56 protein-coding genes and 1 pseudogene (2 of these 57 running past the window's edge) are annotated in these 55,008 nt (G+C 71.6%); 30 read left to right on the top strand and 27 right to left on the bottom strand.

All coding sequences use genetic code 11. From position 1 onward, the window contains the following. The 3 genes from ACFYL4_RS09300 to ACFYL4_RS09290 form a co-directional block, all read right to left on the bottom strand. Nucleotides 1-452, bottom strand: partial view of a sugar O-acetyltransferase gene (locus tag ACFYL4_RS09300; protein ID WP_387517813.1) — the 5' portion only. Its footprint begins 82 nt before the window's first position; only the first 452 of its 534 coding nucleotides appear in the window; the start codon lies at nucleotides 450-452; the stop codon falls past the left edge of the window. A 101-nt stretch (nucleotides 453-553) separates the two neighbouring features. Then, nucleotides 554-1,735, bottom strand: coding sequence for an acyltransferase (locus ACFYL4_RS09295; protein ID WP_387517713.1), 1,182 nt, complete (start codon nucleotides 1,733-1,735; stop codon nucleotides 554-556). A 38-nt stretch (nucleotides 1,736-1,773) separates the two neighbouring features. Next, nucleotides 1,774-2,394, bottom strand: coding sequence for a TetR/AcrR family transcriptional regulator (locus ACFYL4_RS09290; RefSeq protein WP_387517711.1), 621 nt, complete (start codon nucleotides 2,392-2,394; stop codon nucleotides 1,774-1,776). Between the two features lie 157 nt (nucleotides 2,395-2,551). On the opposite strand from ACFYL4_RS09290, the gene ACFYL4_RS09285 reads away from it, so the two are divergent. From ACFYL4_RS09285 to ACFYL4_RS09265, 5 genes are all read left to right on the top strand, one after another. After that, entirely contained in the window at nucleotides 2,552-2,977 is a 426-nt protein-coding gene (locus tag ACFYL4_RS09285) for a CrcB family protein (protein WP_357762101.1), read from the top strand. Then, nucleotides 2,974-3,336 carry a fluoride efflux transporter CrcB gene (crcB, locus tag ACFYL4_RS09280; protein ID WP_357762104.1) on the top strand — a complete coding sequence of 121 codons (363 nt, stop codon included), beginning with the start codon at nucleotides 2,974-2,976 and terminating at the stop codon, nucleotides 3,334-3,336. The genes ACFYL4_RS09285 and crcB overlap by 4 nt, the downstream gene beginning before the upstream one ends. A gap of 29 nt (nucleotides 3,337-3,365) precedes the next feature. Further along, on the top strand, nucleotides 3,366-4,025 hold the full coding sequence (locus ACFYL4_RS09275; RefSeq protein ID WP_387517709.1) for a class I SAM-dependent methyltransferase: 660 nt from the start codon (nucleotides 3,366-3,368) through the stop codon (nucleotides 4,023-4,025). A 106-nt stretch (nucleotides 4,026-4,131) separates the two neighbouring features. Beyond that, a complete protein-coding gene (locus tag ACFYL4_RS09270; RefSeq protein ID WP_387517707.1) occupies nucleotides 4,132-4,737 on the top strand; it encodes a class I SAM-dependent methyltransferase in 606 nt (201 codons plus the stop codon). Between the two features lie 207 nt (nucleotides 4,738-4,944). Further along, on the top strand, nucleotides 4,945-5,634 hold the full coding sequence (locus tag ACFYL4_RS09265) for an SRPBCC domain-containing protein (protein ID WP_387517705.1): 690 nt from the start codon (nucleotides 4,945-4,947) through the stop codon (nucleotides 5,632-5,634). A 7-nt stretch (nucleotides 5,635-5,641) separates the two neighbouring features. Here the strand turns inward: ACFYL4_RS09265 and ACFYL4_RS09260 are convergent, their stop codons facing one another. Beyond that, nucleotides 5,642-6,184 carry an NUDIX hydrolase gene (locus ACFYL4_RS09260; RefSeq protein WP_387517703.1) on the bottom strand — a complete coding sequence of 181 codons (543 nt, stop codon included), beginning with the start codon at nucleotides 6,182-6,184 and terminating at the stop codon, nucleotides 5,642-5,644. 278 nt (nucleotides 6,185-6,462) lie between these two features. Here ACFYL4_RS09260 and ACFYL4_RS09255 point away from each other — a divergent pair, with 278 nt between their 5' ends. Further along, nucleotides 6,463-7,476: a hypothetical protein gene (locus ACFYL4_RS09255; protein WP_387517701.1), complete on the top strand. Its 1,014-nt coding sequence runs from the start codon at nucleotides 6,463-6,465 to the stop codon at nucleotides 7,474-7,476. Between the two features lie 16 nt (nucleotides 7,477-7,492). After that, complete coding sequence (locus tag ACFYL4_RS09250) at nucleotides 7,493-7,747, top strand: hypothetical protein (protein WP_387517699.1); 255 nt, start codon at nucleotides 7,493-7,495, stop codon at nucleotides 7,745-7,747. Nucleotides 7,748-7,810: 63 nt separating this feature from the next. Here ACFYL4_RS09250 and ACFYL4_RS09245 read toward each other — a convergent pair whose 3' ends face one another. Together ACFYL4_RS09245 and ACFYL4_RS09240 are read right to left on the bottom strand one after the other, a co-directional pair. Continuing rightward, a complete protein-coding gene (locus ACFYL4_RS09245; RefSeq protein WP_387517697.1) occupies nucleotides 7,811-8,956 on the bottom strand; it encodes an IS110 family transposase in 1,146 nt (381 codons plus the stop codon). 164 nt (nucleotides 8,957-9,120) lie between these two features. Beyond that, complete coding sequence (locus ACFYL4_RS09240; protein WP_387517695.1) at nucleotides 9,121-9,531, bottom strand: RidA family protein; 411 nt, start codon at nucleotides 9,529-9,531, stop codon at nucleotides 9,121-9,123. An 82-nt stretch (nucleotides 9,532-9,613) separates the two neighbouring features. On the opposite strand from ACFYL4_RS09240, the gene ACFYL4_RS09235 reads away from it, so the two are divergent. Then, nucleotides 9,614-9,985: a winged helix-turn-helix transcriptional regulator gene (locus ACFYL4_RS09235; RefSeq protein ID WP_387517693.1), complete on the top strand. Its 372-nt coding sequence runs from the start codon at nucleotides 9,614-9,616 to the stop codon at nucleotides 9,983-9,985. 144 nt (nucleotides 9,986-10,129) lie between these two features. Here the strand turns inward: ACFYL4_RS09235 and ACFYL4_RS09230 are convergent, their stop codons facing one another. After that, a complete protein-coding gene (locus ACFYL4_RS09230) occupies nucleotides 10,130-10,795 on the bottom strand; it encodes a helix-turn-helix domain-containing protein (RefSeq protein WP_387517691.1) in 666 nt (221 codons plus the stop codon). Between the two features lie 115 nt (nucleotides 10,796-10,910). Here ACFYL4_RS09230 and ACFYL4_RS09225 point away from each other — a divergent pair, with 115 nt between their 5' ends. From ACFYL4_RS09225 to ACFYL4_RS09210, 4 genes and pseudogenes are all read left to right on the top strand, one after another. Beyond that, nucleotides 10,911-11,657: an aspartate/glutamate racemase family protein gene (locus ACFYL4_RS09225; RefSeq protein ID WP_387517689.1), complete on the top strand. Its 747-nt coding sequence runs from the start codon at nucleotides 10,911-10,913 to the stop codon at nucleotides 11,655-11,657. Between the two features lie 26 nt (nucleotides 11,658-11,683). Further along, entirely contained in the window at nucleotides 11,684-13,186 is a 1,503-nt protein-coding gene (locus ACFYL4_RS09220) for an NCS1 family transporter (protein ID WP_387517687.1), read from the top strand. Nucleotides 13,187-13,212: 26 nt separating this feature from the next. Further along, nucleotides 13,213-13,347 carry a hypothetical protein gene (locus tag ACFYL4_RS09215; protein ID WP_387517685.1) on the top strand — a complete coding sequence of 45 codons (135 nt, stop codon included), beginning with the start codon at nucleotides 13,213-13,215 and terminating at the stop codon, nucleotides 13,345-13,347. A gap of 166 nt (nucleotides 13,348-13,513) precedes the next feature. After that, nucleotides 13,514-14,664: pseudogene (locus ACFYL4_RS09210) on the top strand (RNA-guided endonuclease InsQ/TnpB family protein). Nucleotides 14,665-15,018: 354 nt separating this feature from the next. Here the strand turns inward: ACFYL4_RS09210 and ACFYL4_RS09205 are convergent. Next, the gene (locus ACFYL4_RS09205; RefSeq protein ID WP_387517683.1) at nucleotides 15,019-17,292 is read right to left on the bottom strand and encodes an ATP-binding cassette domain-containing protein; all 2,274 of its coding nucleotides are present in this window, start codon (nucleotides 17,290-17,292) and stop codon (nucleotides 15,019-15,021) included. Nucleotides 17,293-17,374: 82 nt separating this feature from the next. On the opposite strand from ACFYL4_RS09205, the gene ACFYL4_RS09200 reads away from it, so the two are divergent. Then, nucleotides 17,375-18,220, top strand: coding sequence for a TetR/AcrR family transcriptional regulator (locus ACFYL4_RS09200; protein ID WP_387517681.1), 846 nt, complete (start codon nucleotides 17,375-17,377; stop codon nucleotides 18,218-18,220). Then, a complete protein-coding gene (locus ACFYL4_RS09195) occupies nucleotides 18,217-18,840 on the top strand; it encodes a nucleotidyltransferase domain-containing protein (protein WP_387517679.1) in 624 nt (207 codons plus the stop codon). Before ACFYL4_RS09200 ends, ACFYL4_RS09195 begins: the two co-directional genes overlap by 4 nt. 15 nt (nucleotides 18,841-18,855) lie before the next feature. Here ACFYL4_RS09195 and ACFYL4_RS09190 read toward each other — a convergent pair whose 3' ends face one another. Both ACFYL4_RS09190 and ACFYL4_RS09185 read right to left on the bottom strand, forming a co-directional pair. After that, nucleotides 18,856-18,984 (bottom strand): hypothetical protein, encoded by a 129-nt coding sequence (locus ACFYL4_RS09190; RefSeq protein ID WP_357762143.1) that lies wholly within the window; start codon nucleotides 18,982-18,984, stop codon nucleotides 18,856-18,858. 69 nt (nucleotides 18,985-19,053) lie between these two features. Next, on the bottom strand, nucleotides 19,054-19,818 hold the full coding sequence (locus ACFYL4_RS09185; protein ID WP_387517677.1) for a class I SAM-dependent methyltransferase: 765 nt from the start codon (nucleotides 19,816-19,818) through the stop codon (nucleotides 19,054-19,056). 532 nt (nucleotides 19,819-20,350) lie between these two features. On the opposite strand from ACFYL4_RS09185, the gene ACFYL4_RS09180 reads away from it, so the two are divergent. Next, nucleotides 20,351-21,169, top strand: a complete 819-nt coding sequence (locus ACFYL4_RS09180) for a phosphodiesterase (RefSeq protein WP_357762148.1) — start codon at nucleotides 20,351-20,353, stop codon at nucleotides 21,167-21,169. 133 nt (nucleotides 21,170-21,302) lie between these two features. Continuing rightward, the gene (locus ACFYL4_RS09175; RefSeq protein ID WP_357762150.1) at nucleotides 21,303-21,755 is read left to right on the top strand and encodes a pyridoxamine 5'-phosphate oxidase family protein; all 453 of its coding nucleotides are present in this window, start codon (nucleotides 21,303-21,305) and stop codon (nucleotides 21,753-21,755) included. 66 nt (nucleotides 21,756-21,821) lie between these two features. Here ACFYL4_RS09175 and ACFYL4_RS09170 read toward each other — a convergent pair whose 3' ends face one another. After that, nucleotides 21,822-22,328 (bottom strand): DinB family protein, encoded by a 507-nt coding sequence (locus ACFYL4_RS09170; RefSeq protein ID WP_387517674.1) that lies wholly within the window; start codon nucleotides 22,326-22,328, stop codon nucleotides 21,822-21,824. 208 nt (nucleotides 22,329-22,536) lie between these two features. Further along, the gene (locus tag ACFYL4_RS09165) at nucleotides 22,537-23,748 is read right to left on the bottom strand and encodes an FAD-dependent monooxygenase (RefSeq protein ID WP_387517672.1); all 1,212 of its coding nucleotides are present in this window, start codon (nucleotides 23,746-23,748) and stop codon (nucleotides 22,537-22,539) included. 91 nt (nucleotides 23,749-23,839) lie between these two features. Here ACFYL4_RS09165 and ACFYL4_RS09160 point away from each other — a divergent pair, with 91 nt between their 5' ends. Both ACFYL4_RS09160 and ACFYL4_RS09155 read left to right on the top strand, forming a co-directional pair. Next, entirely contained in the window at nucleotides 23,840-24,463 is a 624-nt protein-coding gene (locus tag ACFYL4_RS09160; RefSeq protein ID WP_387517670.1) for a TetR/AcrR family transcriptional regulator, read from the top strand. A gap of 100 nt (nucleotides 24,464-24,563) precedes the next feature. Further along, nucleotides 24,564-25,538: an aldo/keto reductase gene (locus ACFYL4_RS09155; protein ID WP_357762162.1), complete on the top strand. Its 975-nt coding sequence runs from the start codon at nucleotides 24,564-24,566 to the stop codon at nucleotides 25,536-25,538. A gap of 264 nt (nucleotides 25,539-25,802) precedes the next feature. Here ACFYL4_RS09155 and gdhA read toward each other — a convergent pair whose 3' ends face one another. Both gdhA and ACFYL4_RS09145 read right to left on the bottom strand, forming a co-directional pair. Beyond that, entirely contained in the window at nucleotides 25,803-27,173 is a 1,371-nt protein-coding gene (gene gdhA, locus ACFYL4_RS09150) for an NADP-specific glutamate dehydrogenase (protein ID WP_357762165.1), read from the bottom strand. 276 nt (nucleotides 27,174-27,449) lie between these two features. Next, nucleotides 27,450-27,860, bottom strand: coding sequence for a hypothetical protein (locus ACFYL4_RS09145; protein WP_357762168.1), 411 nt, complete (start codon nucleotides 27,858-27,860; stop codon nucleotides 27,450-27,452). Between the two features lie 156 nt (nucleotides 27,861-28,016). Between ACFYL4_RS09145 and ACFYL4_RS09140 the strand changes: the two genes are divergently transcribed. Next, nucleotides 28,017-28,814, top strand: coding sequence for a phosphotransferase (locus ACFYL4_RS09140; protein WP_387517811.1), 798 nt, complete (start codon nucleotides 28,017-28,019; stop codon nucleotides 28,812-28,814). Here ACFYL4_RS09140 and ACFYL4_RS09135 read toward each other — a convergent pair. Further along, nucleotides 28,798-29,358 (bottom strand): XRE family transcriptional regulator, encoded by a 561-nt coding sequence (locus ACFYL4_RS09135; RefSeq protein ID WP_357762174.1) that lies wholly within the window; start codon nucleotides 29,356-29,358, stop codon nucleotides 28,798-28,800. The genes ACFYL4_RS09140 and ACFYL4_RS09135 overlap by 17 nt on opposite strands. A 41-nt stretch (nucleotides 29,359-29,399) precedes the next feature. On the opposite strand from ACFYL4_RS09135, the gene ACFYL4_RS09130 reads away from it, so the two are divergent. Together ACFYL4_RS09130 and ACFYL4_RS09125 are read left to right on the top strand one after the other, a co-directional pair. Beyond that, on the top strand, nucleotides 29,400-29,918 hold the full coding sequence (locus tag ACFYL4_RS09130; RefSeq protein WP_387517666.1) for a GNAT family N-acetyltransferase: 519 nt from the start codon (nucleotides 29,400-29,402) through the stop codon (nucleotides 29,916-29,918). An 85-nt stretch (nucleotides 29,919-30,003) separates the two neighbouring features. Next, entirely contained in the window at nucleotides 30,004-30,975 is a 972-nt protein-coding gene (locus tag ACFYL4_RS09125) for a DMT family transporter (RefSeq protein ID WP_387517664.1), read from the top strand. Nucleotides 30,976-31,018: 43 nt separating this feature from the next. On the opposite strand, the gene ACFYL4_RS09120 is transcribed toward ACFYL4_RS09125, so the two are convergent. From ACFYL4_RS09120 to ACFYL4_RS09110, 3 genes are all read right to left on the bottom strand, one after another. Further along, on the bottom strand, nucleotides 31,019-32,668 hold the full coding sequence (locus ACFYL4_RS09120) for an OmpA family protein (protein ID WP_387517662.1): 1,650 nt from the start codon (nucleotides 32,666-32,668) through the stop codon (nucleotides 31,019-31,021). A gap of 142 nt (nucleotides 32,669-32,810) precedes the next feature. Next, nucleotides 32,811-33,740 carry a ribonuclease Z gene (locus ACFYL4_RS09115; protein WP_357762186.1) on the bottom strand — a complete coding sequence of 310 codons (930 nt, stop codon included), beginning with the start codon at nucleotides 33,738-33,740 and terminating at the stop codon, nucleotides 32,811-32,813. Nucleotides 33,741-33,811: 71 nt separating this feature from the next. Further along, a complete protein-coding gene (locus ACFYL4_RS09110; RefSeq protein ID WP_387517660.1) occupies nucleotides 33,812-34,573 on the bottom strand; it encodes an MBL fold metallo-hydrolase in 762 nt (253 codons plus the stop codon). A 155-nt stretch (nucleotides 34,574-34,728) separates the two neighbouring features. Here ACFYL4_RS09110 and ACFYL4_RS09105 point away from each other — a divergent pair, with 155 nt between their 5' ends. The 6 genes from ACFYL4_RS09105 (at nucleotide 34,729) to ACFYL4_RS09080 (ending at nucleotide 44,562) form a co-directional block, all read left to right on the top strand. Beyond that, complete coding sequence (locus tag ACFYL4_RS09105) at nucleotides 34,729-35,733, top strand: pirin family protein (protein WP_387517658.1); 1,005 nt, start codon at nucleotides 34,729-34,731, stop codon at nucleotides 35,731-35,733. A 215-nt stretch (nucleotides 35,734-35,948) separates the two neighbouring features. Beyond that, a complete protein-coding gene (locus ACFYL4_RS09100) occupies nucleotides 35,949-37,574 on the top strand; it encodes a sodium-dependent transporter (RefSeq protein ID WP_387517657.1) in 1,626 nt (541 codons plus the stop codon). Continuing rightward, on the top strand, nucleotides 37,574-37,687 hold the full coding sequence (locus ACFYL4_RS09095) for a methionine/alanine import family NSS transporter small subunit (RefSeq protein ID WP_357762199.1): 114 nt from the start codon (nucleotides 37,574-37,576) through the stop codon (nucleotides 37,685-37,687). The genes ACFYL4_RS09100 and ACFYL4_RS09095 overlap by 1 nt, the downstream gene beginning before the upstream one ends. Before the next feature lie 604 nt (nucleotides 37,688-38,291). Next, nucleotides 38,292-40,367 (top strand): protein kinase, encoded by a 2,076-nt coding sequence (locus ACFYL4_RS09090; protein ID WP_387517655.1) that lies wholly within the window; start codon nucleotides 38,292-38,294, stop codon nucleotides 40,365-40,367. Nucleotides 40,368-40,394: 27 nt separating this feature from the next. After that, nucleotides 40,395-42,428 carry an acyl-ACP thioesterase gene (locus ACFYL4_RS09085; protein ID WP_387517653.1) on the top strand — a complete coding sequence of 678 codons (2,034 nt, stop codon included), beginning with the start codon at nucleotides 40,395-40,397 and terminating at the stop codon, nucleotides 42,426-42,428. Nucleotides 42,429-42,474: 46 nt separating this feature from the next. Beyond that, nucleotides 42,475-44,562, top strand: coding sequence for a WD40 repeat domain-containing serine/threonine protein kinase (locus ACFYL4_RS09080; protein ID WP_357766863.1), 2,088 nt, complete (start codon nucleotides 42,475-42,477; stop codon nucleotides 44,560-44,562). Between the two features lie 220 nt (nucleotides 44,563-44,782). On the opposite strand, the gene ACFYL4_RS09075 is transcribed toward ACFYL4_RS09080, so the two are convergent. Beyond that, nucleotides 44,783-45,325, bottom strand: coding sequence for a type 1 glutamine amidotransferase domain-containing protein (locus ACFYL4_RS09075; RefSeq protein ID WP_357766866.1), 543 nt, complete (start codon nucleotides 45,323-45,325; stop codon nucleotides 44,783-44,785). Nucleotides 45,326-45,511: 186 nt separating this feature from the next. Here ACFYL4_RS09075 and ACFYL4_RS09070 point away from each other — a divergent pair, with 186 nt between their 5' ends. After that, a complete protein-coding gene (locus tag ACFYL4_RS09070) occupies nucleotides 45,512-46,123 on the top strand; it encodes a histidine phosphatase family protein (protein WP_357766869.1) in 612 nt (203 codons plus the stop codon). A 2-nt stretch (nucleotides 46,124-46,125) separates the two neighbouring features. Here ACFYL4_RS09070 and ACFYL4_RS09065 read toward each other — a convergent pair whose 3' ends face one another. The 3 genes from ACFYL4_RS09065 to ACFYL4_RS09055 form a co-directional block, all read right to left on the bottom strand. Then, nucleotides 46,126-46,809, bottom strand: a complete 684-nt coding sequence (locus ACFYL4_RS09065) for a hypothetical protein (RefSeq protein ID WP_387517650.1) — start codon at nucleotides 46,807-46,809, stop codon at nucleotides 46,126-46,128. Between the two features lie 45 nt (nucleotides 46,810-46,854). Then, nucleotides 46,855-47,484, bottom strand: a complete 630-nt coding sequence (locus ACFYL4_RS09060; RefSeq protein WP_357766873.1) for an XRE family transcriptional regulator — start codon at nucleotides 47,482-47,484, stop codon at nucleotides 46,855-46,857. A gap of 93 nt (nucleotides 47,485-47,577) precedes the next feature. Further along, nucleotides 47,578-48,321 carry an SDR family oxidoreductase gene (locus ACFYL4_RS09055; RefSeq protein ID WP_387517648.1) on the bottom strand — a complete coding sequence of 248 codons (744 nt, stop codon included), beginning with the start codon at nucleotides 48,319-48,321 and terminating at the stop codon, nucleotides 47,578-47,580. 237 nt (nucleotides 48,322-48,558) lie between these two features. Between ACFYL4_RS09055 and ACFYL4_RS09050 the strand changes: the two genes are divergently transcribed. Further along, entirely contained in the window at nucleotides 48,559-49,965 is a 1,407-nt protein-coding gene (locus tag ACFYL4_RS09050; RefSeq protein WP_357766878.1) for an FAD-linked oxidase C-terminal domain-containing protein, read from the top strand. A 25-nt stretch (nucleotides 49,966-49,990) separates the two neighbouring features. On the opposite strand, the gene ACFYL4_RS09045 is transcribed toward ACFYL4_RS09050, so the two are convergent. Together ACFYL4_RS09045 and ACFYL4_RS09040 are read right to left on the bottom strand one after the other, a co-directional pair. Then, entirely contained in the window at nucleotides 49,991-50,704 is a 714-nt protein-coding gene (locus tag ACFYL4_RS09045) for a MerR family transcriptional regulator (protein ID WP_357766881.1), read from the bottom strand. A 324-nt stretch (nucleotides 50,705-51,028) separates the two neighbouring features. After that, nucleotides 51,029-52,261 (bottom strand): erythromycin esterase family protein, encoded by a 1,233-nt coding sequence (locus tag ACFYL4_RS09040; RefSeq protein WP_387517645.1) that lies wholly within the window; start codon nucleotides 52,259-52,261, stop codon nucleotides 51,029-51,031. 58 nt (nucleotides 52,262-52,319) lie between these two features. Between ACFYL4_RS09040 and ACFYL4_RS09035 the strand changes: the two genes are divergently transcribed. Further along, nucleotides 52,320-53,102: a TioE family transcriptional regulator gene (locus ACFYL4_RS09035; RefSeq protein ID WP_357766887.1), complete on the top strand. Its 783-nt coding sequence runs from the start codon at nucleotides 52,320-52,322 to the stop codon at nucleotides 53,100-53,102. A gap of 40 nt (nucleotides 53,103-53,142) precedes the next feature. Here ACFYL4_RS09035 and ACFYL4_RS09030 read toward each other — a convergent pair whose 3' ends face one another. From ACFYL4_RS09030 to ACFYL4_RS09020, 3 genes are all read right to left on the bottom strand, one after another. Next, the gene (locus tag ACFYL4_RS09030) at nucleotides 53,143-53,505 is read right to left on the bottom strand and encodes an antibiotic biosynthesis monooxygenase family protein (protein ID WP_387517643.1); all 363 of its coding nucleotides are present in this window, start codon (nucleotides 53,503-53,505) and stop codon (nucleotides 53,143-53,145) included. A gap of 203 nt (nucleotides 53,506-53,708) precedes the next feature. Then, nucleotides 53,709-54,548: an ABC transporter permease gene (locus ACFYL4_RS09025; protein WP_357766991.1), complete on the bottom strand. Its 840-nt coding sequence runs from the start codon at nucleotides 54,546-54,548 to the stop codon at nucleotides 53,709-53,711. A gap of 53 nt (nucleotides 54,549-54,601) precedes the next feature. Then, a protein-coding gene (locus ACFYL4_RS09020) for an ATP-binding cassette domain-containing protein (RefSeq protein WP_387517641.1) crosses the window boundary here: on the bottom strand, nucleotides 54,602-55,008 show its 3' portion. It continues 583 nt past the right edge of the window; only the last 407 of its 990 coding nucleotides appear in the window; the start codon falls outside the window, past its right edge; it ends in the stop codon at nucleotides 54,602-54,604.

Here is a 55,008-nt window from a genome sequence, read left to right as displayed (position 1 = left end):
CCCACCACGGTGTTCTCACCGATGGTCACGCCCGGACAGACGATCACCCCGCCGCCCAGCCACACGTTGTCGCCGATGGTGATGGGTTCGGCCGCCTCCCACTTGGCCCGCCGCGGCTCCGGGGCGATCGGGTGCGTGGGGGTGAGCAGCTGGACGCGGGGGCCGATCAGGACGTCGGCGCCGATCGTGATGGGGGCGACGTCGAGCATGACGGCGTCGAAGTTCACGAACGAGCGCGGTCCGATGGTGATGCGGTAGCCCAGGTCCACGCGCAGCGGCGGACGCACCTCCGACCCCTCCCCCAGTTCACCCACCAGGTCGGTCAGGGCCTTGTGCCGCCCCTCGACGTCGTCGGCCGCGCAGGAGTTGAAGGCCTCGGAGCGCCGGCGCGCCCGGGCCACGTCCGCCTCGATCTCGGGGTCGTCGGCGAGGTAGGGCTCACCGGCCAGCATGCGTTCCTTCTGAGTGGCCACGGGGGTCGGGTCCTTCCCTTGGGAGTTCTGCTTCGACCCTAACCCCGCGGCCACGGCGGCGCCTCGCGGTTCCCCGAGGATCAGAGGACGCGCCTGGCTCCCGGCACCGCCCGCACGGCGGCGGCCACCACCCAGCACAGCGGCACGGCCAGCACGGCCATCCCCGCGAACTTGGTCAGCGCGGAGGCCTCCCAACCGCTCAGAGCCACCCCGAGCGCGACCAGCACCACGGCGTGGAGCACGTAGACGGCGAAGGCGTTGTCGGACAGGAACTCCAGGAAGCGGTTGCTTCGGTCGAACAGCCGACGGAAGGACACCAGGAGGGCGACGACCACGCCCATGGCGAAGAGGTTCTCGGTCAGGATCTGCGCCAGCGCCTGCCAGCTTCCGGGGGTCAGGGAGTCAGTGCCGACGATGACCAGGACCGCCGCCATGGCGACCAGTCCCGTGGCGGCCAGCCCCAGCCCGCCCCACCCGGCGCTGTTCGGCAGCCGCACGAGCCAGTTGTTGCGGTAGGCCAACACACTCACCGTGAACAGTGCGGCGTACTGCGGCAGGTACCCGGGGCTGGGCAGCCCCACGACCGGCCAGTACGGTGCGGGGAAGGCGAAACGCCACGCGAAGGTGAGCAGCGCCAGGCCCACGGCGAACAGCACGACCGGCCCCAACCAGCGCAGCGGCGCGGAGTCGGCGGGACGCGCGGCCGCTCGCTCCAGGGCGCTGGTTACGACGGCGGGGCGGCGTTCGCGCAGGCTGCGGAGGGCCACGTAGACCAGGCTCATGACCAGCAGGACCTCCACGAACCACAGGGGTCCCGGGTCGATCCCGAACACGTAGAGCATCCAGTACGACAGGCTCGGGTCGGCCGCGAGCAGCTGGGCGTGCGCGGGCGCCATCGCCAGCGGCCGCAGCAGGACCACGAAGAGCAGCAGCGGAACGCCCAGGCGGACCATGCGCTCGCGGAGGAACGGGCGACCGCCCCTGCGGTCCACGGCCCCGGGCACGAAGTACCCCGCCAGAAGGAAGAACAGCCCCATGAAGAACGTCTGGTTGAGGATCACGAAGACGTCCAGCAGGCCGCCGGTGGGGTCCTGGGCGGGCTCGGTGTAGAACCACAGCGGGATGTTGCCGTAGGTGACCGCGACGTGGTGCAGGATCACCAGCACGGTCAGGAAGACCCGCAGGTTGTCGACGAAGAACAGGCGCGCCCGTGTGGCCGGGGGCGTGGTCGCTGGGGTCACGGGCGGGTGGTGCTGTGTCATGGTGCCCTCGTGTTCGGGGGTGGTCGGGCTCGGTGCGGTCAGTCGGCCCGGGCGGCACGGACGAGGAGCTCGCCCAGTTCGTCGGCGTGGGCGAGCAGGTCGTGGTCGGGGTGGACCCGCCAGTACTCGAACATCGCGTCGATGGACGCCTGCTGGCTGACCGCCATCACCCGCACGTCGAAGTCGCGGAACTCGCCGCTCTCCTGGCCGTGCCGGTAGAAGCCCTCCAGGCCCTGGTAGAGCGGTTCGGCCTGGCGGCCGCCGTAGCGGGGTCCGCCGTCGGCGTCACGGGCGTGGATGAAGATCTGGGCCAGCGCGGCCATGCGGTCGCGGTGCTCCATCGCGTACTCGGCGACGCCGCGCACATGGGCGCGCAGCATCGTCTCGGCGTCGGGTTGGGCCGTGACGCGGGGGACGATCGACTCCGCGATCTCCGTGTAGACGCTCGTCACCACCTGGTCCACCAGTTCGTCCTTTCCGTCGAAGTGGTACGAGATCACGCCCTTGCTGATCCCCGCCGTTCGCGCGATCCGCGCCAGGGACGCGTTGGGGTAGCCCATCTCGGCGATGGTCTCCACCGCCGCCTCGATGATCTGCGCCCGTCGGGCCTCCTCGATGAAGGACCGCTTCTGACTGCCCGGCTTGTTTTCTGACTGCATGGCCAGAATTCTATACAGCCGGACAGGAATCCATGAGGGATCGCCCTGAAACACCCCCTGAACCGACCCTGACACTCCAGCGGTCACGCCCCTGACGCGAGGAGGCTCCCCCGGGGACGAGCGGGCAGGTCGGGCGCGGTGGGTGCACAATGACCCCATGTCCTCATCCGCACGGGGGTCCGTGGCGCCCCTGGTCGCCGCCGTGTCCGCCGGCGGTGCGCTGGGCGCGCTGACCCGCCACACCCTGGACGCGCTCTGGCCGCCCGCGAGCTCCGGGGTCTCCTGGACGATCCTTGCGGTCAACGTCACCGGCTGCCTGCTGATCGGCCTCCTCATGGAGCTGATCGTGCACCGCTGGCCCGGCAACCGCCTGGTCCGCCCCTTCTGGGGGGTGGGGTTCCTCGGCGGATACACCACCTTCTCCGCCTACGCCGCCGACGTGGTGACGGCCCTGGAGCGCGGGGAGCCGCGCGTGGCGCTGGCCTATCTCCTCCTCACCGTGGCGGGGGCGCTCACCGCGGCCTGGGCCGCCTCGGCGTTGGCCCACCGCTTCCTGACCCACGGCGGGGGGCGCAACCCGTGAGCGCGCTGATGGTGGTCCTGGGCGCGGCCGTGGGGGCTCCGATCCGGTTCCTGGTGGACCTGGAGCTCAAACGCCGCCTGGGCGAGGGTTTCCCCTGGGGAACCCTGCTGGTGAACGTGGTCGGCAGCCTGGTCCTGGGCGCGGTTCTGGCGCTTCCGCTCTCCCCCGCGACCACGGACCTGCTCGGCGCGGGGCTGTGCGGGGCGCTGACCACCTACTCGACGTTCGCCTACGAGACGGTCCAGCTGTCACGCACCGGCGCCCGGGGCCGCGCCCTGCTGAACGTGCTGGCACACCTGTCCCTGGGCGTGGGGGCGGCCTGGGCGGGGGTGACCCTGGTCGGGGTTCTGCTCGGCTGAGGCGGCACGGCGCCGCTACCGTGTCCGGTATGCCCTCACCGACACCCGTGGCCGCCTGGCTGAACCGCGTCAACCGACGGCACCCGTGGAGCCACAACGACCGGCTCGCACCCTGGGTGGTGCGCCGGGTGGCCGCCAGCGGGGCGCGCGAGGTCCTCGACGTCGGGTGCGGCACCGGAAACCTGCTGGCCCGCCTGCGCCGGAGGGTCGACGCGGTCACGGGACTGGAACCCGATCCGGAGACCGCGAACCTGGCCGTCTCCCGCTTCGCCGACGTTCCCGGGATCACCGTTGTCCGCACGGGCCTCGACGGGCGCGCACCGGGGCGGCGCTGGGACGCCGTCACCATGGTGGCCGTCCTGCACCACCTGCCGTTGGAGCCGACCCTGCGGGAGCTGCGCTCCGTCCTGGTTCCCGGCGGCCGCCTGGTGGTCGTGGGGTGCCACCGCGACGCCACCCCCGCCGACCACCTCCTCGGGGTGCTCTCCGCCGTGCTCAACCCGCTGGTGGGCCTGCTGCGACACCCGGTTCCGGCCAGTGAACCCCCCGCGCACATGCGCGCCCCCACACGCGAACCGGAGTGGACCCTCGACCAGATCCGTGCCGCCGTCGCGCGGGAACTGCCGGGCGCCCGGGTGCGTCGGCGCCTGTTCTGGCGGCACACCCTGGTCTACGACCACCCGTCCTGAACAAGGTTTTTGCCGTTATCGCACATTTCCTTGCCGAATCACCCCGTCGGGGGCACCGTGGTGGCGGAGGGGCCACCCGGCCTCCTCGACCCGTGAGGAGACCGGTATGGACGCGCGATTCTGGGACGACAGGTACGGCAGCCGGGAACGGCTGTTCAGCGGCGAGCCCAACGGCGTCCTCGTCGCCGAGCTGGACGACCTCACACCCGGGCGGGCCCTCGACGTGGGGTGCGGCGAGGGCGGCGACGCCCTCTGGCTGGCCCGACGGGGCTGGAGGGTCACCGGGGTCGACATCTCGCGGGTGGCCCTCGAGCGCGCCGCCGCCCAGGGCGCCGACGTCCGCGAGCGGCTCTCGTGGCAACACGGGGACCTGACCACCGCCCCGCCCCCGCCGGGCCGCTTCGACCTGGTCACCGTGCACTACTTCCCGCTCCCCCGCGCACCCGAGCACACCGCCCTGCGCGCCCTGCTGGCCTCCGTCGCCCCCGGAGGCACCCTCCTGTTCGTCGGGCACGACATCACCCCGTTGCCCGAGCGGCTGGAGGACGGGCACGTTCCCGCCGACTACTACCAGCCCGCCGAGGTGGCCGGGCTCCTGGACGACGACTGGACCGTCACCGTCAACGAGACCCGGGCCCGGGTGGCCCCCGCTCCCCCGGGCTCGCACCACACCCACGACACCGTGCTGCGCGCCCATCGCGCACGGCCCTGACCTGGGAAGGGGTGGCGGCGCGGCGGGGGTCGGGGTAACGTGGGACACGGCGCGGTCCCGCGCCCAACCTCCGGCCCCGGCGCCCACGCCGTCGGCCTCGCGGAGGCAAAGGGGGCCCTGGAGCACTCGGGACGCCGGTGTGACGTGTGAGCCCTTCCGGCGGGCGACGGGGGCGTGGGCTCCGCCGTGTGCCGCCGAGGAGCCGTCATGACCCGCCAGAAGTCCTTCAAGCAGACCGTGCGCGACCGCATGGAAAAGACCGGCGAGAGCTACACCGCCGCCCGGGCACAGCTGCTCCCCGAGAGCGAGCCCGCGCCCGACAGCGCCGCCGCCCCGGGGACGGGCGCCGCGACCATCCGCGACCGCGTCCGCGGGCACAAGGTCGCCGAAGCCACCGGCCGCGACTACGAGGGCTGGTTCGCCCTGTTGGACGCCTGGGGCGCCACCTCGCGCACCCACACCGAGATCGCCGCGTGGTTGGTCGACGAGCAGGGCGTGCCGGGCTGGTGGGCGCAGACCGTCACGGTCGCCTACGAGCAGGAGCGCGGCCTGCGCGTACCCGGACAGAAGAAGGACGGTTTCGCGGTCAGCGCCAGCAAGACCGTGGACGTCCCGGTGGAGCGGTTGTTCGCGGCCTTCGCCGACCCGGACCTGCGCGCTCGCTGGCTGCCGGTCGAGGCCGCCGAGCGCACCGCCAAGCCGGGCAAACGCTTCACCGCCGACCTGCCCGAGGACACGCGCGTCGCGGTCACCTTCCAGGCCAAGGGCGAGGCGAAGTCGTCGGTGGGGGTCGAGCACACCCGCGTCGCCAGCGCCGAGCGCGCCGCGGAGTGGAAGGCCGACTGGCGTACCTGGCTGTCCGACCTCAAGAAGGTCGCGGAGGACCAGCCCGCTTGAGGCCGACCTAGACCCACGCGTAGGTGTCGTCCGTGGCCGCTGGCAGGGCGGCGTCCGTCACCGGGGCGTGCGGGTCGGGCAGGGCCGCCAGCGCCGCCCCCACCAGGGGGAACAACGGCAGCTCGGCGGTCCTGCGGTGGTCGATCCACTCCACGGCACCGACCTCGTACCCGCCGTCGGCCCGCTCGTCGTACTCCTCCACGGCCAGCACCTCGCGCACCTCGGGCGAGACGTGCAGTCGGTAGAGCAGGTGGAGCTTGCGCGGCGGCGGGGTGGGGCCGGGGCGGCTGACCCGCTGGTCGGCCACCCACAGCAGCTCCGGTGCCGTGGCCTGGTGCGGGTGCAGGTCCAACTCCTCCGCCAGTTCGCGCCGGAGCGCGGCCACCAGGTCCTCACCGGGCTCGACGTTCCCGCCGGGAGGTGTGTAGTGCACCGACCGGGGCCGGTCGCGCCGGATGAGCGCCACCTCGTTCCGGCAGAACACCAGGGCTCCCACCCGGATCTTGACGCGGGAGAAGGGCGGGGGCTCGGAGCTGGCGGAAGTCGACATACGGCCCAGTATCGCGCGGGCGCCCGGGACCGACCTGGCGCGGGGCGTGTCCTGCCCGGGCATCAGGCCACCTGGAACAGCTCTGAACTGGAGTAACGGTTACCCGGTGCTCGCGGTGGGTACGTGGGGCGGACACGCCCTCACGCACCCCCGCGACGGCGACCAACGGAAGACACCGCGCACCGGAGTCCGCGACCGGGCCGACCGTTCGAAGACACCCCCCGGAAGGGCGCTGAGACAGCTGGGTGTTCCCAGCCACGCGGAAGGTTGTGGGAAAGGTGGAAGAGACTCCAAGGACCGGAGGAAGCACACGCGAGGACGTCGAGAGGGTCGCGGAGGACCCGGCACCGGAGGGTGTGGGAACCGAGGCCGTTCCGGCGCCGCGCCGGGAATCCGACGGCGAGTCGGCGAGAAGCGGCGATCCGGACGTCCTGCTCGAAGTCCCGAACCTGCGGGTCGACGAGATCGATCTCGAGGTCGACAACCTGGTCGCCTCCGTCTCGCTCCAGGCCGAGGTACTGGACCTGCTCAAGCTGAAGGTGGGGGCCGACGTCGGACTCGGTCGCGTCCACCTGAACATCAAGGGAGTCGAGGCCGAGGCCCTGCTCAAGGTCAGACTCGACAACGTCAGGGAGATCATCGCCCGGGTCCTCCACACCATCGACACCAACCCGCAGGTCCTGGAACACGTGGCTCGCGGTGTGGAATCCGGTCTCGAAGAGGTGGGCGGTGGCGCGGGTCGTGCCGTCGGAGCACTGGGGGAGGGGGCCGGAGGCGCTGTCAGGGACGTCGGACAGGGTACGGGTCGCGCGGTCGAGGACGTCGGCTCGGGAGCCGGAAGCGCGGTCGAGGACGTTGGTCACGGTGCCGGGAGCGCCGTCGAGGATGTCGGACAGGGCGCTGGTGGCACCGTAGAGGACGTCGGAGACACCGCGCAGGGAGCTGGCTCAGGTGCCGCGCACACGGTCAGCGACGTGCTCCCGGCCACCGGGGACACGGCACACGACGACGGGTCCGGTGCCGAAGAGACGGAGAACCCCGACCCCGACCCGGACATCGAGGACGAGGCGCCCGACGAGGCCGGAGGGGACGAGGGCGTCGACGACCCGCCCGAGGATGTCGGCTCGCTCCCCGCCGACGCGGTGGGGTCCGTGGAGGCCGCGGCGAAGCGGGCGGAGCAGGCCGCGAAGAGCGCGGGAGAGGCCGCGAGGGCCACCGCGAACGTGTTGCGCGACGTCGCGAAGCGGGCCGGTGACACGGTGCGGCGCCCCGGTGGCGGGGCCGACCGGTGAACCGGGGGTGGTCACCGTGAACAACCGGAAGGAACCCGGGTACGACGTGGAGATTCGCGCGTCCGTCACCGCGCGCGAACTGACGTTCCGCGAGGTGCCGCAGGTCGAGTCGAGGTACAGGGGTAGCCCCCGGTCGGAGGGCACGGCGGGCAGCGACCGGTCCGGCGTCCCCAGGCCCGTCGAGACCGGGACCGTCTACGAGGACGTCCGTGTGGACTACCGGCTCGCGGGCCGGGTCCGGCCCGACGAGGACGCGCTCGAGGAGGACTGAGCCGTCCCGGTGGCCCCGCTTCCTGAGCGGGGCCACCGGTGGTCGTGGATGCTCCTATGGATGTCAAGCAGCTTCAGCGAAGTCATCTCTGCCCCGGGATTTCGTCGTGTTCTTCGAGTTCAGCACTTGGAAGACCTCCCGAGCCACATAGCGTTTCAAACACCGCATGATGTCCTTGGTGGCCAACCCCTGGCCGGTGCGCCGCTCAACGTAGGCGCGAGTGCGCTCGTCCCATCGCATCCGAGAGAGCACGATGGTGTGCAACGCGTGATTGGCGGCCCGATCCCCGCCCCGATTGAGCCGATGCCGGTCCCGCCGCCCCGAGGAAGCCGGGATCGGCGCCACCCCGCACAAGTGCGCGAAGGCCGCCTCCGAACCCAAACGGTCGGGGTTATCCCCACACGTGGCCAACAGCTGGCCGGCCACATCAGGACCCACACCCTTGACCTCCAACAACTCCGGGGCAGCTTGACGGGTCAAGGCTTTGAGTCGAACATCCAGCTCCTGGAGCTCCTCATCAAGGGCACCCACACGCTTGCCCAGCCGACGCAGCGCGAACTTGACCGCTGGGACCGGATCGGTCAGGTCAGTGCCCGGGCGCAGCCGGGCGCACCGGGCCGTCAGCTCCTTGACGGGAAGGTCACACAACGCCGCACGCACCTGTTCGGGGGCGGTGACCACCAGTTGGCGGGTCTGGTTGATGGCCTGGGTGCGGGCCTTGACCGCTGAGCGGCGCACCACCCGCAGGGCGCGGATGGCCTCCACGATCCCGTCGCGGGTCTTGGGGGTACCGGTGGCCCGGCCCGAGGCGACCGCGGTGGCCGCGGCGTAGGCGTCGATGGGGTCGGATTTGCCCTTCATCCTGCGCATCTTGCGGTCGGGCCGGTCCACCTCCACCACCGTCAGGCCCGCTCGGGCCAGGTGGCGGGCCAGTTCGGCTCCGTAGGCGCCGGTGCCCTCCACTCCGACCGCCGCCACGGTTCCGAACGATTCCAGCCAGGTCAGGAGCTGGTGGTATCCGGGGCCGGTGGCGTCGAACTCGGCGTCGGCCAGGTGCCGGCCGAGCGGGTCGATGATCGCGGCGTGGTGGGTGTGGCCGTGGGTGTCCACGCCCGCTGTGACATCGAGGGGTTGATCGGTCATGCTGGTACCTGCCGCCTTGTCGCTGATCCCGTTGGGGTGGCACGCGCCGGCCGGGCGGGCGGACAAGACTGTGGTGGGGCTCCTAGACCAAGCTCCTATGAGGTCACGATCGCCCGTCCGGTCGCGTGTAGCGGCCCCTCCGAACGGGCCGACAAATCCCCAACAGGACAGAAAACGTCGGTCAGTCCGTGAGTCAGACCCGTCGGAGAAGCCACTACACATCCTCACAGTCAGTCCAGGACGGCGAAGGCCTCCAGCTCGACGAGGACGTCGGGCTCCCAGAGGTAGTCCACACCGATCAGCGACACGGGCGGCAGCGGCGTGGGCAGGCGCAGTTCCTCCGTGACGTTCTCGATCCCCTTCATGAAGGCGTCGGCCTTCTCGGGCTTCCAGTCGACGGCGAAGAACCGCAGGCGCACGACGTCGTCGAAGGTCGCGCCCGCCGCGGCCAGGCCGCTCGCCGTGTGGCGCAGGACGATCTCGACCTGGCCGGTGAGGTCGCCGGTGGCCAGCCGGTTGGAGTCGCCGTCGCGGGCGATCTGTCCGGCCACGTGCACCTGGCGGCTGCCGGTGCCGATCGCGACGTGGTGGTAGGGGACGGGCTGGAACAGGCCCGCGGGGGAAAGCAGCTGCACGGTCATGGAAGGGTCCCTCCGGTTGGCGTAGGTCAGGTATCTCATGTGTACTAGGTGGCCCAAGGGAACCTCAACGAGACCAGGTATCATGCGCGAAACCCCGACCGGCCAGCCCGCCCCGCAGATCACCGCGGAGCACCGTGAACTCCTCGACCAGATCCTCGACAAGTGGTCGCTCCAGGTGCTCGACCACCTCTGCGAACAGCCCCTGCGCTTCAACGGCCTGCGCCGCGCGATCCCCGTCGTCACCCAGAAGTCCCTCACCGCGACCCTGCGGCGCCTGGAGCGCAACGGGATGGTCGACCGGGTCGTGGTGAGCACTCGCCCCCTGGCCGTGGAGTACCGCATCTCGACCCTGGGCCGAACCCTCCAGGACCTCGTCGACGCGCTCCTGGTCTGGTCCACCGAGACCATGCCTCAGGTGGAGCGGGCCCGGGAGCGCTTCGACGAGCTCGCCTGAGGCCGGAGCGGTCGGCGGGTCACATACGGTCCGCGGCCCATCGCGAGGGGTGCGTCCCGGTCGGAGACCCCGGCCCTTCCCAGCGCCCGAGCGGGGCCCCGGCCCGTCCCGGCGGACGCGCTTGAACCTCGGCGGGCCGGGGCCTCAGTCCAGGTTGAGCCAGACGGCTACGGCGTCGTGCTCGCCCTGGTTGGAGATGCGGTGCGGGGTGGTGGAGGGGTAGGTGATCGAGTCGCCCGGCCGCAGCTCGTAGGTGTCGAACCCGACGTCCACGGTGAGCACCCCGCTCACCACGTTGCCGATCTCGTGGCCCCGGTGGCGCACGTATTCGGCGTTCTGGCTGGAGTAGGAGCCGGGCGGGTACACCGACTCGAAGTAGTTCATGCCCGGGACCGGGCCCGGTGTCAGACGCCGGTAGCGCACACCGTGGCCGAGTTCGAGGGTGGCCGCCTCGTCCCGCCTGGTCACGGAAACCGGGCCCACGGCTGCGTCGCCGTCCGGCTCCCAGCGCGGACCAGGAGCCTCCCCCATGGGTGTCGTGTACGCGTCGGGCGCCGCCGGTGCGCTGGTCTCGGGGCCGAACACCGCCGCCATGGGCACGTTGAGCTCGCCCATGATCTGGTACAGCCGGGTCACCGAGGGCCGCATCTTGCCGCGTTCGATCTGGGACAGCGCGCTCGCGCTGATCTCCAGCCGGCCGGACAGCTCGCGCAGGGACAGGCCGCGCGCGGTGCGCAGTTCGCGGACGCGTTCGCCGATCCTTCGTTCGTCGAACCGTGGGGGCGCGGGGTTCCCGATGAAGTCAGCCATGGCGAGTTCAGTATAGATGCCGGTCTTGTGAAGTCATCGCTTTAACGATATTGAAGTAATAGCTTCAAATGTGGGCGGGGTCACTCTTCCCTGTCACGGCTCACGAAGGGACCGCATGCGCCTCCTGATCGTCAACGTCAACACCTCGACGGCCATCACCCGCGCCCTGGCCGACCAGGCCCGCGCCGTCGCCCGACCCGGAACCGAGGTCGAGGCCCTCACCCCGCACTTTGGCCCCGAGTCCGTCGAGGGGAACTTCGAGAGCCACCTGGCCGCCGTCGCCGTCATGGACCGCGTCATGACCTACGACCGCCCCTACGACGCCGTCATCCAGGCGGGGTTCGGCGACCACGGCAAGGAGGGGCTCCAGGAACTGTGCCCCACCCCCGTCATCGACATCACCGAGGCCGCGGCGCACACCGCCTGCCTGATCGGCCACCGCTACTCCGTGGTCACCAGCCTCGACCGCACCGTGCCCATGATCAGAGACCGCCTCACCCTGGCCGGACTCCACACCCGCTGCGCCTCGGTGCGGGCCAGCGGTCTGGGCGTGCTCGAACTGGAACGCGACCCCGAGGCCGCCGCCCGCGCCGTCGCCGACCAGGCCAGAGCCGCCGTGGAACAGGACGGCGCCGAGGTCGTCGTCCTGGGGTGCGGCGGCATGGCCGGAATGGCCCTCACCCCCGACGACACCGCGGGAGCCCCGGTCGTCGACGGCCTGACCAGCGCCGTGGCGCTAGCGGAGTCGCTGGTCGGCCTCGGACTCTCCACCAGCCGGGTCCGCACCTTCGCCGAGCCCCGCCCCAAGTCCGTCACCCACTGGCCCCTGAGCCCCGCGCTCGACGCGCCCCACCACCCCTGACACCCTCGCCGGAGGAGCCCAGGTCCATGCAGACCCCCACCCCCCGTCAGAGCGCCCCCGCCCCCACCAACCACCTGCTCGAAGAGTCGATCCTGCCCACCTGGCTCAACCAGCGCCCCGTCTCGCTGCTGGGCTTTGTCTGGATGTGGGTGGCCCTGGCGATCGTCATCGTCACCTTCCAGTACGGCGCCAACGGCGTCGAGGGCGGTCTTTCCCTGCCCGTGGTGATGCTCGTCGTCCTCGCCGCCACCGCGGCCCTGGCCGTGGTCATGACCCTCACCGCCGACATCGGCACCGAGCACGGCCTGTCGTTCGCCGTCTACCTGCGGGCCCCCTTCGGTACCGTCGGCACCCACGTCCCCTCGGTCTCACGCGGCGTGGTGGCCGCCTGTTGGTTCGGCATCCAGACCTACATCGGCGCCCTCGCCATCAACGGCCTGGTCGAGTACTGGACCGGTTTCGCGTCATGGCCGCTCTGGTACGCCCTGTTCCTGGTCGCGCAGGTCGCCAACGCGGCCCTGGGGATCAAGGCGATCGAACGCCTGGCCTCCTTCGCCGCCCCGTGCATCCTGGCCATCTCGATCTGGATGTACTACACACTGGACGGCCTCGCCGACCTGGAGGGCACCAACATCTGGACCTTCGCCTCCGGCGGGGACCTCTCCCTGGTGGCGTTCTTCCTGGTCAACATGGTGGTCTGGGCGCCGCTGGCGGTGGACATCCCGAGTATCACCCGCTTCGTGCGCACCGTTCCCGGCGAACGCCGGTTCCTGCGCCGCAACCGCGCCGTCCTCACCGCCCACTTCGCGGCGCTGCCGCTCATGCAGGCCTGGATCTCCTTCATCGGCGCGGTGTCCTTCATCGTCACCGGTGACTGGAACCCCGTCGACGTCATCCAGGGGCAGAGCACAGGTGTCGTCCTCGGCGTCCTGCTCCTGATGATCGTCCTGGCCCAGTGGTCCACCAACACCGCGGCCAACGTGGTGCCCGCCGCCCTGAACTTCGTCAACGCCGCCGCACCGCACCTGTCCTACCGGTGGGGGGTGGTGCTGGCCGGGGTGGTCGGCACCGCCGTCATGCCCTGGCTGCTGCTGGACAACCTGTTCACCTTCCTCAGCTACTACGGCGGGTTCATCGCGGCCATCGCCGGGATCATGGTCTGCGACTACTACGTGCTGCGGCGCCGTCGCCTGAACGTGCCCGCGCTGTACGACCCGCACGGACAGTACCGGTACGCGCGCGGGCGCAACCCGGCGGCGCTGACCGCCTGGCTCGGCGCATCGGTCGCGGCCCTGCTGCAACCGGACTACGCGTACGTCATCGGCTTCCCGGTGGCCTTCGTGACCTACCTGGTGCTCATGCGCGCGTGGGTCCTGCGCCGCCACCCGCAGGCCGAGATCGACGACCCCGGCGACGCCTACCTGGCCACCAGCGTGGGCCGCAGCTGGGTCCACGACCCCGAATCGGGCACCTTCCACCGACTCACCGAGGGCGAGCTGCCAGGCCAGGGCCACCGCACCGACATCTGACCCCCGCCACCCCCGTGAGGACCCCCATGAGCGACACCGCGCACCCACCGTCCGCCGACTCCGAGGTCGGCCCCGACGGCACCGACCTGACCGTCCACTCCCCCGATCCGTCGCTGCACAACGACGACCTCGCACCCGTCACCAGGCGCGGGCGCAGCTAGGACGCCTTCGAGATCTTCAACTAGCTCCAGTGAGGAATCCCGATCGTTCACGGACGGGAGGAATCGCTCCGCTCTCTGGCCCGTGCGGGTCGACCGCCATAGGGTTCGCGGGAAGTTTTGCGGGTCCGCCCCCACCACCATGGTGGTTTCGTTAACGTGTTCGATCATGAAGATCGTTACACAGGTGAAGCTGCTCCCCGACGCCGCCCAGGAGGCGGCGCTGTGGGAGACGCTGAAGCTGTGCAACCAGGCGGCCAACCACACCTCCCGCCGCGCCCACGAAAGCGGAGTGAAGGCCAAGGCGCCGTTGCAGCGCCTGCTCTATGCCGAGCTGAAGTCGATGGGCCTGTTCGCGCAACCGGCGATCCACTGCGTACGCAAGGTCGCCGGGGCCTACGCCACCGTGAAGACCCACCTCAAGGCCGACAACCACGGACCCGAGGGGTCCAAGCGCCGCACCCGGGTGGAGAACACCCCGGTGCGGTTCCGCAAGGACGCCGCCCAACCCTTCGATGACCGGTCCCTGTCCTACAACTGGACGCGCGCACCATCTCGATCTGGACCGTTCAGGGGCGGATGAAGGGTGTGCCGTTCACCGGCTCCCCAGACCAGTTGACGATGCTTGCCAAGTTTCGGCAGGGTGAGTCCGACCTGGTCCGACGCGGTGACAACTGGTACTTGTACGCCACCTGTGAGGTGCCCGTAGCCGAGGAGTACACCCCCGAGGGGTTCGTCGGTGTCGACCTCGGGATCGCCAATATCGCCACTACCTCGGACGGCACCGTCTACTCCGGCAAGCAGCTCAACCACGTCCGCCACCGCCACCGTCATCTGCGCAAGCGCCTGCAGCCCAAGGGCACCAAGTCCGCCAAGCGTGTGCTGCGCCGCCTCTCGGGCCGTGAGAGGCGGTTCGCCGCCGATACCAATCACCGCATCACCAAGCGGATCGTGACCGAGGCTCAACGCACCTGTCGCGGTATCGCCCTGGAAGATCTGGGCGGAATTCGTTACAGGGTCCGGCTACGCAAGCCCCAGCGGGTCACGCTGCACTCCTGGTCCTTCGCCCAGCTCGGCTCCTACATCGCCTACAAGGCGAAACGGGCCGGGGTGCCGGTGGTCTACGTCGATCCGGCCTACACCTCGCAGGGGTGCAGTGAGTGCGACCACATCGACAAGAAGAACCGGGCCGACCAGGCCACCTTCCAGTGCACGTCGTGCGGCTTCGCTGAGCACGCCGACGTCAACGCAGGCCGTAACATCGCCCAACGTGGTGTTGCGGTCTGGGCAGTGAGTCACGCTGCCGACGACGCGGACTAGCATTCACCATCCAGGTGTGGGCTCGAGCTGCAAGCTCGGTCCTTCAGGACCGAGAAGCTGACCGTCTGGACTAACGACATCCAGAGCCTGTTCGGCTGCACCCTGGCCGTCACGCTCTTCATCTCCTACGGGCCCAACGGCTGGGCGGGCTTCGCCGGGATCATCGTGATGGTCATGTGCGACCCAGCGTGCGCTATAGCACCCCCTACGCCGTCATCGCCCGCGCCCGCGAGGCCGTGCCCGTCACTTCCTGCCCCTCCCCTCCCCCGCCCCCACCCTGCGGCACCCGAGCACACACGGGGCCCGCCTTCGGAAGTTCTCCGACGGCGGGCCCCACCTGCTCGTTCAGGGACGTTAACGGCCCAGGTAGGCGCGCAGGTGCCGGGCGGTGAGGGTCTCCCCCTTCTCCACGAGCTCCGCCGGGGTGCCCTCGAACACCACCCGACCGCCGTCGTGCCCGGCCCCGGGGCCGAGGTCGATGAGGTGGTCCGCGTGGGCCATCACCGCCTGGTGGTGCTCGATCACCACCACCGTGTTCCCGTCCTCGACCAGGCGGTCCATCAGCGCGAGGAGGCGGTCCACGTCGGCCAGGTGCAGGCCGGTGGTGGGTTCGTCCAGGACGTACACGGCGCCCTTCCTGGCCATGGAGATGGCCAGCTTGAGCCGCTGGCGCTCGCCGCCGGACAGGGTCGTGAGCGGCTGCCCCAGGCCCAGGTACCCCAGGCCGACGTCGTGCATCCGGTCCAGGATCACGCGGGCGTTGCCCGAGGCGAAGAAGTCGCGGGCCTCCACGACGGACATCGCCAGGACCTGGCTGATGTCCTTCCCCCGCAGCTTGTGTTCGAGCACCTCGGCCTTGAACCGGCGCCCCTCGCACTTCTCGCAGGTGGTGGCCACACCCGCCATCATGGCCAGGTCGGTGTAGATCACCCCGGCGCCCTTGCACTCGGGGCACGCCCCCTCGGAGTTCGCGCTGAACAGGGACGACTTCACCTTGTTGGCGCGGGCGAAGGCGGTGCGGATCGGGTCCAGCAGCCCGGTGTAGGTGGCCGGGTTGGAGCGGCGCGACCCGCGGATCGCGGACTGGTCGACGACCACCACGCCCTCCCGGCCGGGCAGGGCCCCGTGGATGAGCGAGCTCTTGCCCGAGCCCGCCACCCCGGTGACGACCGTGAGGACGCCCAGTGGAACGTCCACGGACACGTCCCGGAGGTTGTGGGTACTGGCGCCTCGGATGGGGAGGCTCCCCTTCGGGGTCCGCGCCCGTTCGCGGAGGGCGACCCGGTGGTCCAGGTGGCGCCCGGTGAGGGTGCCCGAGGCCCGCAGCCCGGCCACGTCGCCGCTGTAGGTGACGGTGCCGCCGGTGGGTCCGGCGCCCGGCCCCAGGTCCACGACGTGGTCGGCGATGGCGATGGTCTCGGGCTTGTGCTCGACCACCAGCACGGTGTTGCCCTTGTCGCGCAGGCCCAGCAGCAGGTGGTTCATCCTCTCGATGTCGTGCGGGTGCAGCCCCACGGTGGGCTCGTCGAACACGTAGGTGACGTCGCTGAGGCTGGAGCCCAGGTGGCGGACCATCTTGACCCGCTGGGCCTCGCCGCCGGAGAGCGTCCCCGACTCGCGGTCCAGGCTCAGGTACCCGAGCCCGACCTCCACCAGCGAGTCCAGGGTGTGCCCGAGGGTGTCAGCGAGCGGCTTCACCGAGGGCTCGTCGATCGCGTGGACGAACTCCGCCAGGTCGCTGATCTGCATGGACGCGCATTCGGTGATCGTGCGTCCGTTGACCTTGACCTCCCTCGCCGCGGCGTTGAGCCGGGTGCCCGCGCACTCGGGACAGGTCGAGAAGACCACGGCCCGGTCCACGAACGCGCGGATGCCGCTCTGCATCTTCTCGCGCTCCTTGGTGAGGTAGGTGCGCTTGATCTTGGGGACCAGACCCTCGTAGGTCAGGTTGCTGGTGCCCACCCTCACCTTGGTCACGGGGTGGCGCAGGAAGGTGTCCCACTCCCGCTCGTCGTAGTCGCGGAGCTTCTTGTCGGGGTCGAGCAGGCCCGAGGTGGCGAAGATCTGCCAGTACCAGTTGTCCACGGCGAACCCCGGGACGGTGATGGCGCCCTCGTTCAGGGACAGGTCCCGGTCGTAGAGCTCTTCCAGGTCGATCTGGTTGGTGCGGCCCAACCCCTCGCACTCGGGGCACATGCCCTCGGAGTTGTTGAAGCTGAAGGCGCTGGCGGGCTCCAGACGGGGTGTGCCCACCCTGCTGAAGACGATGCGCAGCATGGCGTGGGCGTCGGTGGCGGTGCCCACGGTGGAGCGCGAGTTGGCGCCCATGCGCTCCTGGTCGACGATGATCGCGGCGCTGAGGTTGCGCAGCGCGTCCACGTCGGGGCGGCCCACGCTGGGCATGAAGGACTGGAGGAAGGCGGTGTAGGTCTCGTTGATCAGCCGCTGCGACTCGGCGGCGATGGTGCCGAACACGAGTGAGGACTTCCCCGATCCGGAGAGCCCGGTGAACACGCTCAGCCTTCGCTTGGGCAGGTCCACGGAGACGTTGTCGAGGTTGTTCTCCCTGGCCCCTCGGACCTGGATGGTGTCGTGGGAGTCCGCCAGGGTGGTGGGTTCGGAAGACAAGCTGCTCCTCAGGGTCCTCGGGAAACCTTATGCGGTAAACTAACGGCCCGCGAACGTTAGTTTATTCCATAAGGAGATGCAAGTGGTTGTCTACGCCGGGCAGGGAGACCCCCGTCGCTCCATGCGGCTGCTGTGGCGCGACCACGAGCCGGTCGAACGCTCCGGACCCGGGCCACGGGCCCAGCTCAGCGTGGATCTGGTGGTGGAGACCGCCATCGAGGTCGCCGACGCCGAGGGCCTCCAGGCCCTGTCCATGCGGGCCGTGGGAGAACGGCTCGGACGCACCGCCATGTCGCTGTACACCTACGTGGCCAGCAAGAACGAGCTCGTCGACCTCATGTACGACCACGCCTTCGCCGAGCTGGTCCGCGAGTGGGAGGAGAACCGCGAACCCTCCGAGCCGAGGGTAGGGGGCGCCACCGACACGACGGGGTGGCGCGCGGAGGTCCTGGCCTGGAGCGGTCGACTGTGGGCCTTCTACCTGCGCCATCCCTGGACCCTGGAGATCTCCCAGGCCCGCCCTGTCCTGGGCCCCAACGAGTACCGGCTCTTCGAGGCCCTGGCCGCGGTCCTGCACGCCGCGGGGCTCCCCGCCCGGGCCATTGGCGACGCCTACGGGAGCGTCCTCAACCTGGCCCGCGGCATGGTCCGCACCGCGGCCGAGGCCCGCCAGGCCGAGGCGGTCACCGGGCAGCCCGAGGACCAGTGGTGGTTCGCCCGCAGCGCTCAGCTCGAGGAGGTCTCCGAGGACTTCGCCGAACGCTTCCCGGTCCTCACCCTCATGACCGGGGCCGGGGCCTTCGAGAACGCCGATCCGGGCGAGCCCTACCTGGAGCAGGAGGCGTGGGAGTCCTTCCAGTTCGGCCTGGGGGCGCTCCTGGACGGGGTGCAGCGACGCATCGACGCCGTCGCGGAGGGGTCGGCGTGAGCGCTCACGCCGACCTTCTCGCCCCCTGGGACCCCCTGGCACCCGACGAGGTCGCTCTCGCGCTGGACGGCGTGGCCGCCCCCTGGTGGATCGCGGGCGGGCACGCCGTCGCGTTCGCCGTGGGACACCCCTTCCGCGAGCACGCCGACACCGACGTGGGGCTGCTCCGCCGCGACCAGCACACGATCCGGGCGGCCTGGCCCGACTGGGAGTGGTGGGCGGCCGACCCGCCCGGCACGCTACGCCCCTGGCCTGCGGAGGAGACCCTGCCCGCAAGCGTCCACGACCTCTGGTGCCGCCCCGGCCCCACCGCTCCCTGGCGGCTCCAGGCCATGCTGGACGACTCCGAGGGCGAGCGCTGGGTCTTCCGCCGGGACACCCGGATCACCCTTCCCCTCACCCGGTTGGTCCGGCGCGCACCGGAGGGGCCGCCCTACCTGGCCCCTGAGGTACAGCTCCTCTACAAGGCCTCGGCGCGGCGCCCCAAGGACGAGCTCGACCTCACGGCCGCGCTGCCCGTGCTGGACGCCCGCCAGCGCCGGTGGCTGACGGCCGCGCTGGCCCGGGTCCACGGGGTCCATCACCCGTGGCTGCCACGGGTGAATCCGCGGAGCCCCTGAGAGAACGGGGCCCGGTCAGATCCAGCCCAGCAGGTAGAGCACCAGCACCGTCAGCGCGGCCGAGAGCAACAGGGAGGTCACACAGCCCAGACGGCTGCTGTAGAAGAAGAACACGCACGCCTCCTCACGTGGTCGGTCGGCCACCAGTATCCCGCCCGCCGCCGCGCCGGAGGCACCGAGGGGAGGGTGCGGCCCCGCTCGAACGAGGCCGGGTCAGGCGGGGCGGGCGAAGGTGATGATCTCCATGCTGGCGTCCGTGAGCGGTTCGCGGTCCCAGTATCCGTACTGCGCGGTCACCGTGAACCCGGCCTCCTCCAGGAAGCCGTTGAGGCGGGCCGCGTCCAGGAACCGTAGCGTGCTCCGGCTGACCACGGGTTCGGGCCACCCGTCGACGCTGTAGTCGGAGGTGAAGGTGACCAGCTCGCCGTCCACTTCGCGCAGCCGGTGTACGCAGGTCGCGTCCCGACCGTCCGGGCCCCGCACGGTGCGCGAGCGTTCGGGCGACCAGGCCTCCCAGGCGCGGACGGCGGGGTTACGGGTCTCGAACACGAACCGTCCCCCGGCGGTGAGCGCCCTGCGGACGGCGGCCAGGTTGGCGCGCACCTCCTCGTCGGTGACGAACACCTGGAAGGCGTGCCCGGACATGATGACCAGGTCGAACTCGTCCTCGAACGGGCCGCTCGCCTCGTCGTCGTAGGGCCCGGCGACCAGGTCGCCGAGAGTCCACTCGACGTCGTCGCGGTCCCGGCGGCCCACCTCCAGCATGGCGTCCGCCGGGTCCAGGCCCACGAGTCGGCCGGTGTGTCCACGCTCGCGCGCCACCCGCTGGATCTTTCCGGTGCCGCAGCCCACGTCCAGCACGGACCGGGCCTCCATCACCAGGCCGAGGTAGAAGTCGTCCTGCGGCGAGCTCTGCCAGTTGCTGAAGTGATCGTAGAGCTCGGCGAGGTCCGGGGAGGAGAAGTGTCGATCGACCATCCGCCCATTGTCGAAGCGCGATCGCCCGTCGGCAAAGGGTTTTCTGCCGAACGCGGGCGACAGGTTCGGACGATGATCGCTCAGGTGCACGGAGAAGGAACTCCGCTCTTCATGGTCCACGGGTTCGGTGTCGACCACCGAATCCTGCTCCCGCTCGAGGACATGCTCCGAGGGCAGGCCTGGAAAAGGATCTACCTTCCCCTCACCCGGTTGGTCCGGCGCGCACCGGAGGGGCCGCCCTACCTGGCCCCTGACGTACAGCTCCTCTACAAGGCCTCGGCGCGCCATGGGCGGAAGGCTCCGTCGACAGCGGGGAGCGGACTCCGCGGGAGGGGCGCTCCTCCGTGACCGGCTCGAGCGGATCGGCGCGTCCCGTTGACCGGGCCGTGAACGGTCGCCCGGTGACCGACTCGCGTTCGAACACCCGACCCGAGGCACATCCGACGCGACGCGCGCGGTCGTCGCGGCCCCGCGAACCGCTCACGGCGAACACGGTTGCCGACAAGACATCGACTCGGGCACTGTGGCCGTCATGACCCCTACTTCTGGTTCCGCTCCCCCAGAGCCCTTCTCCGTCGCCCACCTGAGCGACCCGCACATCTCGTTGGAGGACCCGGAGTCGTCCGCCGTCACCGGGCTGGCCCTGGCGATCAACAGGGTGCTGGCCCTGAGACCGCACCCGACCTGCGTGGTCATCACGGGCGACCTGACCGACACCGCGCACCCAGTGGAGTACGGCGCCCTGCGTGCGATCATCGCGGGGTTCCCGATCCCCGTGCACGTGGCGACCGGCAACCACGACGACCACCAGAACCTGATCTCCGCCTTCAAGGGAGGTGTCCAACTCGGCGGCGGCGACAGCTGCCACTACCTGGTGGAGTACCCCGGCTTCACGCTCGTGGTCCTGGACTCGCTCGTGCCGGGCGCGGCGGGAGGGTTCCTCGGGACCGACCAGCTGAACTGGTTGGACGCGGCCCTGGAGAAGCGTCCCGACGTCCCGGCCCTCGTGTGCGTGCATCACCCACCAGTGCCCGTCGGCATGCCCTTCGCCGACGGCATGCGGCTCGACGACGGTCCGGCTCTGGAGGAGGTGGTGGCCCGTCACCCGAACGTGGTTCGGGTCCTGGCCGGGCACGTGCACCGGCCGACCGTCACCGGGTTCGGTGGAAGCATCCTCGCCACGGCGCCCAGCACCCACCAGCAGAGCCGCCTGAAAATGGAAGGGGAGGGCCCGATGGGATTCACGGAGGAACCCACCGCGTTTCTGCTGCACCAGGAGACCGAGCACGGATGGGTGACCCACACCGTGCAGGTCAGCCACTCAGAGGGTGTCCCCGACCTCTCCTCCTGAGGCTCTCCGCTGGCCCCCGGCAGGGGCGGGTCTTCCTCTGGCCCGCTCCGGCCGGGAGCCGACCCGCGCACCGGCCGTCCACAGCCCGCTCCGCGCACTTTCGCTCCTGCTTCGCGCGACCTAGCCTGGGGGCATGACCCCTCACCCCGATACTCCCCGGCCCGAGCACCCCTTCGACGTCGACGCCTTCCTGTCCCGGCCCCTGGTGGCGCGTGTGGCCACGGTCAACGCCTCCGGGGCACCCACCGTTCGTCCGGTGTGGTTCCTGTGGGAGGAGGGCGTGCTGTGGTGGATCACCGGGGAGTACGCCGTGATGTCCCGCCACCTGGAGAAGGACCCCCGGGTGGCCGTGGTGGTGGACACCTGCGACCTGGAACGGCAGGAGTTCCTCCAGGTGATCATGCGCGGTGAGGCGCGGGTGGTGCCCTTCGACCCGGTTTTGAGCAGACGCAAGCTGGCCCGGTACCTGGGCGACGACGAGAGCGGGTGGCACCGGGACTTCCGGTACTACGCCGACGACGCCCGGCTGGTCCGCTTCGTGCCCGAGCGCACCGTGGTCAAGGACCTGTCCAAGTCCTTCGCCTGACCCGGGGGGCGGCGCGGCACCGGCCACGCCGTCCCCGGTGCCTGCCAGGGCCGGGGCCCGCGGGAGCTACTCCCCCGTGGTCCCGTCGACGCGTTCACGGATGAGGTCCGCGTGCCCGTTGTGGCGGGCGTACTCCTCGATCATGTGCACCAGTATCCACCGGAGGGAGATGTCCTCCCCGTGGCGTTTCGCCCTGCCCACGGTGTCTAGCGAGAGTCCGGCAGCGGCCTTCCGGGCGTTGTCGATCTCCGACCGCCACACGGCGAAGGCCTCCTCGACCGAGGCGTCGTCGGTGCCGAGGAAGTCGCCGTCCCTGTCGTCGGCGGACTTGATCGGAGAGTGGTAGTCCTCTCCGGCCAGGACCACGCGGAACCACATGTGCTCCACGTAGGCCATGTGCCGCACCAGCCCCAGCAGGGACAGGGGTGAGGGCGGGGTGGAGCGTTCGCGCAGCTGTTCGTCGGTGAGCCCCTGGCACTTGACGGCGAGGGTCTCCCGATGCCAGTCCAGCCAGGAGTCGAGCATGGTGCGTTCGTCGGCGGACGGGGGCGGGTCGATGCGGGGATCACTCATGGACCGCGACTCTAGACCCGGCCCGCCGCCCCGGCAACGCGCGATGTCCCGCACCGGCCGTCGCGCCCCCGACGCAGGGAGGCCGCCCCCGGGGGGGCTCGGGACCCCACCGTGCGGGGTCCGTCCCGCACGTGTACCGCGAGCCCCCGGGCGTCTCCGGTGAGGGAGCGAGCGGCGCCCGAAGGCCGGCGGCCCGCTTGGGGCCTCCTCACGCGGGGGTCAGCGGCTCCGGAGGGGACCACGACACCGCGCTCATACCGACGGGGACCAGGGCGTTCGCCGGAATCAGGCGGAAGGCGGCGTTGCGTACCCGCTGACGCCAGCCGCCGCCGAGGTCGGCCCCCACCCGTGCGACGAGACGAGCCTGGCGGGCGATGGCCCGGCACCGGGGACGGCGCAGGGCGTCGAACTCGGCGAGGGCGCGCCCCAGGTCCCCCTCCCGGGCGGGCCCGGCCAACCGGGCCAGCACGGCACCGTCCTCCAGGGCGGTGGCGGCGCCCTGCCCCATGGTCGGCAGCGCACCGTGGGCGGCGTCCCCCACCAGCACCACCCGCCCCCGGTGGTAGCGGCGCGGCCCCCGCACCAGGTGGTGGACGTCGTGCCGCATGAGCTGGTCGGGCGCGGTGGACTCGATGAGCGAGACCACTCCGGGCGCCCAGCCCGCGAAGTGGGCCCGTGCGGTGGCGAGCTCGTCGTCGAAGACGCTCCCCTCGGGCTGGCGCTCGTACCCGTACCAGTACACGAGGTCGGCGCTGACCCGCATCACCCCGAACTCCGCGCCCGGCCCCCAGTACTCGACGAGGCGCCCATCCATCCCGGTGCCTTCCAGCGCCCCGACGGGAACCAGGGCCCGCCAGCTGGTGCTACCGCTGTACCGGGGCCGCACCTCGGGGTGGAGTGCGGTGCGCACCGCACTCCACATGCCGTCCGCGCCCACGACGAGATCCGACTCGTCCCGGTGGTCGACGGTGTCCCGCCGCCAGTGGACCACGGCGGGCGGGCCTTCGGGGCGGCCCCTCTCCACGTGTGTCACCCGAGCCCCGTCCACGCGCTCCACTCCGGTGTCGCGGGCCGCCCGACTCAGGAGGGCGTGCAACCGCTGGCGGTGGAACCCCCAGACGGTCACGGCCCGGCGCACCCGGGGGTCGTCGGCGGGGATGGTCAGCACACGGCGGCCGAGGGTGTCCACGAACCCGGTCCCCACGGTGCGATGGCCCGCCTCGTCCACCCGCTCCTCCCCGATCCCCAGCGCGCCCAGGGCGGTCACGCCGTTGCGGGGCAGGGCCAGGCCCGACCCCACCTCGCCCCCTTCGGGGCGGCGCTCCAGCACCCGGACCCGCCAGCCCGCCCGGGCCAGACCCACCGCCGAGGCCAGACCGGAAAGGCCTCCGCCGACGACCGTGACTGTGCGATCCCGCATGGCACTCCCACTCCTCGTCCCGGGCGGCGGTCGACCGCCACCCATTTCAATACGATGGTAGTGGTATCGCTCCGCGCCCTATAATCGCCCCATGCCCCGCCCCAACCCGCACCGCCGCCGAGCCCTGGCGGACGCGGCCGTCACCCTTCTGGCGCAGCGGGGGGCGCACGGGCTCACCCACCGTTCCGTCGAAGCCCGCGCGGACGTGCCCGCAGGCACCGCCACCAACTACTTCCGCAGCCGCGAGGGCCTGCTCGTCGCGGCCGCCGAGCGGATCGTGGAGCTCCACGTGGCCGAGGCGGAGCGCGCCACGGGCGAGGTGGTCTCCGATCCCGACCGGGTCGCGCCCTCCGGTCCGGGCCGCGCCGAGGCCACCGTCCACACGATGGTGGACCTGCTCTCGGCCTCCCTGTGGACGGCCGCCACCGCCCTGCGCGACCGCTACCTGGCCGTCTTCGAACTCCAGATGGAGGCCCGGCGCAGCCCCCGGTTGGCGGCCGTCCTCGGCCGCCTGGAGGAGGCCACCTACTCCAGCACCGTCCGACTGCACGAGGACCTCGGCACCCTGGCCACGAAGGACACCGTCGCCACGCTCGGCGCGCTGTACGCGGGCGCCCTGTTCACACTGGTCACACGCCCCGTCGAGCAGGTGGACCGCGCCGCCGTGCGCGCCCTGGTCGAGGCGATGGTGCGCGGGGCCTTCGCACGCGCCTGACCGTTTCCGGCCACGCGCAGGGAAAAAGGGTCGGAAACCGGTGGTTTCCGGGCCCAAAGACCTGAGTGGGAGCGATTCCAGAGGACTTAGGATCACGGCCATGGACACACGTGAACTCGGTACCGTCGGCCGTGTCGGAACCGTCGGATTCGGTGCCTGGCAGATCGGCTCCGCCTGGGGCGAGGTCAGCGAGGCGGACGCCATGGGCGCCCTGAACGCCGCGGTGGAGGGGGGAGTCACCTTCGTCGACACCGCCGACGTCTACGGTGACGGGCTCAGCGAACGGCGGATCGGCCGACTCCTGAGGGACCACCCCCACCTGACCGTGGCCACCAAGATGGGCCGCCGGATGGCCCAGGACCCGGCCCACTACAACTCCGGCAACCTCCGGGCCTGGAACGACGACTCCCGGCGCAACCTCGGGGTGGACACCGTCGACCTGGTCCAACTGCACTGCCCGCCCTCGGCGGTCATCGCCAGCGACGCCGTCTTCGACGACCTGGACGCCATGGTGGACGAGGGGCGCATGCGCGCCTACGGAGTGTCGGTGGAGACCTGTGACCAGGCCCTGGCTGCCATCGAACGGCCGAACACGGCCAGCGTGCAGATCATTCTCAACGCCTTCCGCCACAAACCCCTCGAACGGGTCCTACCGGCTGCCAGGGCGGCCGGCGTCGGAATCATCGCGCGGGTTCCGCTGGCCAGCGGCCTGTTGTCGGGCCGGTTCACCGCGGACAGCACCTTCGGCGCGGACGACCACCGCACCTTCAACCGCGACGGCGAGGCCTTCGACCGGGGTGAGACCTTCTCCGGCGTGGACTTCGCCACCGGCTTGGAGGCCGTCGAGCGCCTGCGCCCCCTGGTGCCCGAGGGCGCCACCCTGGCGCAGTTCGCGCTGCGCTGGATTCTCGACCAGGAGGGGGTGAGCGTGGTCATCCCCGGCGCACGTGACGCGGACCAGGCCAGGGCCAACGCGGCCGCCGCGGCCCTGCCGCCGTTGGACGCCAAGGTCCACGAGCAGGTCCGCGAGGTCTACGACGACCTCGTCCGCCCCCGGGTGCACCACCTGTGGTGATCGGCTGAGGGGCGGGCCCGGTGGCACACCGGCACCCCGCCCCGCCCTGTTCCCGTTCCGAGGAGGAGACGCGTCCCCCGACGTCCAGGCCCTGCTCGAAGCGCTGCGCGAGGCTGTCCGCGCCGGTTCCGACAACGCCGCGGAGGACGGCCGGGGTTCGTGGCGTCCGCCCCCGCCGAGAGCCGGGCGGAAACCTCCGCGACACCACGGGGGCGGCCCGGAACCCCTCCAGCCCCGGCACGCCCCCGACCCTTCCGGCGCTCGCTAGATGAGGCCCTGCGCCAGCATGGCGTTGGCGACCATCTCGAACCCGGCCACGTTGGCGCCCAGCACGTAGTCGCCCTTGGACCCGTGCCGCACCGCGGCATCCTCGCAGCGGTCGTGGATACCGGCCATGGTCTCGGCCAGCTCCGACTCCGCGTGCTCGAAGGACCACGAGGTCCGCCGGGCGTTCTGGCGCATCTCCAGCACACTGGTGGCCACACCGCCCGCGTTGGCGGCCTTGCCCGGCGCGAACAGCACGCCCGCCTGGCGGAACACCTTGACCGCCTCGGGCGTGGTGGGCATGTTCGCGCCCTCGGCCACCGCCCGGACACCGTTGCCGACCAGCGTCCGGGCCGCGTCGGCGTTCAGCTCGTTCTGGGTCGCCGAGGGGAGCGCCACCTCACAGGGGACGTCCCACACGCTGCCGCCCTCGACGTAGGACGCTCCGGCGCGCCGCTCCGCGTAGGCGCTGATCCGCGCGCGCTCGACCTCCTTGACCTCCTTGAGCAGGTCCAGGTCGATGCCCTTGTCGTCCACCACGTATCCGCTGGAGTCCGAGCAGGCGACCACGATGGCGCCCAGCTGCTGGGCCTTCTCCACCGCGTAGATCGCGACGTTGCCCGAACCGGACACCACCACACGGCGTCCCGCGAGGCCCTGACCGGACCGCTCCAGCATCCGCTCGGTGAACATGACCGTGCCGTACCCCGTGGCCTCGGTACGGACCGCCGAACCGCCCCAGTCCAGGCCCTTGCCGGTGATGACCCCGGCCTCCCAGCGGTTGCTCAGCCGCCGGTACTGCCCGAACATGTAGCCGATCTCGCGGCTTCCCACACCGATGTCACCGGCGGGGATGTCGGTGTACTCGCCCAGGTGACGGTGGAGCTCGGTCATGAACGACTGGCAGAAACGCTCGATCTCCGCGTCGGAGCGGCCCTTGGGGTCGAAGTCACTGCCGCCCTTGCCACCGCCGATCCCCATACCGGTGAGGGCGTTCTTGAAGATCTGCTCGAAACCCAGGAACTTGATGACGCCCAGGTTCACGCTCGGGTGGAAACGCAGACCGCCCTTGTACGGACCGAGGGCGCTGTTGAACTCCACCCGGAATCCACGGTTGACGTGGACCCTGCCCTGGTCGTCGCGCCACGGGACACGGAAGATGATCTGCCGCTCGGGCTCGCACAGCCGCTCCAGCACGCGCTGGGTGACGTACTCGGGGTGGCTCGACAGCGCGGGGGAGAGCGTCTCCAACACCTCGAGGACGGCCTGCTGGAACTCCGGCTCGTCGGGGTTGCGCCGGGCCACGTGTTCGAACGCCGAACGCACGCCAGGGTGGTGGTTCTCCATCTCGGAGTCGCTGACACGGGTCATGTGGGTTTCGGGTCCCTTCGGCGCTGGCGCCCCTTGCGGGTCACCGCCCTGGGGGACGTCAACGCGATTCGGTGATGGCGGCCACGTTCGAGGCCCTCAACGACGTTACACGTCCGCGTCCGGCCCCCTCCGACCGCTCCCCGCCCAGGCTAGGGAGGCCCCTCGCCGACCGACCTGCGGGCGACCGCCACGGTGGCCCGGGGGCTCCATTCCCACGAGGTGTACAGCGCCCGCCCGCTCGGCGACCAGCAGCCCGTCGCGGCCGGCGAGGGCGTGTCAGCTGGCGGGGTCCCGGTGGCGCACCCACGCGTACACGTGCCGGACGCGCTCCAGGCGCGGGGTGTTGGCGCCCTCCGGTTCCTCGGCCTCCACCCGTTCCTCCAGCTTGCCGAGTACGTACTCGGCCAGGGTCTGATCCCGCCACTTGCGCCACACGTGGAGCTCGGCGGGCGCGCGGCGCTCCACCCTTTCCTGGACCTCGGCGCAGGTGCGCGGGTCGAGGGCGCCCCGGGCGGCGGCCAAGGCCTCGGTGGCGCGTCGACGCGGCACCCGTACCTGGCGCCGTTTGTTCCGGGCGATGTTGCGGCGGGAGCTCTTGTCGTTCTCGCCGTACCCGTTGCGCCGGTCCCTGGCGTAGCTCAGAAGCTTCTTCTCCTGCGGTGAACGGCGGCGCGGCGCGGGACTCACGGGTCCCCTCCCCAGCTGGCTTGGTGCGATCGACGGCACGACACTAGGTTGGTGGTGCGCGAGGCACAACGGGTTTTCCCACGGAACGCGATCGACGGGCGGAGACCAGACGTGGAGACCGGACACCACGAGCGCGATCAGGCGCTGGTCGGCGGGATGATGAACACGGTGGTGCGCCGGGGCGACCGTGTCGTGCGACGGGCGACCCCGCACGCCGGGGCCCTGCACCGCTATCTCACCGCGCTGTCCGACCACGGGTTCACCGGTGCGCCCCGCCCCCTGGGCCTGTACCCCGGCGACGGCACGGAGGAACTCACCTTCGTCGAGGGCGACGTGGCCCTGCCGCCCTTCCCCGCCTGGTCCCGCACCGACGACACCGTGACCAGTTCGGCCCGCCTGCTGCGCCGGTACCACGACGCCGCCGCGCGCGTACCGTTCGACGCCGGAGCGGCCTGGCCCACCGCGCTCGGAGATCCGGAAGGGGGCACTGTGCTGTGCCACAACGACCCCTGCCTGGAGAACCTCGTCTTCCGAGGCGGCGCGGCGGCCGCCCTGATCGACTTCGACCTGGCCGCGCCGGGACGCCCGGTCTGGGACGTGGCCGCCCTCGCCTTCTATCTGGGCCCCGCCCTGCCTCCGGAGGCCCTGGCCCGCACGGAGTTCGCCGGTGCCGACGTCGCGCACCGGCTGCGGTTGGTGGCCGACGGGTACGGTCTCTGCGACACCGAGCGCCGAGCGCTGCCCGAGACCCTCGTGCGGTACCACGAGGTCTCCCACGTCTTCGTCAGGGACATGGTCGACCAGGGCAACCGCGCCTTCGTCGACGCGGTGGAGCGGGCGGGCGGCTGGCAGGTGTGGGACCACGCCAGGGAACGGCGGGGTGCGTGGCTGCGCGGCCAGCGAACGGCCTTCCTCGCCGCTCTGACCGGCCCCGAGCCTAGCTCCGGCGGGTGACGGCCACCAGGTAGCGGCAGGTCCGTCCGGTCGGGTTGCGGTACACGCAGGGCGCCGGCGCCCCGAGCTGGAGGCAGTCGCCGCGCTCTAGGAGGTGCGTCTCATCGCCCTCGTGGAAGGCGAGCGTGCCCTCCAGCACCCAGATCTGGTGGTGCGTGAAGGCGAAGACCTCCTCGGGGTAGGCCACGCGCGCGCCCGCGGGGAGTTCCACCTCGACGAGTTCGAGCGATCCGCCGGAGGTGGGTGAGACCGCGCGGCGGCGGTAGCCGGTCTCGGGGTCGGTCCATAGGGGCTGCTCGTCTCGGCGGGCGAGCCTGCGTTCGCCCTGTTCGGCCTGGGCGACGAGTTCGGACAGGGTCAGGCCCAGGGCTCCGGAGAGGCGGCCGAGCAGGGAGGCGGTGGGCTGGGCCTCGCCGTTCTCGATTCGGCTGATCATGGCGCGGGAGACCCCCGAGAGGTCCGCCAGGGCGGCACCACTGAGCCCGCGTTCACGGCGCAGGCAACGCAGTGTTCCGGCCAGTGCGGGCCCGATGTCATCGCTCATGCGTTCACCATAGTGGACACGTTCGCCTATCATCGTCAATCATGAACGCCCTGACCACGCACGACGGTATCCGCGACGCCACCGTCACCGACGCGGCGGCGTGCGCGGCCGTCTACGCGCCCTACGTCACCGACACCTCCATCACCTTCGAGCTCGTACCGCCCTCCTCCGAGGAAATGGCCCGGCGCATCACCGAGGCCCAGCGCGACCACGCGTGGATCGTGTTGGAGGACGAGAAGGGCGTGCTCGGCTACGCCTACGGGGGCACCTTCCGCACCCGCGCCGCCTACGACCGGACCTGTGAGGTGAGCGTCTACCTCGAACACGGACGCCGCCGCCGGGGCGCGGGACGGGCGCTGTACTCCGCGCTGATGCCCCGACTGGCGGAGCGCGGTATGCGCACCGCCGTCGCCTGCATGACCCTGCCCAACGACGCCAGCCTCGGGCTGCGCCGGGCCATGGGCTTCGAGGACGTGGGCGTCATGCGGCGGGTCGGGCGCAAGTTCGACGCCTGGCACGACGTGGCCTGGGCCCAGCTGGATCTGAGCCCCGCGCGGTAGGACGCGGCACCTGAGGCCGGGGCGGCCGCCCCCGCCCCCTATGCTCGACGAGATCCCCTCTCCCCACCTTTGCCCGGAGTGCCCTGTGTCCGCCCACGCCGCCCGCCACCGCCCCTCGGGGCTGGCCTTCGCCTTCGCCGCAGCCCTGGCCTTCGGAGGAGCGGGGGTCTTCGCGCGCCCCCTGCTGGAAGCGGGCATGGACCCGCTCCAGGTCACCTGGCTGCGCGTGGCCGGGGCGGCGCTCGTCCTGCTTCCCGTCGCGGTGCGGCACTGGCGCACCGCACGGAACAGGCCGCTGCTGGTCCTGGCCTACGGGGTCTTCCCCATGGCCGGTGTCCAGGCTCTCTACTTCGCCGCCGTCGCCCGTATCCCCGTGGGCATCGCCCTGCTGGTGGAGTTCCTCGGACCGGTCCTGGTCCTGCTCTGGGTTCGGGTGGTGCGCCGCCACCGGGTCTCCCCCGCCGCCGTGGTGGGCGTGGTCCTGGCCGTCACCGGCCTCGGTCTGCTCCTGGAGATCTGGGCGGGCATGAGCCTGGACGCCGTCGGCGTCGGCCTGGCCCTGGGAGCGGCCGCCGCCCAGGCCGCCTTCTTCCTCCTCGGGGACGCCATGGGCGAGGACACCGACCCCCTCGCGGTGATCGCCTTCGGAGCCCTGGTCGCCGCGGTGCTGCTCGGGGCGCTCGCCCGACCGTGGACCCTGCCGTGGGAGTTGCTCGCCGACCCGCTTCCTCTGGGCGCGCTCACCCTGCCCGGCTGGGCCCTCGTGCTGTGGTTGTGCGTGGTGTGCACCGCCATCGCCTACTTCGCCGGAGTCTCCGCGATCCGACGCCTCTCACCCCAGGTCGCGGGCGGTGTGGCCTACCTGGAAGTGGTCACCGCCATCGTGCTCGCCTGGGCGCTGCTCGGCGAGGCGCTCACCCTGGTGCAGGGGATCGGCGCGGTGGTCATCGTGACCGGCGCGTTCATCGCCCAGACCGCCGTACCCGGCGTGCCGGGTTCCGCGCCGCAGGAGACCCCGGCCGCCCCGGACCCCGAACACGCCCTGGATCAGGACTGAGCCCCGGCCCGCCCGTCCCCGAGGGGCGGGCCGGGACCCCGGATCACCGCAACGGGACGTCCTCGAAGTCACCGAACAGCCCGGCCCGGAACGTCACGGACCCCACCTCCAACGGCGGCGCCGGGAAGTACAGGTTGACCCGGTTGGTGGAGCCGGGGTCGATCAGGTACGGATACCCGATCGGCTCCACGTACGGGGTCCTGTCCAACGTCGTGCCCAACCACGGGTCCTCCTCGTCCACCCGGGCCTGTCCGATCCGCACGGACCGGTACACGTCGCCGGTGTCGGGAACCTCGACACCGAACCCGCCGAACCGGCCGCCCTGGACACCCGCCGCACCGAAGTGCGCGCCGTGGACGTGCGTGATCGTCCTCGCGCTCCTGTTCGTCAGGTCGATCTCGGCGACGACGAAGGCACCGTCGCGGCGCAGTGAGTAGAGGTCGAAGTCGTAGTCGAAGCCGACCGTGACCTCCGCGCTCCCGCTGGCCACCGCCTCCGTGGCGGGTTCGGCACCGTCGGCGGGCGCGGCGGTGTTGCCCGTACCGATCACCGCCGAGACCGTCTCCTGCGCGCCGTCCCGGACGACCTCCGCCTCCGCCGCGACGTTGTACGCGATCTCCACCCGGCGGTTACGGGCCCTGGCCTCCTCGTCGTCGTCCCCGCCCTCCTGGAGGAGCGGCCGGCTCGAACCACGCCCCTCCGACTCGTACGTGTACGCCGTTCCCAGCTCCTCCTCCAGGTAGTCGCGTACCGCCCGGGCGCGGGACTCGGACAGGGCCTGGTTGTGGGCGTCGCCGCCCCTGCCGTCCGTGTGCCCGACGATGGTGATCGGTGGCAGATCGGGGTCGGCCTTCTCCCGGGTCTCGGCGACCACCGCGTCCAGGGTGGCGGTCGCCTCGTCCGTGAGCTCGTCCTCGTCGAACTCGAAGAGCACGTCGGTGTCCAGGTCCACCCGCTGCTCGCCGAAGGAGGTCTCACGGACGGCCTCGGTGCTCTCGACGATGCTGTACAGGTCGAGGCCCTCCTCCGGGACCGGGCCGTCGCTGACCGGCATGGTGACGGTCTGCCCCGGCACGACGTCCGAGGGCGCCGGCTCCCTCTCGGTGGGCGCCTCACCGGGGTCCCAGGGCTGGTCGAAGCGGTCGTCCACCTCGATCCCGGTGAACACGCCCTGGGTGCCGGGGGTGGACAGACTGACCCGTTCCGTTCCGGCGGGCAGGGGGGCGAAGTGCGCCTCCAGCTCGTAGTGCGCGCCCACCACCGTGTTCGCGGCGATCCGCGAGCCCACGAACCCGGAGTCACTGTGCGCGGGCACGTAGATCCTCTGCCCCACCGGGTCGATGACGGTGAAGCCCAGCGGACTCGTCACGTGTTCACCGAGCACGCCTCCGGCGAAGGCGTTCAGGGCGTTGATCGACGCGCCCTCCTCTCCTTCGGGCGAGACGGTCAGGCGCAGGACCGTGCGGTCGGTGTGGCCGACGACGGCGTCGACGCGCAGGGTGGAGTCGAACCGGTTGCTGGCGCCGCCGGTGGTTCCGCGCCGAACGTGGGAGACCACGGAGCCGGAGTCCGCGGTCTCCTCCTCGACGGCGTCACCGCTCTCCGACGGAGCGGGCCCGTCGGCACGGTCCGGCAGCGAGCATCCGGTGGCCACGAGGACCAACCCGACCAGTACGCCTCCGGCTCGGGACACCAGGCCCACCGGATCACGGGGCCGACCGGGGGCGGGTACTACGGAATCGGGCTGGGGGGCCATGTCACGCCTTCCAGAATGGGGGACAACGACTCCTCTGACTCCCCGCGCACGCGCCTGGTTCGGTCGGGTCGCCGGTCGATCAGCGCCTCGGGGGCAGCGCGATCCGGTCCAGGTCGGCGGCGAGCACCACCCGGCCCTCGAACTCCTCGCCCGCCTGGGCGGCGAACAGGGCCTCCTCGGCTTCCTCGTATCGCTCCGAAAGGTGCGTCAGCACCAGCAGACGCACCCCCGCCCGAGCGGCGATCCGACCGGCCTGACGCGCCGTCAGGTGCCCGTACGCCTCGGCCAGGTGCTCCTCCGAGTCCAGGTACGTGGACTCGATGACCAGCATGTCCGCGCCCCGCGCCAGCTCCACCGCCTGCTCGCACTCACCGGTGTCCATCACGAACGCGAAGACCTGGCCGGGCCGGGGCACCGCGCACTCCGCCAGCTCCACCACACGCCCGTCCGCCAGTTCCAGCTCTCCCTCACGCTGGAGCCGCGCGATGTCGGGCCCGCGCACGCCCAGGCTCCGCAGGCGCTCCGGGAGCATCCGCCACCCGTCCGGCTCGGTCAGCCGGTACCCGTAGGCGGGCAACGAGTGCCGCAGCGGCAGGGCCGTGACCGTGAACGGCTCCTCCGGACCCACCGGGCAGCTCCCGGAACCGCCCACCGGCTGCGGCACGACCACCCCGGTGTCGTGGAAGGCGGTGGCGTGCCGCAACCGCCGCCAGTACTCCTCGCCCGCTCCCGGGTAGGCCACCCTGACCGTGTGCGCGACCCGGTCGCGGGCGACGCGCTGGATGACTCCCGGCAACCCCAGGCTGTGGTCGCCGTGGAAATGCGTCACGCACACCCGGGTGATGTCGCTGGCCGCCAGCCCCGCCAGTCGCATCTGCCTCTGGGTGCCCTCACCCGGGTCGAACAGCACCCCCTGGTCGCCCCAGCGCAGGAAGTAGCCGTTGTGGTTGCGCCGACGGGTGGGCACGGCGCTGGAGGTCCCCAGGACCACGAGTTCGCGTACGGACATGACCCGCATCCTCCCACCGCCCGCGCCGGTCTCCGCGACCACGCGAACCGGTCCACCGGAAGACGGGAACGTCAGCGCACGCCGGTCGCCCGCGCTCGGATCGCCGCCGCCCGCGGACCGTCCCTGAACGGCGCGCCGTGCCCGGGTAGCAGCACACTCCGCTCGGGCAGGTCGGCCAGACCTCCCAACGACTCCAGAGCACGGGCGCTGTCGTGCGTGGACATCCGGCTCACCACCCGGGGCCCCTCACAGCCGATGCTGGGATCAGAGGTGACCAGGGCGTCCCCCGTGAACACCACCCCGCGCTCCTCGAAGACCACCAGCACACTGCCCGGGGTGTGTCCCGGAGCGGGCACCACCCTCGGGCACCCCGGAACCTCCCCCAACACCTGGTCGTCGCCGAACTCGGAGAACTCACTCACCCGGTCCGAGGTGAAGGCCCCCGACCGCCCCAGCCGCAGCAGCGTACGCACCGACGCCGGATACTTGGCCAGGTAGGGCAGCAACGGCCGCTCGGGACGGGCGTGCACCATCGCACTCGTCGGACCGTCCGCCAGGATCGGTGCGTCGGCCGCGTGCACCCACACCCGGGCGCCCGCCTTGTCCCGCGCCCGCTCGGCCAGACCCGTGTGATCCGGATGGGCGTGGGTGAGCACCACCGCCCGCAGCCGACCCCCCACCCAGGCGACCGCGTCCAGGAAGCGGCCGCTGTGCGAGGGCAGGCCGGCGTCCACCATCACCAGCCCCTCCTCGGTCTCGACCAGGTAGAAGTTCACCAGCGGATCACCGATCCGGTGCACACCGGGAGCGACCTCGTCGGGGACATGGGTCATGGTTCCTCCCGGAACGGCACACACGGCGGCCCGGACACGGGCCCACCCCCACTCCTACCCCGAACGCCCCGTGCGGTACGGCACGACCCGCCCACCTCGCACGTCACACCTTCGACCGCGTGCGACCACGCCCGGGCTGGACTAGCGTCGGACGGGTGAGCAACGTCGAACCCCACCCCGTCGAACAGCGCGTCTGCGAAGCGGACCGCACCGGCCCCGAGCCGGACACCGAACTCCTCGAACCCCGCGAGGTCCCCCTGGGCGGACCGCGCGCCATGCTCGTCAACCGCGCCCTGCCCGGGAAGAACCGCCGTATGGTCGGCGCCTGGTGCTTCGCCGACGTCTACGGTCCCGCCGACGTCAGCGCCGGTCCGGGAATGCAGGTCCCGCCCCACCCCCACATCGGCCTACAGACCGTGAGCTGGCTGGTCCAGGGAGTCGTCCACCACCTGGACGGACTGGGCTCGGACCAGCTCGTGCGCCCGGGCCAGCTCAACCTCATGACCGCTGGGGACGGCATCGCGCACTCCGAACGCACCCCGGACGGGGCGCCCGACCTGCTTCAGGGGGCGCAGCTGTGGGTGGCGCTGCCCGAGGACGACCGCGCCGGCGCCGCCCACTTCGAGCACCACGCCGACCTGCCTCGGTTCTCGGTGCCCGGTGCCCAGGTCACCGTCATCATGGGCGAGCTCCACGGACGCCGCTCCCCCGCGCGCACGTACACGCCGCTGGTGGGCGCCGAGATCGTCGTCGAGGCGGGTCGGAGCGTGAGCCTTCCGGTCCGTCCGGGGTACGAGCACGGTCTGCTGCCCCTGGACGCCCCCGTCCACGGGCAGGGCCACCGCGTCGTCCCCGGCTCCCTCCTCTACCTGGGCACCGGCCGTGACCGCGTCGAGTTCCACGCCGCCGAACCCACCCACCTGCTCCTGATCGGCGGGGAACCCTTCACCGAGGACCTCGTGATGTGGTGGAACTTCGTGGGCCGCGACCACGACGAGATCGTGCGCGCCCGCGCCGACTGGGAGGCGCAGCGCGACGGGCGCGACCGGGACGGCGGCTTCCGCTTCGACCCGGTGCGCGCCGACGGCGGCGCGGCACTGCCCGCGCCGGAGCTGCCCAACGCGCGACTGCGCCCGCGTCCGCGCCATCGCGGAGCCTGATCCGCCCCTCACGACGCCCTCCGGGTGAGCTCCGCTGAACGTGGAAGGTAAGCGCGCCTCACCCGGAGGGCCACCGCTGCGCGCTGGACGATCCCGCACCGACAGCCCGGTGAGCTGCGACATCCTGTGCCCGAAGTCGCCTCAACAATGCCCAAAAGCCCAAATCCTGCTACCGTGCGGATCGCGAACTACGGGATGATTTAGGAGACCTGAACATGGGGCAACAGCCTCGCGAGCAGTGGGGGACGCGCGCGGGATTCCTGATGGCCGCGATCGGATCGGCCATCGGACTGGGCAACATCTGGCGATTCCCCTACGTCGCCTACGAAAACGGGGGCGGGGCCTTCCTCCTGCCCTACCTGATCGCGATGCTGACGGCGGGTATCCCGCTACTCATCCTCGAGTACAGCATCGGGCACCGGTACCGTTCCTCGGCCCCGCTGTCCTACCGCCGCATCTACCGCCCTGCCGAGGCCATCGGGTGGTGGCAGGTGGCCATCTGCTTCGTGGTCGCCGTCTATTACGCCGTCATCATCGCCTGGGCCATCCGCTTCACGTGGTTCTCCGTCGACCAGGCCTGGGGCGAGGACCCCGACGGGTTCTTCTTCAACGACTTCCTCCAGATGAGCCCCGAGCCCGGACTGGTCTCCGGGTTCGTCTCCGGTGTCGCCTGGCCGCTGGTGGCCGTATGGTTCGTGACCCTGACCGTGCTGGTCATCGGCATCCGCCGCGGCATCGAGATCCTCAACAAGATCACCATCCCGCTACTGGTGGTCCTGTTCTGTCTGCTCGTCATCCAGGCGCTCACCCTCGACGGGGCGCTCACCGGCCTCAACGCCTTCTTCACCCCGGACTGGGAGGCGATGCTCACCGGCAAGGTGTGGATCGCCGCCTACGGCCACGTGTTCTTCTCCCTGTCCATCGGCTTCGGGATCATGGTCACCTACGCCTCCTACCTGCGGCGCAAGTCCGACCTGACCGGCTCGGCGATGGTCGCGGGTTTCGCGAACAGCTCCTTCGAGCTCCTGGCCGGCATCGGCGTCTTCGCGGCCCTCGGCTTCATGGCCACCGCCGCCGGGACCGCCGTGAACGAGGTCGCCACCTCCGGTATCGGGCTGGCCTTCATCGCGTTCCCGCAGATCATCTCCAGCCTGCCCTTCGGCGGTTCGCTCTTCGGTGTGCTGTTCTTCGGCTGCCTGGTCATCGCGGGACTCACCTCGCTGATCAGCATCGTGCAGGTCATCGTCTCGGCCGTGCAGGACCGCACCGGCATGGGCCGGACCCAGACCGTGCTGCTGGTCGGCGGTGCCACCGCGCTCGCCTCGATCCTGCTCTTCCCGACGCCCGAGGGCCTGCACTTCCTCGACGTCTTCGACCACTTCATCAACCAGTACGGCATCGCGCTCGCCGGACTGGTCCTGGTCATCTTCGTCTCCTGGGGCGTGCACAAGCTGCCGCTGTTCCAGGCCCACGCCAACTCCGTCTCCAGCATCCACCTGGGGCTGTGGTGGAGGATCACCCTGGGCGGCGTCACCCCCGTCCTGATCGGCGTCATGATGTGGGACAGCCTGCGCACCGAGCTGAGCACCAACTACGGGAACTACCCCACCGGATACCTGCTCGCCGCGGGGTGGGGCGTGGCCATCGGTGCCGTCGTCTTCGGCATCGTGATGTCGTGCTTCCCCTGGAAGCGCGCCGACGTCATCGCCCGCCACGACGCCGAACGCGCCGCTGAGGCCAAGGACGCTCAGGACCCCGTCCAGCTGGAGGAGCCCAACGACATCGCCCCCTCCGGTGCCAGCGTCGCGGCCGTCGACAAGGAAAAGGAGGAGGACCGCTGATGTCCACCAGCGCGATCGTCATGATGGTCGTCTCCATCGCCGTGCTCTGGGGCGGCCTGGCCGCCGCCGTCATCCACCTGCGCCGTCACCCCGACGAGCCCGATTCGGAGTAACCGCACCCGAGCGTCCCCCGTGGGGCCGCGAACCGCACCGGCGGTTCGCGGCCCCACGGCCGTTCCGGGACGGCGGCCGGCGGGGCACCGGGTCGGCAGCGGTCCGGGACGGCGCGTAGACGCGGGTGCGCGCCGGGGGCCGGGGAGCGCGGGTCACGCCAGGGCGTGCCGTCCACCGCATCGGTCTGTCCGTACTCCGTTCGACCCGCTCAGGCACGACCGGAAGAGGACACACACCTGGGAGCTCCGTCGCCAAGCGGTTACATTGGCGTAGTACCACAACCCCCTGGACCCGCCGGTACCCAGGCTTCACGTTCCGCGACCGCACGCGGTGAGGACCCGGCCGCCGTGCGACCCCTCGGAGCCGTCGACACGTCATCAGCCCGCGCGGGCTTCCTCGCCCGTCTCGGCGACGCCGGAACGGGCAGGGTGTACCCGGCTCCGCAGACGGCTCCTGGGAGGTGGCGACCGTAGAGGAGGTGACCTCTGGAGACACACTGCTCGTCGACCATGTCTCCCGCGCCCCGAGGGCTCCGCCACCTTCGCGAGGGACGCGCTGCCCCCCAGACCTTCGACGTGATCATCGAGATCAGCTGAGGCGACCTTGCATCCACTCACCGCGGACGACCCCCGCCGCATCGGCCCCTACCGGACCCTGGCCCTGTTGGGCTCCGGAGGCATGGGCCACGTCTACCTGGGCACGGACGGAGCCGGTCGGCACGCCGCCGTCAAGGTCGTCCGAGCCGAGTACGCCTACGACCCCGACTTCCGTGAGCGCTTCGTCCGAGAACTGGCACTGGCCACTCGCGTCCACGGCGAGCAGATCCCCCGCGTGTACTCGGCGGGCCCCTACGACGAGGTCCCGTGGCTGGCCACCGAGTACGTTCCGGGCCCCTCCCTCCAGGAGCTGGTGGAGAGGGCTGGTCCGCTGCCGGAACCCGCCGCCGTCGCCATGGCCCGCGGTATCGCCCGGGTCCTCGTCGGGGTGCACGACGCGGGCTTCGCTCACCGGGACCTCAAACCAGGCAACGTGATGGTGGCGCCGAGCGGCCCCCGGGTGATCGACTTCGGCATCGCCCGCGCCGTGGAGGAGTCACGGCTGGCCCGGGACGACGAGGAGACCAAGATCCTCGGCACCCCCGGATACATGGCCCCGGAGGTGTCGAACGGTGGTGAGGGCGGTGCGCCCGCCGACGTGTTCGCCCTGGGCGGCCTGCTGGTGTTCGCGCTCACCGGGATCGGCGCCTTCGGCGACGGCCACCCCTCGGCGGTGCTCTACCGCACCCACCATCTCAAGCCCCGCTTGGACGGCGTGCCCCCAGCCCTGCACGACCTGGTCGCCGCCTGCCTGGACAAGGACCCGGCGCTGCGCCCCACCGCCTCCCGAGTCCTCCAGGACCTCGGCGGCCCGTTGCCGTCCGCGCCGAACGCCCGGGGATGGCTGCCCTCGACCGCCGCCGCGGTCGTCGACGGGGTGGGATCGGAGTACCGGGCGCTCCTGCGGACCACCTCCCCCGGCCGGGACCTCCCCGGGTACCGGGCGCGCAACCTGCTGACCGTCGGTGCGGCGGCCACAGCCGTCGTCCTCATGGTCGGGTTGGGGGTCTGGACACAGGCCCGCCCGCTGGCCTCGGCGATCAGCGCATCGCTCACGGCGGAGGAGCCAGACGATGCCGTGGCTCCCGAACCGTGCGATCCCCGAGACGTCGCCGACACCTTCGCCGAGGCCTCCGCCCCGGTGCCGACCATCCCCGGTGACGGCCACTGGGCCAGACTGGCCTTCTCCCACGGGGGCTCGGTCCTCGCCGTGGGCGGAACCGACGGGATCGCTCTGTGGGACTGGGAAGACGGCACCGAGGTCGCCCTTCTCGACCTGTTCGTCCTCCAATACACGAGCGTCACACCGGTGTTCAGTCCCGACGACTGCCGGATCGCCTACGCCGACCGCGACGGAGTCCACCTGTACACACTCGCGACCGGGGACTACGAAGTGGTTCTGGAGGGGAACACGGTGAACGTCGCCGCCTTCTCCCCGGACGGGCGGTCCCTCGTCACCGACCCGGGGGTGGGTCTCCAGGCCGTCGAGCTCGACAGCGGTAACCGAACCGTATACCGGGGTGACGACCTCACCATCTTCAAACAGGCCGCCTTCTCCCCGGACGGTACCCACATCGCCGGGCTCAGCCGGGACGAGGGACTGTGGTTGTGGGATACCGGGACCGGCGAGACGGTCGTGCACCTCTCGAACGCCGTGTTGGGGGACGGCCACAACAGTTTCGCCCTCCTCGACGACGGCGGGGTCCTGTACATGACCGAGGACCACCCCGTGGTGTGGCATCCCGGGTCCAGCGGAGACGGCGAGGCGCTCGAGGTGAGCGAGGAGTACCAGGAGGAGACCGCGGGCCTGATGCACGAGATCGCGTACAACCCCACCCACGACCTGGTCTACGCCCTCTACGTCTCCGACCCCCTCCCGGACCTGACCAACGACGTCCATCTCCTCCTCTGGCACGCGTCCACGGGTGAGCCCTACGAGAACGAGGACCTGGAGCCCCCCGGCCCCCCTGCGGGCATCGTCGCGCACCCGGACGGGGAGACCGTCGCCGCAGCGGCCACGGGCGCGGAGGGCGTCATGCTGCTGGACGCACTCACACTCCAAGAAGACGGCCGACTCGGCTGACCCCACGACCACTGGCGAGGGTTCCCCGTGTATCCCCTGCACCCCCACGATCCGCCACGGGTCGGCCCGTACCGGCTGCACGCCCGTCTCGGCGAGGACACGTGCACCCGCGTCTACCTGGCCTCGGCACCAGGACGGCCCGCGGCCGCGCTCAGGGTCGTGCGCTCCGAACACACCTCCGACCCGGTTTTCAGGGAGACGTTCACCCTTCTGGTGGAGACCGCGCGGGACCAGCACAGCACCTACGTCGCCCCCGTTCTGGACGCCGGCCTCCAGCGGGCCACCCTGTGGGTCGCGGTGGCCCGACCGGCTGGTCCGACCCTGGCCGAGCTGGTGAACGGCCACGGGCCCCTGCCCGTCGAGGCCCTGCGTCCCCTCGCCCTGGCGCTCGCCCAGGGGCTCGCCGACCTGCACGCGACGGGCCGCGCCCACGGTTCTCTCCGGCCGGACGCGGTGCTGGTCTCCCCGCACTGCGCGCTCATCGCCGATCCGGGCTTCGAGCGGGCGGTCACCGAGCCCGAGTACAGCGCCCCCCACCCGGTGTTCGCCCCGCCGGAGGGCGGCCCATCCCCCGCCGCCGACGTCTTCGCCTGGGCGGCCACACTGTGTTTCGCGGCCAGTGGAGTCGAAGGACCCCGGGGTCTCGACCGGGTCCCCTTCCAGTTCCGCGGTCTGGTGGACGCCTGCCTGAAGATCGACCCGAACCTCCGCCCCGCCGCCACGGACCTGGTGCACATGCTCGGCGGCCCGTACCCGCCCGACCCCTGGCCGCCCGCCGTCCGGGAGGTCGCCACGCGCTCCGAGGAAACCATGCGGCGGTTGCTGTACGCGGCCCCGCCCGCGGCTGCTTCGCCCGCTCCCCGCCGACGTCGGACCGTCGCCCTGGTCGCGGGTGGGGCAGCGCTGACGCTGGTCGCCGCGGGTGCGGTCTGGGCCCTCGGTCCGCGAGCCGCTCCAGGACCGGCCGCCCCGGACACAGATCGCGCGGCGACGGGCCGCATCACCGAGGCGGGCTGCCTGGAAGGCACCGGTTTCCCCGACCCTCCTGGGGAGATCGACGACCTGGACGCCATGGACGTCGCCTTCTCCCCCGACGGTGATCTCCTCGCGGTGACCAGCAACACCCACGGGCTCACCCTGTGGGACTGGCGGGAAGGAGTGGAGATCGCCCGCCCGACCGAGCACGTGTACAAGACGGGCGACCCGGTGTTCGCGCCCGTCGGCTGCATGGTCGCGGTGGTGCTGCCCAAAGAGGTCGAGAGCAGGGTCTCGGACATCGGTTCGGTGTCCACCTACGACATCCCCTCCGGAGAGACCGTGGAGCGCCCCGAGCCGCCCACCCCCGCCAGGGAGTCCGAGTACTCCGGCAGGACTGCCCGTTTCTCCCCGGACGGCACCCGTCTGGCGATCGCGAGAGGCGGCAACATAAGCCTCATCGGGGACGAGGCGACGGTCGGGTTGGTCGACCTCAGCACCAACGAGATCACCGGAGCCTGGGGGACGGAGCCGGTCACGGACGCCGGGTTCACCGACGACGGCCGCTTCCTCACCCTCGGCCCCGCGGGCGTCACCGTGTGGGACTCCGGCACCGGCGAGGCCCTGCACACGGAGCGCCGTTCGAGCTCCACCTTCCTGGCCGCGGTCCCCGGACACGACCAGTACGTCCACGTGGACCGGGGCGTCGTCACCTGGTGGGACTTCGGCCGACGCGCCGTGGTCGGTTCGTTCGAGCTGACCAGTTACATCGGGACCGCCAACACCTACCTCACCCACGTCACCCTCGACCCGGAACGCGAACGCGTCCACGTCGGCTGGGCGATCCGCCACCCGGACGAGGACGTGTGGAACGACCCCGAGATCAGCGACAGGAAGTCCACCAACCACGGGCACCTCTGGGACCTGGAGACCGGGGAGGACCTCATGGCCGACGAGGGCGAGCACCACCTCGCCCGCCCCCTGGCCCTCCACCCCGACGGCGGGGTCATCGCCGCGATCGACCAGGACGGGAGCGTCAACCTCGTAGATGCCGACACCCTGGAGATCCTCCACCCGCTCCTGTGATCCCCGCGACCCGGAACCCCCATCCCACGGCACCAGGTGAGACCACATGAAACCCCTGACCCTCTCAGACCCGGACCACATCGGACCGCACCGGCTCCTCGCCCGCATCGGCGCGGGCGGCATGGGACACGTGTACCTGGCACGCTCCCCGGGCGGGCGGCTGGCCGCCGTCAAGGTGGTCCATAAGGAACTGGCCAGGAACGCCGACTTCCGAGCGAGGTTCGACCGCGAGATCCGGGTCGCCCAACGGGTGCGCGGCCCCTTCACCCCCGCCGTCACGGACGCCGGGCCCGAGGACGCCGCCCCCTGGATGGCGACCGAGTACGTCCCCGGCCCCACCCTCAAGGAGGCCGTCCTCGACGGCGGTCCGCTCCCTGAGGAGTCCCTCTCCGTGCTCGCCCTGGGCCTGGCCCGCGCTCTCCAGGCGATTCACGGCGCCGGTCTGATGCACCGCGACCTCAAACCGGGCAACGTGCTGCTGTCGCCGCGCGGCCCCCAGGTGATCGACTTCGGCATCGCCCGCGCCGTCGAGGGCACCGTCCTCACCCGCACAGGGCAGTCCTTCGGCACCCCCGCCTACGCCGCGCCCGAGGCGGTCCTGGGCGAGGAGCAGACGGCCGCCAGCGACGTCTTCGCCCTCGCCGGTGTGGTCGTCTACGCTGCGGTAGGTCGGCCCCCTTTCGGCAAGGGCACCGCCGTCCAGGTGCTGCGGCGCGTGGTGGGTGAGGAACCCGACCTCGGCGGGTTCCCGAACGGCGACCTGCGCGACCTGGTCGCGCGCTGCATGGCCAAGGAGCCCGGCGACCGGCCCGGCTCCGAAGAGATCGTGCACGCCCTGTCCGCCGGTCCCCTCCCCGCAGCCGAGCACGGATGGCTCCCCGAACAGGTGAGCAAGGAGATCAGCGACCGCGAGCGGGAACTCCAGGGTGTGATGCGCACGGTCCCCGTCGCCCCGCCCGCCGCGCCCCCCGTGCCAAAGCCGAACCGGACCCCACTGGTCGTCTGCGCGGCCGCGGCCGCGGCCGTACTGGTCGCCGGGACCGGGCTCGCCCTCGTCCGCACCTGGGAGGGCGAAGGCGCGGTCGACGGGGCGACCGGGGGACCAGACGGGAGTTCGGCAGCGGGGGATTCGTCGCAGGAGACCGACAGCGAGATCTCGGGCCGCCCCGGCTACCCGGACCTGCCCGGTGTGGTGCGCGACATCCGCTTCTCCCCGGACGGCGACACGATGCACGTCGTCACCAGCCAGAACCACACTGAGTGGGACTGGCGTGAGGGCGAGCTCCTCGACTCCACCGACGAACCGCCCACCTCCCTCGACATCAACGCTCGCGGCATGTGGGCGGTGGGCGCCATCGTGAACGTCGGCATCTGGCGTGACGGCGAGGGCGACGAGCTGACCCTCACCTACGACCCCGAGGACCTCGACGACGTCCGGTCGCACGAGTCGGTCTCACTCGCCGACAGTGTGACCCGTCTGGCCTTCCTGCAAAGGGGTTTCGAGACCAACACCGTGATGGTGTGGGACTGGTCGAGGAGCCTGGACGGCGACGAGATCATCATGGAGGTGGAGTCCGCCGTCTTCGCCGGCGGGTCCACCAGGGTCGAGATCAGCCCCGACGGCGCGCACGTCGCGGTGACCAACATTTTCGAGGACGTCGGGACCGTGGTGCTGGAGGTGGACAGCGGGGAGACCGTCGCCGAGTTCCCTCAGGGCGGGCTCCAGGGCGAGGTGCAGTTCACCGACACCTTCGTCTCGGCCTTCGCCCCTGACCGGCCGGTCATCGCCGTCCACCAACCCGACCAGGGCACCCTCGTCCTGTACGACCTGGACGAGGGTGAGACCGTGCTCGAACTCGACGCGCCCGGAGAAGTGAACAGCCTCACCTTCACCCCCGACGGCTCGGAGCTGCTGTCCGGCGGCGGCCCCAACGGCGTCGGCGAGGACTACGGCGGCCGGAGGTGGGATGTGGTCGCGGGCGAGGAACTGACCTCGGGCGACACCCTCCTCCTCGATGAGGTCACCGTGCACCCCGACGGGGAGACCGTCGTCGTCGTGGAGCGGGGCGATCGCGGTTCCAGCCTGCTGTTCCTCGACCCGCAGACCCTCCTGGACACGCACACCATCGGATGAGGTCCCGGACCGGACCGGCCCCTTCCTCGCGCTCCTGGGCTCCGGTGGCACGGGCAACGTCCGCCTCGGGCCCGGACCCCGCCGAGCCCGTGGCGGTCAAGGCGGTGCGGCCCGAGTTCCGTGAGTGCTATCGAACCGGCGTTCACCGTGAGCGGGGTGGCGACCGCATCAGCGGTTCGCGACCCCCGCCCCCGGAGCCCGTCCGGGAGCGGGGCGCGTGTCAGGCGGCGAACTCCCGGACGATCCGCGCGCAGAACGCGGGCAGGTCGTCCGGGTTCCGGCTGGTGGTCACGCCGTGGTCGGTGACCACCTCCTCCTCCACCACGGTGCCGCCCGCGTTGCGGACGTCGGTACGGATGCTCGGGTAGGAGGTGACGGTGCGCCCGCGCACCACGTCGGCCTCCACCAGCACCCAGGGACCGTGGCAGATGGCGGCGACCGGTTTGCCCCGTGCCACGAAGTCACGCACCAACCGCACCGCGTCGGCGTCCGACCTCAGGTTGTCGGGATTGATCGTGCCGCCCGGGATCACGAGCGCGTCGTAGTCGTCGACACCGACCCCCGACACCTCCCGGTCCACGTCGAACCGGTCGGCTGGTTCGATGTCCCCGTTCATGGCCTGGATCTGCCCGCTGTGCGGCGAGACCAGGTCCACCCGGGCCCCGGCCCCGACCAGCGCGCGCCGTGGTTCGACCAGTTCCACCTGTTCGACGCCGTCCGCGGCCAGGATCGCGACCTGTCGTCCGGCGAGTGGGTCAGCCATCGTGTCCCCCGTGTACTTCTCGGATACGCGGCCCCGTGCGGGTCCGCCGACATGTGCGGCCCTACCCGCTCGGGCCGCTCCCCTCACCCGCGCGCCGCACCCGAAACACGCACGGGCGAACCACGCGCCCGCGAACCGAGTCACAGGAGGGAACGCTCTCAGCGACCCAACGGAAGGGGGCCGCCCGTGCCCGCCACCCGTCATCTCTACCTGGCCCGTCACGCCCAGGCCGATCCGGAGTCAGGAGAACTCACGGACGTCGGACGCCTCCAGGCAGACCTACTCGGAGCACGCCTGGCCGGGTTCGCCCCCCACACGCTCCGGCACGGCGGCCTGCCCCGTGCCGCGCTGACCGCCGGTCTGGTGGCCGCGCACCTGGAGGACGTGGTTCCCGTGGAGCTCCCGGAGGCCGGTGACTACGCCCCCTACCTGCCCCGGCGCGAGGAACTCCCCGACACCCACGCCGACGGGGTGCTGGACTTCCTGGGCCGGGTACCGGCCGCCGAACGCTCGCCCGAACTCGGACGGCGGGCCCTGGAACTCCTCACCGGCCCCGCCGAGGGGGAGTCCGAACGCCGTGAGGTGGTCATCACCCACGCCTACCTCGTGGGGTGGCTGGTGACGTCGGCCCTGGACGCCCCGCCCTGGCGGTGGGTGAGCGTGGGCGCGGCCAACGCCGGACTCACCGTCATCCGCTACACACCGGGCTCACCGGCCTCCGTCATCACCCTCAACGATCTCACCCACCTGCCGGAGGAACTGCGCTGGACGGGTTTCCCGCCCGGTATGCGCCCCTGACCTCAGCCCCGGGTCCCCTCCCAGACCTGGGCGGGGACCCGCTCGACCAGGTCGATGAGGGTGTCGGCCCCGGCCACCACGGTGTCCGGATCGATCCTGCCCGAGCTCCAGCCGAGGAGGTGGTCGCCCGAGAAGCGAAACGGAACCCGCCCCTCGGGGTCCTCCAGCAGCCACGCCCGCACTACCGGCTCCAGCACCGCCAGGGCGAACGCGTCCTCCTGTGCGGTGATCCGGAAGGCCTGGTCGAAGACCCGCTCCCCCACCTGGAGGTCGTGCACGCCCACGAGGCCCAGCAGGGCGTGCCCGAGGTGTTCCAGCCGCACCTCCAGTACCGGGGTGGCGGGGGTGGACACCGTCACCACGGTGAAGCAGTGGGTGGTCGTGGTCGTGTTCTGACCGTTGTGGCTGGTCGTGGTGTAGCTGTACTCGAACGCCAGGACCCGCTGCCCTCGGTGGTCGGCGGTCAGGACGTGCCGGGCCTTGGCGTTGGAACGACCCGACCGGAAGGGCGTGCCGCTGAACCGGTCGACCAGCTCGGGGCGTTCCCGGTCGTAGTTCCAGCCCCGTTCCCGGGCCCAGGACTCCAGCGCCTCCGCGCGCTGCCGTTCGGCGGCGGAGGCCATCACCGCGATGGCGATGATGATGACGACGGCGATCGCCAGGATCGCCAGGGTGCCACCAGACATGGGGGATCTTCCTCTCAGTGGTGCTCTCCACCCCTGAGACGCCGCTCACTCCCCGCCCGGTTCCGCGCTCTTTTCCGTGTCCTGCCGGGGGCGCACCCGCACGTGGGCCCGCTCCCCCTGGGGACCGAACAGGCCGAGGTACTCCACGGGTCCCGGCCCGGGATTGACCAGGGCGTGCGGGATACGGGTGTCGAACTCGGCGACCTCGCCGGGCTCCAGCACCATGTCGTGCTCTCCCAGAACCAGCCGTAGCCGCCCCTCCAGGACGTAGAGCCAGTCGTGGCCCTCATGGGTGCGCTGCTCGATCTGGTCGGCCGGGACGCTGAGCGGCGCGTTGGGCGTCGGGTTGGTGATGCGGTAGGCCTGGAGCCCGCCCGGTCTGCGGTTGAGCGGCACGTAGGTGACTCCGTGGCGCACGAACGCACCGCGTCTGACCCGTGGGTCGTGGACCGGCGGCTGCCCCACGAGCCGGTCCAGGGGCACCTCGTACACCCGGGACAGGGGCAACAGGAGCTCCAGGGTGGGGCGCCTTCGCCCCGACTCCAACCGGGACAGGGTGCTCACCGAGATCCCGGTCTGCTCCGACAACCCCGCCAGTGTGGTGCCCCGGTCCCGGCGCAGGGCCCGCAGCCGGGGCCCCACCGCCTCCAGTACCGGGGTGAGTTCGTCGTCCATACCCCCGAATCTGCCACAGCGTCCGCCGTCCGGCACACACCGTCCTCTCGGACCCCCGGAACCGGGGTCGGACGGTCCGACCGGCGGTGGTGTTCAGGCACGTTCCAGGTACTCGGCGAAGGTGGTGCGACCCACGGCGTTCTCGGGAGTCAGGTGTTCCCCGGATCGGTAGGCGGCGAAGACCGCGCCGGGCAGGCGCAGCGGCAGGAGGCGACGCCGGGCCCCGGTGGCGTCCAGGTAGGCGCGGGCCAGGTCGTGGAAGGACTCGACCCGGGGGCCGCCCAGGTCGGGAACGCGTCCGGCGGGTTCCTCCTGGGCCAGGCGGGCCAGGCGCAGGGCGACATCGGCGGGGTCGACGGGCTGCACGTCGACGTCGGGGTAGGGCATCACCGGCAGACGGGCGGCCCGGGCGCAGACCGCCGCGACCAGCTGGTGGAACTGGGTGGCGCGCAGCACGGTCACGCCCAGGCCGGAGGCGAGCAGGGCCTCCTCGACGGTGTGCTTGGTCCGGTAGTAGCCGAGGGGGACCCGGTCGCAGCCGACGATGGAGACGTAGACCAGATGGGCGACGCCGTGGGCCCGGGCGGCGCGCAGCAGGTGGGTGGCGGCGGGGATGTCGCCGCCGGTGGGGGTGCTGGCGCAGTGGACGACGGTGTCGACGCCCTCCAGCGCGGTGTCGAGCCCTTCCCCGGTGCGTAGGTCGACGGCATGGGAGAGCGGGTCGCGGGGGTCGGGGTGGCGGCTGAGGGTGTGGACCCGGTGGTCGGTGCGGCGTAGTCGTTCGACGACGTGGGTCCCGAGGGTGCCGGTGGCGCCGGTGACCAGGATCGTGCTCATGTGCCCACCTCCGCGGCCGTGGGTGGTGTCCGGGCGTTGGTCGACCAAGCTAACACCGAGCTGGTCCGGTTTTGGTGATGTCTGGCCGGTTTTCGTCGTGCTTTGCCCAGCTGTGGCGTGATGGTTCGTGGGTGTTTGTCCTGATACTCGGGTGACGGGTGCGAGGTCGGGGCCGGTTAGAGTGCTGGGCAGCGTCGGCGCAGTGAGCGCCGCCACACAGGGTGAAGGAGGGGTCCCATGCCGGGGGTCGTCGAGGAGCTGGTGGCCGCGGTCGGTACCGGACAGGTGGTCACCGATCCCGCCGTGATGGAGGGCTACTCGCATGACGAGGCCGAGTGGGCGCCCTACGGAGCCCCCGCGGCCGTGGTACGGCCCCGGGACACCGCCGACGTCGCCGAGGTGGTTCGCGTGTGTGCCCGGAACGGGGTCGCGGTCGTGGGACGCGGCGCCGGGACTGGGCTCTCCGGCGCGGCCAACGCCGGTCGGGGCTGGGTGGTGGTCTCCTTCGAACGGATGGATCGCGTGCTGGAGGTCGACACCGTGCAGCAGACCGCCACGGTGCAACCGGGGGTGGTCAACGAGGAGCTGCGCGCGTTGGTGGCCCGCGACGGCCTGTGGTACCCGCCGGACCCGGCGTCCGCTCCGTGGTCGACCATCGGCGGGAACGTGGCCACCAACGCCGGCGGGCTGTGCTGCGTGAAGTACGGGGTCACCCGGGACTACGTGCTCGGCATGGAGGCTGTGGTGGGCTCGGGCGAGGTCGTGCGGCTGGGCAGGACCACCGCCAAGGGCGTGACCGGGTACGACCTGGCCGGGCTCATGGTGGGCTCGGAGGGCACGTTGGGTCTGGTGACCGAGGTGACGCTCCGTCTGGTGCCGTTGCGCCGGGGCGTGGAGCACACGGTGGTGGGCTACTTCGACTCCCTGACCGACGCGGGCCGCGCGGTGGCGGCCGTCGCCGCGGCGGGCATCGTGCCCTCGGCACTGGAGCTGATCGACCGGTTCTGCCTCCAGGCGGTGGACGAGTGGAAGAACATGGGGCTGTCCGCCGAGGGCGAGGTACTGCTGTTGGCCCGCAGCGACCTGCCCGGGACCTCAGGCCAGGAGGAGGCCGACCGCATCCTGGAGTGCTTCGAGCGGGAGAAGGCGGTGTACGCGGTCCGCTCCACCGACGAGGAGGAGGCCGAGGCGCTGTTCCAGGCCCGGCGGCTGGCCTACCCCGCGTTGGAGCGGTTGGGGCCGCTGTTGACCGAGGACGTGTGCGTGCCCAAGTCCCGGGTCCCGCACATGTTGGAGGCGATCGAGGCGGCGGGGCGGCGGTTCGACACCCGTATCGGGAACATCGCTCACGCGGGTGACGGAAACCTGCACCCCCTGTTCATCGTCCCGGCCGGTGACGAGGACGCCAAGAGCCGGGCCAAGCAGGCCTTCGAGGTGATCGTGGACGAGGCCCTGGCGGTCGGCGGTACGGTCACCGGTGAGCACGGGGTGGGGCTGTTGAAGATGCGCGGCGCGGCCGACGAGCTGGGGCCGCAGGTGCTGGACATGCACCGGGCGGTCAAGGCCGCGCTGGACCCGAGGGGGATCTTCAACCCGGGCAAGGTGTTCGCCCTGGAGCCGGGCGCCGACCCCTTCGGTGAGTGAGCGGGCGGCCCGGCGCGGGCCCGGGTCACGTGGTGCGCGCGTAGTCGTCCAGGAGGGCGGCGGCGGTGAGCATGGCCCGGGAACGCCGGACGAGCTCGTCCGCCCGCTGGGCCAGGGCGGTGCGCAGGGCCCGGCTGTCGCCGCCCCGGCGCAGCTCGCCGAGCACCGGAGGTATGTCCGGGAGCGGGTAACGGACCTGGCGCAGCAGGTGGACCATGCGGGCCTCGCGGACGTCGGCGGGAGAGTAGAGGCGGTACCCGGTGGGGTGCTCGCGGCGGGGGGCGAGGAGTCCGGCGTCCTCCCAGACCCGCAGCGTCGAGGTGCGTACCCCCAGGTGGGCGGCGAGTTCACCGATACGCAGGTCGCCCCCGGGCGCGGTCGGGGCCTCGGGGGCGTGCTCGGCGACCGCCTCCAGGGCACGTCCGGCGGCGCGCAGGGCGGTGCGTTGCTCGTGCAGCGCGTGGTGGGCGGCGTCGATCGTCTCCAGGGCCCGGGGGAGGTCGCCCTCGTGCACGGCGGCCATGACCGTGCGGGCGGCGGTACCGCCGAACCCGGTGTACAGGGCGCGGAAGGCGAGCAGGGCCCTGCGGTGCCGGTCGGTGAAGACGCGGTACCCGCTGGGGGTGCGGTCGGTCGGCGGTAGGACCCCCTCGTCGGCGTGGTTGCGTACCTGCTGGGTGGAGATACCGGCGGCACGGGCCAGGTCGATCGGGCGGAGCCGTTCGGTGGGAGCGTCCAACGTGTCTTCCTCCCGGGTGTGTGGGGACAGGATAGGGCGGGAACCCGGTAGGGGCGGCTGAGGCGGCGCCGTTCGGCGTCGGTCACCGGTGTCGCGGGGGCGCGGCCCCACGACCGGCCTCGCTCGTCCGTCGCGGAGGAGGACGTGGGCATCGGGGGTGCCGCTCTCCCCCAACCGTGAGGTGATCCTCGAAGCCGTCTCCACTCCCGGGGCTCGTCGGTCCGCGAGGCGAGGGCGCGGACCCCAGTGATCCGGGGGCGCCGCCAGCCCACCCACGCGTCGGCGGTGACCCCCGACCCGCCCGGCCGCCACCAGGAGGTGCCCCTACCCCTTGGTGGTCCCGCCGCCGTCCGCCGCCCCGGAGGGGGCGGCCTCCCGTACGAACACCAGCCCGTCGGCGTCCGCCAGGTGCGCCGGGTCCAGCGGGGCGTACCCGAACCACGCCGACTCCCGCTGTTCGACCTCCTTCCCGCCCAGTGCCCGCGCCAGCCCACGGGCGTCCACCACGCACCGCTCCTCGCCCAGCGCGTACAACTCCCCCTCGACACTCCCCGGAACCGGCTCTGCGACCCCGTGGTGCCGCATCGTGCCCAGGGCCATGGGCACGAACCCGTACCCCCGGCCCCACCGCGACGCCAGCAGGGACCCCGCGCTCCACCACTCCGTCAACCCCTGCCACATCCGCATCGAACTGCGTTCCCGTTGCAAGTGGGAGTTGTGCGCGTGCACCAGGACGGGGCCGCGTTCGGCCAGGGCCGTCAGATGGTGGGCCATCATCTGGTCCCGCACCCCCAACAGCCGGGTGATCCGCGCGGGCGAGGTGTCGGCCAACCAGTGGTGGTACCGCAGCAGCCCCACCGCCGTGCGCCCGTACACCTCGGCCCGCTCCACCTCGGCGGGGGAGGTCGCCTCCAACAGGTACGGTCGCTGGGCGTCCAGCAGCGCCACCAGGTCGTCGGCGATCCACCGCAGGTCGCGGGCCTGGGGCGTGCGCCCCACCGACCGGGACGGGTCCGCCATCGCCTGCTGGTCGGCCCAGGGCCCGTCCGAGCCCAACAGGTCGTCCAGCCGCTCGGCGGTACACGGCAACAGGTCCTCCCCGAGCCGCTCGGCGAGGTGGTCGTACAGGGCGCACAGGACCTGGCGGGGGCTCTCGGCGCCCGAGATCTCCAGCGGCCCGTCGAATCCGGCAAAGCGCACCCGCCGCTCCTCGGGGAGCCCCATGTTGCGGTCCCGCATCCACCTCACGAGCTCGCGGTTGCCTTCGTAGGAGCCGAAACCGTGGCTGAACCCGCGCTCTATGACGTCGTCGAACCGTCCGTGCCCCCAGGTGACGTACTCGTCGACGACCATCCCCCGCAGACAGTCGCTCTCCAGGGCGATGGTGCGGTAGCCCTCCTCCACAAGGCCCCGCAGCAGGTCGTCGCGGGCCCGGAGCAGCGTGCCGTCGTCGTGGGTGGGCTCGCCCAGGGCGAGCACGTGCGGCCGCTCGGGGAACAGCCCCATCACCGAGGCCGCACCGAACGTTCTGATGGTGTCCTTCGTCCGCAAAGCCATGTCTTCGACGGTATCTCTGAACCCTCGGTTGAGGCTTTGCGGAGATATCCTCGATGACATGGCGACAAACCCTCAAAGCGCGGTGCGCCTGCGGCCCATCGACCTCGCCCGTCGGCACGGCCTGTCCACCCAGGCGGTCAGGAACTACGAGGCGGACGGCATCCTCCCGGCCGCCGAACGCACCCCCTCCGGCCACCGCGCCTACACCCCGGCGCACGCCTGCGCGCTGCGCGCCTTCCTGGCCCTGGTGCCCGGCCACGGCCACCAGCGGGCCGCCGCGATCATGCGGGCGGTCAACCACGGCCAAGTCGAGGCGGCCCTGAACGAGGTCGACCTCAGCCACGCCCAGCTGCTCGACGACCGCCGCACCCTCGCCTCCGTGCGTGAAGCCCTGCGCGACCTGGAGGCCGCCGCACCCGCGCCCGAACACGCCCCGGCCCCCGTACTCTCCGGTCTCACCCGCGAGGTCCCCGAGCCGGGCCCCGTCCTCATCGGTCCGCTGGCCGACCGACTCGGCCTGCGCCCCGCCACGCTCCGCAAGTGGGAACGGGCCGGGCTCGTGCACCCCGACCGCGACCCCCGGACCGGCTACCGCGTCTACGACGCTTCAGCCGTGCGCGACGCCCGCCTGGTCCACCAGCTGCGACGCGGGGGCCACTCGCTCGAAGGGATCGCCCCGCTCATCACCCAGGTCCGGGCGGCCGGCGGGCTCGGGCCGATGGAGGCCACCCTGGACGCGTGGGACCGACGGCTCGGCATCCGGGGACGGGCGCTCCTGCGCGGGGCGGCCGAGCTGGAGCACCACCTGTCGACCTACCGGGACAGCCCCGGGCACCGTTGACCGACCCCGGGGCGGCCGTTTCGAACCACGGCCCAGGGGGTTACGGTCCGACCCGGCGCGGGCCGGGCGCGACCTCGCGCACGACCTCGTAGGTGGGCACCCCGCTCATACGCGGCTCGGCGGTACCGGACAACCCGTCCAGGGCGGCGATGATGGCGGCCATGCGCCCCTCGGTGTCGGACTCCTCCACGAACGCGCGGTAGGCGGCCTCATCCTCCCACCGCACGACGTTGTACACGCGTGTGCCGTCGGTGCTCGCGTGGAACCGGGCCGAGTGGAACCCGGGGTAGAAGCGCACCCACCGTTCCTGGATCTCGGCGAACGCCGACACCAGCTCCCTCTGGGTGGTGTGCCCGTCGGTGGTGTAGTCGATGATCGAGACGAACCCGGCGTCCGTGTTCACGTGCGCTCCTCATGGTCGTAGGCGGGAAGCCGTTTCCCGCTCCTGCCCGATCCTGCTACCTCAAGTCCGGTTGAGGTCAATCCCGCGGGCCCCACGCGCCCGCCTGCCCGCGAAGTGCGTGCGCGCCCGGGTCGCACCCGCCCGGGGCCCGTCCCCGCGAACGCGCGGAGGGGGAGTGCGCGCCCCGCACACACCCCCGCGTGTCAGCGCCCCAGCCTCCGGTAGCGCCGCAACGCCAGCGGAACGAACACCGCCACCAACACCAGCGGCCACACCACCGCCATCACCACGGCGTTCTGCGCCACCCACGACTCACCCGCGACCGTCGTGTTCCCGAACAGCTCACGACAGGCCAGGACCGTGGCCGACAACGGGTTCCACTCCGCCACCGGCGCCAACCACGGCGGGATCACCTCCGTCGGGACGAAGGTCTCGGCCACCATCGCCAACGGGAACACCAGCGAGAAGAACTTCATCGCCGACTCGGGCCCACGCACCAACAACCCCAGATAGATCCCGATCCACGTGAACGCCACCCGCAGCAGCAACAGCAACCCCAGCGCCGCCAGCGCACGCCACGGCCCCAGGTGCCACTGCCATCCCACCAGCAACCCCATGCCCACCAGAACCGCAAGGTCCACCACCGCCGAGACCGCGTCGGCCATACTCCGCCCCACCAACAGCGCCGAGGGCGCCATCGGCATCGTCCGGAACCGGTCCACCACCCCCCGGCCCACGTCCGTGACCACGGCGATCGTCGTGTTCCCAATCCCGAACGCCATCGTCAACGCGAACAGGCCCGGCATGAGGAAGTCACGGTAGTCCTCTCCCCCCACCCCCAGGGCCGCACCCATCGCCTCCCCGAAGACGAAACCGAACAGCAGGACCGCCAGCACCGGAATGAGCAGCGTCCCGACCACCTCGTCGGGCTTGTACACCAGGTGGGCCAGGTAGCGCCGCGCCACCACGGCGGAGTCGGCCACCGCCCACCCCGCCCGCCCCGCCCACGCGCGCGGCCCCCGCAGACCGCCGCCGTCGCCCACCGGCCCGGGCACATCCGCGCCCGCGCTCTCGACCGGTTCCGTCCGCACCAGGGTCACGACCCCTCCTCCGTCTCTGCGCGGCCCTCACTCGACCCCGCGCCGGGCCGACCGGTCAGCCCCAGGAACACGTCGTCCAACGTCGGCCGCCGCAACGCGATGTCCTCCACGTCCAACCCCGCCTCGTCCAGGGCCCGCACCACCTTGGTCAGGGCGGCACCGCGACCACGCACCGGCGCGCTCACCCGCAGCGAGTCCCGGTCCACCTCCGGAGGCGCCCCGGACATCCGTCCCAGCACCCGCGCCGCCACCGGCAACTCACCCGCACCGGCCACCACGACCTCCACCCGGCCGCCGCCCACCCTCGACTTGAGCTCCTCCGGACTGCCCTCGGCGATCACCCGGCCCCGGTCCAGCACCGACACCCGGTCCGCCAACCGGTCGGCCTCCTCCAGGTACTGGG

The organism is Nocardiopsis sp. NPDC006938 (assembly GCF_042869555.1).
Classification (GTDB): Bacteria; Actinomycetota; Actinomycetes; order Streptosporangiales; family Streptosporangiaceae; genus Nocardiopsis.
This window is presented reverse-complemented; position numbering and strand designations above follow the sequence as displayed.

What these genes read in the sequence shown, in the direction of transcription:
- ACFYL4_RS09295 (WP_387517713.1), bottom strand. Translation starts at nt 1,735, where the DNA reads ATGACACAGCACCACCCGCCCGTGACCCCAGCGACCACGCCCCCGGCC.
- ACFYL4_RS09290 (WP_387517711.1), bottom strand. Translation starts at nt 2,394, where the DNA reads ATGCAGTCAGAAAACAAGCCGGGCAGTCAGAAGCGGTCCTTCATCGAG.
- ACFYL4_RS09285 (WP_357762101.1), top strand. Translation starts at nt 2,552, where the DNA reads ATGTCCTCATCCGCACGGGGGTCCGTGGCGCCCCTGGTCGCCGCCGTG.
- ACFYL4_RS09275 (WP_387517709.1), top strand. Translation starts at nt 3,366, where the DNA reads ATGCCCTCACCGACACCCGTGGCCGCCTGGCTGAACCGCGTCAACCGA.
- ACFYL4_RS09270 (WP_387517707.1), top strand. Translation starts at nt 4,132, where the DNA reads ATGGACGCGCGATTCTGGGACGACAGGTACGGCAGCCGGGAACGGCTG.
- ACFYL4_RS09265 (WP_387517705.1), top strand. Translation starts at nt 4,945, where the DNA reads ATGACCCGCCAGAAGTCCTTCAAGCAGACCGTGCGCGACCGCATGGAA.
- ACFYL4_RS09260 (WP_387517703.1), bottom strand. Translation starts at nt 6,184, where the DNA reads ATGTCGACTTCCGCCAGCTCCGAGCCCCCGCCCTTCTCCCGCGTCAAG.
- ACFYL4_RS09240 (WP_387517695.1), bottom strand. Translation starts at nt 9,531, where the DNA reads ATGACCGTGCAGCTGCTTTCCCCCGCGGGCCTGTTCCAGCCCGTCCCC.
- ACFYL4_RS09235 (WP_387517693.1), top strand. Translation starts at nt 9,614, where the DNA reads ATGCGCGAAACCCCGACCGGCCAGCCCGCCCCGCAGATCACCGCGGAG.
- ACFYL4_RS09230 (WP_387517691.1), bottom strand. Translation starts at nt 10,795, where the DNA reads ATGGCTGACTTCATCGGGAACCCCGCGCCCCCACGGTTCGACGAACGA.
- ACFYL4_RS09225 (WP_387517689.1), top strand. Translation starts at nt 10,911, where the DNA reads ATGCGCCTCCTGATCGTCAACGTCAACACCTCGACGGCCATCACCCGC.
- ACFYL4_RS09220 (WP_387517687.1), top strand. Translation starts at nt 11,684, where the DNA reads ATGCAGACCCCCACCCCCCGTCAGAGCGCCCCCGCCCCCACCAACCAC.
- ACFYL4_RS09215 (WP_387517685.1), top strand. Translation starts at nt 13,213, where the DNA reads ATGAGCGACACCGCGCACCCACCGTCCGCCGACTCCGAGGTCGGCCCC.
- ACFYL4_RS09185 (WP_387517677.1), bottom strand. Translation starts at nt 19,818, where the DNA reads ATGGTCGATCGACACTTCTCCTCCCCGGACCTCGCCGAGCTCTACGAT.
- ACFYL4_RS09180 (WP_357762148.1), top strand. Translation starts at nt 20,351, where the DNA reads ATGACCCCTACTTCTGGTTCCGCTCCCCCAGAGCCCTTCTCCGTCGCC.
- ACFYL4_RS09175 (WP_357762150.1), top strand. Translation starts at nt 21,303, where the DNA reads ATGACCCCTCACCCCGATACTCCCCGGCCCGAGCACCCCTTCGACGTC.
- ACFYL4_RS09170 (WP_387517674.1), bottom strand. Translation starts at nt 22,328, where the DNA reads ATGAGTGATCCCCGCATCGACCCGCCCCCGTCCGCCGACGAACGCACC.
- ACFYL4_RS09165 (WP_387517672.1), bottom strand. Translation starts at nt 23,748, where the DNA reads ATGCGGGATCGCACAGTCACGGTCGTCGGCGGAGGCCTTTCCGGTCTG.
- ACFYL4_RS09160 (WP_387517670.1), top strand. Translation starts at nt 23,840, where the DNA reads ATGCCCCGCCCCAACCCGCACCGCCGCCGAGCCCTGGCGGACGCGGCC.
- ACFYL4_RS09155 (WP_357762162.1), top strand. Translation starts at nt 24,564, where the DNA reads ATGGACACACGTGAACTCGGTACCGTCGGCCGTGTCGGAACCGTCGGA.
- gdhA (WP_357762165.1), bottom strand. Translation starts at nt 27,173, where the DNA reads ATGACCCGTGTCAGCGACTCCGAGATGGAGAACCACCACCCTGGCGTG.
- ACFYL4_RS09140 (WP_387517811.1), top strand. Translation starts at nt 28,017, where the DNA reads ATGATGAACACGGTGGTGCGCCGGGGCGACCGTGTCGTGCGACGGGCG.
- ACFYL4_RS09135 (WP_357762174.1), bottom strand. Translation starts at nt 29,358, where the DNA reads ATGAGCGATGACATCGGGCCCGCACTGGCCGGAACACTGCGTTGCCTG.
- ACFYL4_RS09130 (WP_387517666.1), top strand. Translation starts at nt 29,400, where the DNA reads ATGAACGCCCTGACCACGCACGACGGTATCCGCGACGCCACCGTCACC.
- ACFYL4_RS09115 (WP_357762186.1), bottom strand. Translation starts at nt 33,740, where the DNA reads ATGTCCGTACGCGAACTCGTGGTCCTGGGGACCTCCAGCGCCGTGCCC.
- ACFYL4_RS09110 (WP_387517660.1), bottom strand. Translation starts at nt 34,573, where the DNA reads ATGACCCATGTCCCCGACGAGGTCGCTCCCGGTGTGCACCGGATCGGT.
- ACFYL4_RS09100 (WP_387517657.1), top strand. Translation starts at nt 35,949, where the DNA reads ATGGGGCAACAGCCTCGCGAGCAGTGGGGGACGCGCGCGGGATTCCTG.
- ACFYL4_RS09095 (WP_357762199.1), top strand. Translation starts at nt 37,574, where the DNA reads ATGTCCACCAGCGCGATCGTCATGATGGTCGTCTCCATCGCCGTGCTC.
- ACFYL4_RS09080 (WP_357766863.1), top strand. Translation starts at nt 42,475, where the DNA reads ATGAAACCCCTGACCCTCTCAGACCCGGACCACATCGGACCGCACCGG.
- ACFYL4_RS09075 (WP_357766866.1), bottom strand. Translation starts at nt 45,325, where the DNA reads ATGGCTGACCCACTCGCCGGACGACAGGTCGCGATCCTGGCCGCGGAC.
- ACFYL4_RS09065 (WP_387517650.1), bottom strand. Translation starts at nt 46,809, where the DNA reads ATGTCTGGTGGCACCCTGGCGATCCTGGCGATCGCCGTCGTCATCATC.
- ACFYL4_RS09060 (WP_357766873.1), bottom strand. Translation starts at nt 47,484, where the DNA reads ATGGACGACGAACTCACCCCGGTACTGGAGGCGGTGGGGCCCCGGCTG.
- ACFYL4_RS09055 (WP_387517648.1), bottom strand. Translation starts at nt 48,321, where the DNA reads ATGAGCACGATCCTGGTCACCGGCGCCACCGGCACCCTCGGGACCCAC.
- ACFYL4_RS09050 (WP_357766878.1), top strand. Translation starts at nt 48,559, where the DNA reads ATGCCGGGGGTCGTCGAGGAGCTGGTGGCCGCGGTCGGTACCGGACAG.
- ACFYL4_RS09040 (WP_387517645.1), bottom strand. Translation starts at nt 52,261, where the DNA reads ATGGCTTTGCGGACGAAGGACACCATCAGAACGTTCGGTGCGGCCTCG.
- ACFYL4_RS09035 (WP_357766887.1), top strand. Translation starts at nt 52,320, where the DNA reads ATGGCGACAAACCCTCAAAGCGCGGTGCGCCTGCGGCCCATCGACCTC.